Origin of the sequence: Pseudomonas sp. NyZ201, from assembly GCF_049860765.1 — a bacterium.
GTDB lineage: Bacteria > Pseudomonadota > Gammaproteobacteria > Pseudomonadales > Pseudomonadaceae > Aquipseudomonas > Aquipseudomonas bharatica.
In genome coordinates, this window is record NZ_CP187557.1 from 2,991,659 (window position 1) to 3,048,389 (window position 56,731).

General features: G+C 66.1%; 47 protein-coding genes (2 of these 47 cut by a window edge). 25 read left to right on the plus strand and 22 right to left on the minus strand.

Annotated features, from left to right (window positions below; genetic code table 11):
- From ACPFMA_RS13360 to ACPFMA_RS13395, 8 genes are all read left to right on the plus strand, one after another.
- A protein-coding gene (locus ACPFMA_RS13360; protein ID WP_064301345.1) for an SDR family NAD(P)-dependent oxidoreductase crosses the window boundary here: on the plus strand, nt 1–269 show its final stretch. It extends 517 nt beyond the left edge of the window; 269 of the gene's 786 nt are visible here — the last part of the coding sequence; its start codon lies off the left edge, out of view; its stop codon occupies nt 267–269.
- 12 nt (nt 270–281) lie between these two features.
- On the plus strand, nt 282–1,100 hold the full coding sequence (locus tag ACPFMA_RS13365; protein ID WP_425930479.1) for an SDR family NAD(P)-dependent oxidoreductase: 819 nt from the start codon (nt 282–284) through the stop codon (nt 1,098–1,100).
- Complete coding sequence (locus ACPFMA_RS13370; protein ID WP_064301343.1) at nt 1,100–1,699, plus strand: nuclear transport factor 2 family protein; 600 nt, start codon at nt 1,100–1,102, stop codon at nt 1,697–1,699. Before ACPFMA_RS13365 ends, ACPFMA_RS13370 begins: the two co-directional genes overlap by 1 nt.
- Nucleotides 1,696–2,868 (plus strand): NADH:flavin oxidoreductase, encoded by a 1,173-nt coding sequence (locus ACPFMA_RS13375; protein ID WP_425930480.1) that lies wholly within the window; start codon nt 1,696–1,698, stop codon nt 2,866–2,868. The genes ACPFMA_RS13370 and ACPFMA_RS13375 overlap by 4 nt, the downstream gene beginning before the upstream one ends.
- Before the next feature lie 28 nt (nt 2,869–2,896).
- The gene (locus ACPFMA_RS13380; RefSeq protein WP_064301342.1) at nt 2,897–3,322 is read left to right on the plus strand and encodes a carboxymuconolactone decarboxylase family protein; all 426 of its coding nucleotides are present in this window, start codon (nt 2,897–2,899) and stop codon (nt 3,320–3,322) included.
- Between the two features lie 180 nt (nt 3,323–3,502).
- A complete protein-coding gene (locus ACPFMA_RS13385) occupies nt 3,503–4,411 on the plus strand; it encodes an enoyl-CoA hydratase/isomerase family protein (RefSeq protein ID WP_425930481.1) in 909 nt (302 codons plus the stop codon).
- Entirely contained in the window at nt 4,408–5,262 is an 855-nt protein-coding gene (locus ACPFMA_RS13390; protein ID WP_205884569.1) for an FAS1-like dehydratase domain-containing protein, read from the plus strand. The genes ACPFMA_RS13385 and ACPFMA_RS13390 overlap by 4 nt, the downstream gene beginning before the upstream one ends.
- A 92-nt stretch (nt 5,263–5,354) precedes the next feature.
- A complete protein-coding gene (locus ACPFMA_RS13395) occupies nt 5,355–6,140 on the plus strand; it encodes an HpcH/HpaI aldolase/citrate lyase family protein (RefSeq protein WP_064301340.1) in 786 nt (261 codons plus the stop codon).
- A gap of 43 nt (nt 6,141–6,183) precedes the next feature.
- Here the strand turns inward: ACPFMA_RS13395 and ACPFMA_RS13400 are convergent, their stop codons facing one another.
- From ACPFMA_RS13400 to ACPFMA_RS13410, 3 genes are read right to left on the minus strand one after another with little or no spacing between them, the layout of a single operon-like run.
- The gene (locus ACPFMA_RS13400; protein WP_064301339.1) at nt 6,184–7,140 is read right to left on the minus strand and encodes an SDR family NAD(P)-dependent oxidoreductase; all 957 of its coding nucleotides are present in this window, start codon (nt 7,138–7,140) and stop codon (nt 6,184–6,186) included.
- A 54-nt stretch (nt 7,141–7,194) separates the two neighbouring features.
- Nucleotides 7,195–7,515 carry a 2Fe-2S iron-sulfur cluster-binding protein gene (locus tag ACPFMA_RS13405; protein ID WP_064301338.1) on the minus strand — a complete coding sequence of 107 codons (321 nt, stop codon included), beginning with the start codon at nt 7,513–7,515 and terminating at the stop codon, nt 7,195–7,197.
- A gap of 31 nt (nt 7,516–7,546) precedes the next feature.
- The gene (locus ACPFMA_RS13410; RefSeq protein ID WP_425930482.1) at nt 7,547–8,803 is read right to left on the minus strand and encodes an NAD(P)/FAD-dependent oxidoreductase; all 1,257 of its coding nucleotides are present in this window, start codon (nt 8,801–8,803) and stop codon (nt 7,547–7,549) included.
- A 261-nt stretch (nt 8,804–9,064) separates the two neighbouring features.
- Here ACPFMA_RS13410 and ACPFMA_RS13415 point away from each other — a divergent pair, with 261 nt between their 5' ends.
- The 8 genes from ACPFMA_RS13415 to ACPFMA_RS13450 all read left to right on the plus strand — a co-directional run bounded on the left by ACPFMA_RS13415 (nt 9,065) and on the right by ACPFMA_RS13450 (nt 17,572).
- Nucleotides 9,065–10,312, plus strand: coding sequence for a cytochrome P450 (locus ACPFMA_RS13415; RefSeq protein ID WP_425930483.1), 1,248 nt, complete (start codon nt 9,065–9,067; stop codon nt 10,310–10,312).
- A 67-nt stretch (nt 10,313–10,379) separates the two neighbouring features.
- The gene (locus ACPFMA_RS13420; RefSeq protein WP_425930484.1) at nt 10,380–11,984 is read left to right on the plus strand and encodes a GMC family oxidoreductase; all 1,605 of its coding nucleotides are present in this window, start codon (nt 10,380–10,382) and stop codon (nt 11,982–11,984) included.
- Nucleotides 11,981–12,742, plus strand: coding sequence for an enoyl-CoA hydratase/isomerase family protein (locus ACPFMA_RS13425; protein WP_425930485.1), 762 nt, complete (start codon nt 11,981–11,983; stop codon nt 12,740–12,742). The genes ACPFMA_RS13420 and ACPFMA_RS13425 overlap by 4 nt, the downstream gene beginning before the upstream one ends.
- 23 nt (nt 12,743–12,765) lie before the next feature.
- On the plus strand, nt 12,766–13,923 hold the full coding sequence (locus ACPFMA_RS13430) for a serine hydrolase domain-containing protein (protein ID WP_425930486.1): 1,158 nt from the start codon (nt 12,766–12,768) through the stop codon (nt 13,921–13,923).
- Between the two features lie 122 nt (nt 13,924–14,045).
- Nucleotides 14,046–14,705: a TetR/AcrR family transcriptional regulator gene (locus ACPFMA_RS13435; protein ID WP_064301332.1), complete on the plus strand. Its 660-nt coding sequence runs from the start codon at nt 14,046–14,048 to the stop codon at nt 14,703–14,705.
- Between the two features lie 280 nt (nt 14,706–14,985).
- Nucleotides 14,986–16,275, plus strand: coding sequence for an MFS transporter (locus ACPFMA_RS13440; RefSeq protein WP_425930487.1), 1,290 nt, complete (start codon nt 14,986–14,988; stop codon nt 16,273–16,275).
- A gap of 1 nt (nt 16,276) precedes the next feature.
- A complete protein-coding gene (locus ACPFMA_RS13445; protein ID WP_425930488.1) occupies nt 16,277–16,741 on the plus strand; it encodes a VOC family protein in 465 nt (154 codons plus the stop codon).
- Between the two features lie 54 nt (nt 16,742–16,795).
- Nucleotides 16,796–17,572, plus strand: coding sequence for an SDR family NAD(P)-dependent oxidoreductase (locus ACPFMA_RS13450; RefSeq protein ID WP_425930489.1), 777 nt, complete (start codon nt 16,796–16,798; stop codon nt 17,570–17,572).
- 143 nt (nt 17,573–17,715) lie between these two features.
- Here ACPFMA_RS13450 and ACPFMA_RS13455 read toward each other — a convergent pair whose 3' ends face one another.
- The 5 genes from ACPFMA_RS13455 to ACPFMA_RS13475 form a co-directional block, all read right to left on the minus strand.
- The gene (locus ACPFMA_RS13455; protein WP_425930490.1) at nt 17,716–20,178 is read right to left on the minus strand and encodes an efflux RND transporter permease subunit; all 2,463 of its coding nucleotides are present in this window, start codon (nt 20,176–20,178) and stop codon (nt 17,716–17,718) included.
- Nucleotides 20,179–20,236: 58 nt separating this feature from the next.
- Entirely contained in the window at nt 20,237–21,298 is a 1,062-nt protein-coding gene (locus ACPFMA_RS13460) for a WD40/YVTN/BNR-like repeat-containing protein (protein WP_425930491.1), read from the minus strand.
- Between the two features lie 51 nt (nt 21,299–21,349).
- Nucleotides 21,350–22,714 carry a DUF1329 domain-containing protein gene (locus ACPFMA_RS13465; RefSeq protein WP_425930492.1) on the minus strand — a complete coding sequence of 455 codons (1,365 nt, stop codon included), beginning with the start codon at nt 22,712–22,714 and terminating at the stop codon, nt 21,350–21,352.
- Between the two features lie 13 nt (nt 22,715–22,727).
- Nucleotides 22,728–24,416 carry a DUF1302 domain-containing protein gene (locus ACPFMA_RS13470; RefSeq protein WP_425930493.1) on the minus strand — a complete coding sequence of 563 codons (1,689 nt, stop codon included), beginning with the start codon at nt 24,414–24,416 and terminating at the stop codon, nt 22,728–22,730.
- A 357-nt stretch (nt 24,417–24,773) separates the two neighbouring features.
- Nucleotides 24,774–25,613 (minus strand): metalloregulator ArsR/SmtB family transcription factor, encoded by an 840-nt coding sequence (locus ACPFMA_RS13475; RefSeq protein WP_425930494.1) that lies wholly within the window; start codon nt 25,611–25,613, stop codon nt 24,774–24,776.
- A gap of 193 nt (nt 25,614–25,806) precedes the next feature.
- Here ACPFMA_RS13475 and ACPFMA_RS13480 point away from each other — a divergent pair, with 193 nt between their 5' ends.
- Together ACPFMA_RS13480 and ACPFMA_RS13485 are read left to right on the plus strand one after the other, a co-directional pair.
- On the plus strand, nt 25,807–27,165 hold the full coding sequence (locus tag ACPFMA_RS13480; RefSeq protein WP_425930495.1) for a hypothetical protein: 1,359 nt from the start codon (nt 25,807–25,809) through the stop codon (nt 27,163–27,165).
- Complete coding sequence (locus tag ACPFMA_RS13485; protein WP_425930496.1) at nt 27,162–28,562, plus strand: acyl-CoA reductase; 1,401 nt, start codon at nt 27,162–27,164, stop codon at nt 28,560–28,562. The genes ACPFMA_RS13480 and ACPFMA_RS13485 overlap by 4 nt, the downstream gene beginning before the upstream one ends.
- Before the next feature lie 290 nt (nt 28,563–28,852).
- Here the strand turns inward: ACPFMA_RS13485 and ACPFMA_RS13490 are convergent, their stop codons facing one another.
- On the minus strand, nt 28,853–30,127 hold the full coding sequence (locus tag ACPFMA_RS13490) for a tyrosine-type recombinase/integrase (protein WP_425930497.1): 1,275 nt from the start codon (nt 30,125–30,127) through the stop codon (nt 28,853–28,855).
- 151 nt (nt 30,128–30,278) lie between these two features.
- Nucleotides 30,279–31,193 (minus strand): LysR family transcriptional regulator, encoded by a 915-nt coding sequence (locus ACPFMA_RS13495; protein WP_009406938.1) that lies wholly within the window; start codon nt 31,191–31,193, stop codon nt 30,279–30,281.
- Between the two features lie 218 nt (nt 31,194–31,411).
- On the opposite strand from ACPFMA_RS13495, the gene ACPFMA_RS13500 reads away from it, so the two are divergent.
- Nucleotides 31,412–32,434, plus strand: coding sequence for a zinc-dependent alcohol dehydrogenase family protein (locus ACPFMA_RS13500; RefSeq protein ID WP_009406939.1), 1,023 nt, complete (start codon nt 31,412–31,414; stop codon nt 32,432–32,434).
- A 498-nt stretch (nt 32,435–32,932) separates the two neighbouring features.
- Nucleotides 32,933–34,315, plus strand: a complete 1,383-nt coding sequence (locus tag ACPFMA_RS13505; RefSeq protein ID WP_425930498.1) for a hypothetical protein — start codon at nt 32,933–32,935, stop codon at nt 34,313–34,315.
- A 15-nt stretch (nt 34,316–34,330) separates the two neighbouring features.
- On the opposite strand, the gene ACPFMA_RS13510 is transcribed toward ACPFMA_RS13505, so the two are convergent.
- From ACPFMA_RS13510 to ACPFMA_RS13525, 4 genes are read right to left on the minus strand one after another with little or no spacing between them, the layout of a single operon-like run.
- Nucleotides 34,331–35,863 carry an ArnT family glycosyltransferase gene (locus ACPFMA_RS13510; protein WP_425930499.1) on the minus strand — a complete coding sequence of 511 codons (1,533 nt, stop codon included), beginning with the start codon at nt 35,861–35,863 and terminating at the stop codon, nt 34,331–34,333.
- A gap of 3 nt (nt 35,864–35,866) precedes the next feature.
- The gene (locus ACPFMA_RS13515) at nt 35,867–36,139 is read right to left on the minus strand and encodes a lipid-A-disaccharide synthase N-terminal domain-containing protein (protein ID WP_279899855.1); all 273 of its coding nucleotides are present in this window, start codon (nt 36,137–36,139) and stop codon (nt 35,867–35,869) included.
- Nucleotides 36,136–36,858, minus strand: coding sequence for a glycosyltransferase family 2 protein (locus tag ACPFMA_RS13520; protein WP_420056597.1), 723 nt, complete (start codon nt 36,856–36,858; stop codon nt 36,136–36,138). Before ACPFMA_RS13520 ends, ACPFMA_RS13515 begins: the two co-directional genes overlap by 4 nt.
- A 5-nt stretch (nt 36,859–36,863) precedes the next feature.
- Nucleotides 36,864–37,862: an NAD-dependent epimerase/dehydratase family protein gene (locus ACPFMA_RS13525; RefSeq protein ID WP_425930500.1), complete on the minus strand. Its 999-nt coding sequence runs from the start codon at nt 37,860–37,862 to the stop codon at nt 36,864–36,866.
- Between the two features lie 292 nt (nt 37,863–38,154).
- Here ACPFMA_RS13525 and ACPFMA_RS13530 point away from each other — a divergent pair, with 292 nt between their 5' ends.
- The 3 genes from ACPFMA_RS13530 (at nt 38,155) to pgm (ending at nt 43,788) form a co-directional block, all read left to right on the plus strand.
- Nucleotides 38,155–39,801, plus strand: coding sequence for a VRR-NUC domain-containing protein (locus tag ACPFMA_RS13530; RefSeq protein WP_425930501.1), 1,647 nt, complete (start codon nt 38,155–38,157; stop codon nt 39,799–39,801).
- Nucleotides 39,798–42,056 (plus strand): ATP-dependent DNA helicase, encoded by a 2,259-nt coding sequence (locus ACPFMA_RS13535; protein WP_425930502.1) that lies wholly within the window; start codon nt 39,798–39,800, stop codon nt 42,054–42,056. Before ACPFMA_RS13530 ends, ACPFMA_RS13535 begins: the two co-directional genes overlap by 4 nt.
- Nucleotides 42,057–42,150: 94 nt before the next feature.
- A complete protein-coding gene (gene pgm, locus ACPFMA_RS13540) occupies nt 42,151–43,788 on the plus strand; it encodes a phosphoglucomutase (alpha-D-glucose-1,6-bisphosphate-dependent) (protein WP_425930503.1) in 1,638 nt (545 codons plus the stop codon).
- 93 nt (nt 43,789–43,881) lie between these two features.
- Here pgm and ACPFMA_RS13545 read toward each other — a convergent pair whose 3' ends face one another.
- The 7 genes from ACPFMA_RS13545 to ACPFMA_RS13575 form a co-directional block, all read right to left on the minus strand.
- Nucleotides 43,882–45,030: an LLM class flavin-dependent oxidoreductase gene (locus ACPFMA_RS13545; protein WP_420056593.1), complete on the minus strand. Its 1,149-nt coding sequence runs from the start codon at nt 45,028–45,030 to the stop codon at nt 43,882–43,884.
- Nucleotides 45,020–45,991, minus strand: coding sequence for an LLM class flavin-dependent oxidoreductase (locus tag ACPFMA_RS13550; RefSeq protein ID WP_420056592.1), 972 nt, complete (start codon nt 45,989–45,991; stop codon nt 45,020–45,022). The genes ACPFMA_RS13545 and ACPFMA_RS13550 overlap by 11 nt, the downstream gene beginning before the upstream one ends.
- Nucleotides 45,992–46,030: 39 nt before the next feature.
- Entirely contained in the window at nt 46,031–47,062 is a 1,032-nt protein-coding gene (locus ACPFMA_RS13555) for an LLM class flavin-dependent oxidoreductase (RefSeq protein WP_425930504.1), read from the minus strand.
- Nucleotides 47,059–48,063, minus strand: a complete 1,005-nt coding sequence (locus ACPFMA_RS13560; protein ID WP_425930505.1) for an LLM class flavin-dependent oxidoreductase — start codon at nt 48,061–48,063, stop codon at nt 47,059–47,061. Before ACPFMA_RS13560 ends, ACPFMA_RS13555 begins: the two co-directional genes overlap by 4 nt.
- Nucleotides 48,060–49,001, minus strand: coding sequence for a 5'/3'-nucleotidase SurE (locus tag ACPFMA_RS13565; RefSeq protein WP_420056589.1), 942 nt, complete (start codon nt 48,999–49,001; stop codon nt 48,060–48,062). Before ACPFMA_RS13565 ends, ACPFMA_RS13560 begins: the two co-directional genes overlap by 4 nt.
- Nucleotides 48,998–50,341 carry an LLM class flavin-dependent oxidoreductase gene (locus ACPFMA_RS13570; RefSeq protein WP_425930506.1) on the minus strand — a complete coding sequence of 448 codons (1,344 nt, stop codon included), beginning with the start codon at nt 50,339–50,341 and terminating at the stop codon, nt 48,998–49,000. The genes ACPFMA_RS13565 and ACPFMA_RS13570 overlap by 4 nt, the downstream gene beginning before the upstream one ends.
- A gap of 62 nt (nt 50,342–50,403) precedes the next feature.
- A complete protein-coding gene (locus tag ACPFMA_RS13575; protein WP_420056587.1) occupies nt 50,404–52,815 on the minus strand; it encodes a TonB-dependent receptor plug domain-containing protein in 2,412 nt (803 codons plus the stop codon).
- 348 nt (nt 52,816–53,163) lie between these two features.
- On the opposite strand from ACPFMA_RS13575, the gene ACPFMA_RS13580 reads away from it, so the two are divergent.
- Nucleotides 53,164–54,156 carry a P1 family peptidase gene (locus ACPFMA_RS13580; RefSeq protein ID WP_425930507.1) on the plus strand — a complete coding sequence of 331 codons (993 nt, stop codon included), beginning with the start codon at nt 53,164–53,166 and terminating at the stop codon, nt 54,154–54,156.
- Here ACPFMA_RS13580 and ACPFMA_RS13585 read toward each other — a convergent pair.
- Nucleotides 54,122–55,513, minus strand: coding sequence for a tetratricopeptide repeat protein (locus tag ACPFMA_RS13585; protein WP_425930508.1), 1,392 nt, complete (start codon nt 55,511–55,513; stop codon nt 54,122–54,124). The two genes, ACPFMA_RS13580 and ACPFMA_RS13585, sit on opposite strands and share 35 nt — an antisense overlap.
- Nucleotides 55,514–55,780: 267 nt before the next feature.
- Between ACPFMA_RS13585 and ACPFMA_RS13590 the strand changes: the two genes are divergently transcribed.
- A protein-coding gene (locus ACPFMA_RS13590) for an ABC transporter substrate-binding protein (protein ID WP_279899837.1) crosses the window boundary here: on the plus strand, nt 55,781–56,731 show its 5' portion. The gene runs 651 nt beyond the window's last position; only the first 951 of its 1,602 coding nucleotides appear in the window; the start codon lies at nt 55,781–55,783; its stop codon lies off the right edge, out of view.

Consider the following 56,731-nt stretch of genomic DNA (forward strand, 5'->3'; position numbering starts at 1 on the left):
GCCTGACCAAGGCGCTGGCGCGGGAGTGGGGGCCGTTCGGTATCACGGTCAATGCCATCTCTCCCTCGGCATTGACGTCGGCCGCCGAAGCGTTCTTCGCCAGCAACCCGGCGCTCTACCAGGACTACCTCGGCAAGTTCCCGCTGGGACGCATCGGTCATGAACGGGACGATGTCGGGCGTGCCGTGGCCGGCTTGTGCGGCCCGGGCATGGGCTATGTCACCGGGCAGATCATCCAGGTCGATGGCGGCCTGTACACCGCCGTGTAGGAGGAGAACAGCATGAATCGCTTGCAGGACAAAGTGGTCATCGTCACCGGCGCGGCCTCCGGGATCGGCCTGGCCAGCGCCACGCGGCTGGCCCGGGAGGGCGCCCGGGTGGTGCTCGCCGATATCGACCTGGACGCTGCGCAGCGGCAGGCGTCGCACCTGGCCGACGCGGGCGGACAGGTCGCGGCGGTACGGGTCGACCTGGGGGACGAGGCTTCCATCGCCGGCATGATCGAGCAGACGCAGCAGCGTTTTGGCGGGCTCGACGTGCTGTTCAACAACGCCGCCGCCACGCACCTTTCCACTCACCATGATGCCGCCGTGCAGGCGATGGACACGCAGGTGTGGGACGACACCCTGCGCATCAACCTGCGCGGCACCCTGCTGGCGAGCAAATACGCCATCGAGGCCATGCTGCCCCGTGGCGGCGGCGTCATCATCAATACCAGTTCCGGGGCCGCGCAGGCCGGGGCGCTGGGCTACAGCGCCTACGGGGTGTCCAAGGCCGGCATCGAGAACCTGACCCGCTACATCGCCGCGCAGCATGGCAAGCAGGGCATTCGCTGCAACGCCATCGCCCCCGGGCTGATCGTCACTCCGGCCACCCGCGACAACTTCGCCGGCCCCGCGGGCGAGATGATGCTTGCCCATCACCTGACGCCGCGCCTGGGCACGGCCGAGGACATCGCCCATGCGGTGCTGTTCCTGGCCAGCGACGAGGCGGCGTTCATCACCGGGCAGGTGATCAATGTCGATGGCGGGCTGCTGTCCCACCAGCCCTACTACGCCGACGAGATGCGCGGGCGCGCCGCCGCCGGGGAGGGATCGTGATGAGCGACGACGCACTGCTTGCCCGCCTGGAACGCGTCGAAGCCCAGCTGGCCATCGGCCAATTGCCGGCGCGCTACGCCCTGGCGGTGGATGCACGGGACCTGGAGGCACTGGGCGGCCTGTTCGTCGAGGATGTCGATTGTGGTCGCTGGGGCCGGGGGCGCGAGGCGTTGCAGGCGTTCTATGCCTCCGAAGCGATCCTCCAGGCCTTCTACCGCAGCGTGCACCAGGTCTGCGGCCAGACGCTGGACTTCCAGGATGCCGACCACGCTACCGGCACCGTCTACTGCCGCGCCGAACACGAGGATGGCGAGCACTGGGTGGTGATGGCCATCTGTTACTTCGATCAGTACGAACGCCGCGACGGCCAGTGGTATTTCGCCCGCCGCGACGAGCGCCACTGGTATTCGACCGACTGGTCGCAGCGCCCGGGCGTGCCGGCCTGGCAGAACTGGCCGGGCAAATACACCAGCGCGCGCTACCAGCCACGCCTGCCAGCGAGCTTCCCGAGCTGGCACGGATTCTGGTCCCGCACCGCGCGGGACTCCAGCAGCCAGGTCACACGGCAACCCTGTGTGGCCCAGGAACCTTCGACATGAATGCCATGCTTGCCCCGTTGTTCGAGCCGTTGCGCATCGGCTCCGCCCTGTTGAAGAACCGCATCGTCATGGCCCCCATGACGCGCAACTTCTGCCCGGGCGGGGTGCCCGGCGCCGATGTCGCCGGTTATTACCGACGCCGGGCCGAAGGTGAGACCGGGCTGGTCATCACCGAAGGGACCGGCGTCGACCATCCTGCCGCGCTGGGCGAGGCGGGCATCGGCGAAAGCGACCTGCCGCACCTGTATGGCGAAAGCGCCCTGGCCGGCTGGCGCAGGGTGGTCGAGCAGGTGCACGCGGCGGGTGGCCTGATCTTTCCGCAGCTCTGGCACCAGGGCGTGATGCGCGCCGCCGGCACCGGCCCGCACCCCGAGTCGCCCTCCCTGCGGCCTTCAGGGATCTGGGGGCCGGCGGGCGGCCTGACCTCCTCGTCGGCGGAATACGTGGCGCAGCAACTGCCCGTCACCGCGCCGATGAGCGAAAGCGACCTGCAGGACGTCATCGACAGCTACGTGCGCAGCGCCGTGCATGCGCAGCACTGCGGCTTCGATGGCCTGGCGATCCACGGCGCCCATGGCTACCTGATCGACACCTTCCTGTGGGAAGTGACCAACCGCCGTACTGATGCCTGGGGCGGCGGGCGCCGCGAACGCAGCCGTTTCGCGGCGGAACTGGTGCGGGCCATTCGCCTGGCCGTCGGGCCGGACCTGCCGATCCTGTTCCGCTTCTCGCAATGGAAGCAGCAGGACTTCCGCGCCAAGCTGGCGCTCAACCCGGTCGAGCTGGAGGAAATCCTGCTGCCGATCGCCGAGGCCGGGGTCGACGTCTTCGACGCCAGCGTCCGCTACTTCGACCGTGCCGAATTCCCCGACCAGGGCGGTGCCGACGCCCAGCTCAACCTGGCGGGCTGGGCCCGCAAGATCACCGGCCGGCTGGCCATGACAGTGGGCGGCGTGGGCTTGAGCAACGGCATGTACGACAGCAACAAGCAGGGTGGCTCCAGTGCCAGCGACAACCTCGACCGGCTCATGGCGCGCTTCGCCCGTGGCGAGTTCGACCTGGTGGGCGTCGGCCGCTCGCTGCTGCACGACCCGGGCTGGGCGCGCAAGGCCCGGCTTGGCGAGCCCTTCGAGGCGTTCTCCAACGATTCCCTGAAATCCCTGACCTGATCTTTCACTGCAGACGGAGTATTCGACGATGAGCGACAACAGCTACTGGGATGCCGGTTACGCGCACATGGTGCGCATGATGGGGCCGGAATTCGCCAAGGCCATGGAAGTGAACGCGGGGTCCGGGGGCTTCGCTGCCGATGTGGGGAAAATGGCGGTGGAGTTTGCCTTCGGCGCGGTCTGGTCGCGACCGGGGCTCGAGCTCAAGCACCGCAGCGCGGTGGTGATCGGCGCGCTGATCGCGTCGCGGCAGCCGGACGAGTTGCGCAATCACCTGCGGTTCGGGTTGAACAATGGGCTGAGTGTCGAGGAGATCCAGGAGATCATTATCCAGACGTTGCCTTATGTCGGGTTCCCGGCGGTGTCCAGTGCTTTGGGCGTGGCGATCGAGGTGCTGCGCGAGCGGGGGCTGGATGGGGGGATGCGGTCGGCTGAGGAGAGTGGGTTGCTGTAGGGATTGCGTTGCAGCTGCAAGGTGCTTGCCTTGAGCCTTGCAGCGCGCTCGATCTTGAGGGCGCTGCAAAACCCCCGGCATCCCCCCTTGCCATCCACCCCCAAATTGCAATAAATTGAACGCCATTCATAAATATGAATTTCCACAACGTTCAATTGCTTGATGGGGATCGCCGCGCGGATGAACGAGCACAGGGTCGACTACTGTTGCCACGCAGGAAAACGCATTGCTGTCCTGCACATGATGGCGCCGCCGGTGAACGCGTTCTCCTTGGCATTGCGTCGCGGCCTGCTGGAGGCGCTGCAGCGTGCCCGGGCCGATGAGTCCGTGGCCGCAGTAGTGCTGGCCGGGGCAGGACGGGGCTTCAGCGCCGGCGGCGATATCCGCGAGTTCGGTACCCCCGATGCCGCCGCCGAGCCCGGCCTGTCGAGCCATATCCATGTAGCCATCGAGACCCTGGGCAAACCGGTGATCGCCACCGCCCATGGCTTCGCCCTGGGCGGTGGCCTGGAAACCCTGCTGGCCTGCCATTACCGCATCGCGGAAAGCGATACCCGCCTCGGCCTGCCCGAGGTCGGCCTGGGCACCTTGCCGCTGTCGGCCACGCAACGCCTGCCGCGCCTGATCGGCATCCTGCCGGCGTTGCGCATGATGGTGGAGGGCACCCCCGGCACCGCCGCGCAGTGGGCCGACGGCCCGCTGTTCGATGCCGTGGTGGAGAGCGGCGGCGCACTGCAGGCGGCGCTGCGGCTGGCCACCGAGCTGATCGAGCGTCCCCTGGACGCCAACGCCCTAGCGCAACGCCTGGTCCGCCATCGCCCCTGGCCCGACGCCGATCCACAACAGGCGCTGATCCATGCCGAACTGTGGCTGCACCTGCGCCCGCACGATGCCGTTGCCCGCACCGCCTTCGCGGCGATCGAAGCGGGCGTGCAAGCCCCCGACTTCGACAGCGGGCTGGCCATCGCCCGGCAGTTCTATGACGCCCTGATGGACGGCGAGCGTATCGTCCAGGGGCGCGACCGCTTCCTGGCCGGTCATGCGTCCCCGGCCGTCGAACCTGAAAACAACAAGGAATGGCCCACGTGAGCATCGACGAGCAGTACCTCAAGACCTGGACCGGACGCCAGGAACAACAGCGCGATTTCCTGGCCCCGGCGCCCCTCGATGCCCTGGCCGCGACCCTGGACCGCGAGGACGGCGGTTATCCGGCCGGGGTGACGGTGCCGCCGCTGTGGCATTGGCTGTATTTCCTGCCCGCCGCCCGGCAGTCGCTGATCGACACCGATGGCCATCCGCAGCGCGGCGGCTTCCTGCCGCCGGTGAGCTTGCCACGGCGGATGTGGGCGGGCGGGCGCCTGCAGTTCCATGGCGATCTGCGCGTTGGCGTGGAGGTCGAGCGCCTGTCCACCATCCTCGATGTGTCCCACAAGAGCGGTCGCAGCGGCGAGCTGGTCTTCGTCAAGCTACGGCATGAGCTGGTCCAGGCGGGCGAGGTGCGGATCACCGAGGAACAGGACATCGTCTACCGCGATCCGCCACGCCCCGGCGACCCGCAGCCAGCGCCCCAGGCCGCCCCCGCGACGGCCCGCTGGTCGCGCACCGTGCGGCCCGACCCGGTGCTGCTGTTCCGCTACTCGGCGCTGACCTTCAACGGCCACCGCATCCATTACGACCGCCCCTACGCCCAGCAGGAGGAAGGTTATCCCGGCCTGGTGGTGCATGGGCCGCTGCTGGCCACCTTGCTGATGAACCTGCTGCGCGACGAATGCCCGCGGGCGCGGGTTGCAGGTTTTTCGTTTCGCGCAGTGCGCCCGGTCTTCGACACCACGGCGTTCCAGGTCTGTGCCGAGCCCGAGGCGGATGGCCGCGGCGTCCGCCTGTGGGTGCAGGACGGTGAGGGCTTCCTGTGCATGGACGCCCGTGCGGAGCTGGCGTGAGATGGACCGGTTGAGCGCCTGGTGGGGCAACCTGGGCTGGGTGATGCTCTGGTTGATCGTGTGTTTCTGGCTGTCATGAAATCGAGGTAACGATGCGATCTTATCTGTTCGTGCCGGGCGATCGCCCGGAGCGTTTCGGCAAGGCCCTGGCGGCCGGCGCCGATGTGGTGATCCTGGACCTGGAGGACGCCGTGGCGGCGCCGAACAAGGCCCAGGCCAGGGACAACGTGCGCCGGGCGGTCGATGACGGCGCGCAGGTCATGCTGCGTGTCAATGGCGCCGGCAGCCAGGACTTCATCGACGACCTGGTGCTGCTGCGCGGCTTGCCGCTGCGCGGGGTGATGCTGCCCAAGGCCGAATCCGCCGGCCCCCTGGGCGAACTGGCCGGGGTGACCGACGCACCGGTCATCCCGCTGATCGAAAGCGCGCTGGGCCTGTGGGAGGTGATGACGGTCGCGCGAGGGCCCGGAGTCGAGCGCCTGGCCTTCGGCTCCATCGATTTCCAGGTGGACGTTGGCTGCGATGGCAGCGACGAGGCCCTGTTGCATGCCCGTTCGCGGATCGTCCTGGCGTCCCGGGTGGCGGGCTTGCAGGCCCCGGTGGACGGCGTCTCGGTGGCCCTGGATGACGAAGCCGTGATCGCCGCCGAGTCACGGCGCAGCCGGGCCCTGGGGTTTGCCGGCAAGCTGTGCATTCATCCGCGCCAGGTCGCGGTGGTCAATACCGCGTTCAGCCCGACCCGCGAGGAACTGGAGTGGGCCGCCCGGGTGGTGGCGGCCTGCGAACGTTCGGCGGGCGCGGCGGTGTCGGTGGACGGTGCCATGGTCGACCTGCCGGTCCTGCTCAGGGCACGGAACCTGCTGGCGCTGGCGGGTTGAAAAGGGCCGGGTGCAGTGCCGCCGGCACTGCCCCAGCAAGGCTTCAGTGCTGCTTGCCGAGGTTGCGCTGGATGATGGCGAACTCGTCGGACAGCGACTCGGGGATGCTGTAGTCGCCGACTTCATGGATCTGCTGGAAGTGGCGCGCCAGTTCATCCGCCGAGGCAGGGGCCTGGCGCGGCCCGGTCCAGCCCTGGTTGACCGCGAGGAAGGCGCGGGCGTAATGGCCGACCGAGGCCGAGTAGATGCCGTGGGTGCTGCTGCACGCCTCGCTGGCCAGGTAGACCACCAGCGGTGTCACGAACTCCGGCAGGTAGGCGTTGCCGAGTTGCTCGCCGAAGGCCGCGTATTGCGCGCCGAAGGCTTCCAGCTGCCGTGGGTCCATGGCCGCCGCCATCCGGCTGTTGGCCGTGGGCAGCAGGGCATTGCACAGCACGCCGTGCTCGCGTCCCTCCAGGGACAGCACGTTCATCACCCCGAGCAACCCGGCCTTGGCCGCCGCATAGGCGGCCTGCTGCGGGTTCCCGAAGGCGCCGGCCGCCGACGAGGCGAAGACCACCCGGCCATAGCCTTGCTGCTTCATGATCTTGTAGGCCGCCTGGGTCACGTAGATGGCACCCTTGAGGTGGACATCGATGATCGAGTCGAGGATCGCGTCGTCGATGTCCTCGAACAGGGCGTTGCGCAGGTGGCCGGCATTGTTGATCACCACGTCGACCCGGCCGAAGTGGTCGAGGGCGGTTTGCACGATGGCCTGGCCGCCGGCGCGGGTGGCCACGGAATCGTAGTTGGCCGCGGCCCGGCCGCCCGCGCTACGGATCTCCTCGACGACCTGGTCGGCCATGCGCTGCGAGCTGCCCTGGCCGTCGAAGCTGCCGCCCAGGTCGTTGACCACCACGGCCGCGCCACGGCTGGCCAGTTCCAGCGCGTAGGTGCGACCCAGCCCGCCACCGGCGCCGGTCACGATGGCGACGCGGTCCTTGAAGTCCACTGCATTCATCGGTCTTGCCTCCTGCTTTTTATTGTTGTCGTGGGTAATCGGCTGGATCCGGGCTCAGGTCTGCGAGGCCGGGAGCCTGACCACCAGGCCATCCAGCTCCGGGGTGACGATGATCTGGCAGGTCAGGCGACTGGCGTCGGTGACGTCCATCGCGCAGGTGAGCATGTCGTTCTCGTAGGACTCCGCGGCCGGCATGTGCCGAGCCCAGTCCGGGTCGACGTAGCCGTGGCAGGTGGCGCAACTGCAGCTGCCGCCGCAATCGCCGAGGATGCCCGGCACCTGGTTGTTGACCGCGACCTGCATGACGGACTGGCCGACGTCTGCTTGCACCTGCTGCTCGGTGCCGTCGTGTTGCACGAAGATGAGGGTTGGCATGCTTGGATTCCTGGAAGAAGGGAAAAGGGGGTCAGGTGACCGGCAGCAGGTCCTTGAGGGGACGGGTGTCGTCGGCCAGGCGCGCGGCATCGACCTTGATCCGCTCGGCGATAAAGCGCTTGGCCAGCATGAATTCCGGCGGCCGGTTGACGGTGTCGGCGGCGAGGATGACGCCTTCCTTCAGGTAGAAGGCGCAGAACGAATCGTCCTGCGGTGTGCCGCGGATCACCAGTTGGTCGTAGCCCTGGGACAGGCCGACCATTTTCAGCTTGAGCGCGTACTGGTCCGACCAGAACCAGGGAATGCTGGCATGGGCCTTGGGCTTGCCGCACAGCGTGGCGGCCACGCAGCGGGCCTGCTCCAGGGCGTTGGGCACCGATTCCAGGCGCAGGCGCCGGCCAAGCAAGGGGTTGGGATGGTTGGTGCAGTCGCCTGCGGCATGGATGCGCGGGTCGCTGGTCTGGCCGAATTCATCGACCAGGATGCCGTTTTCGACCTCGAGACCTGCCTCCACCGCCAGTTCGACGTTGGGCAGCAGGCCGATGCCGACCACCACCAGGTCGGCGGCGACCGAACTGCCATCCGCGCAGAGTACCGCGCAGACGGCATCCCCCGACGGGTCCAGCTGCACATCGCGGACCTGGGTGTCGGTGCGGATGACCACGCCGGCCTGGCGATGCCGGGCTTCATAGAAGGCTGATAGTTCAGGGGCGGTGACCCGGGCCAGGACGCGGGGCAGCGCTTCGAGCACGGTGACCTTCAGGCCGCGCTCGACCGCCACGGCCGCGACTTCCAGGCCGATGTAGCCGCCGCCGACGATCACCAGGCGCAGGCCCGGTTCGAACTGCTGGCGGATACGGTCCACGTCCGCCAGGGTGCGCAGGTAATGGAAGTTGCCCGAGGCCTCGGCCTGCTCGATCCGCGGGATCGGCAGCGGCCGGGGGCGTCCGCCCGTGGCCAGGATCAGCCGGTCGTAGTGCGCGGTACGGCCATCGGCCAGATGGACAAGGGAAGCGTCCCGGTCGATGCGGGTGACCCGCACGCCGCTGATGATCTCGACATTGGCCTTGTCATAGGTGGCGCGCGGCTTGATCAGCAGGCTTTGCGCCGTGACGGCGCCGCAGAGGTAGGCCTTGGACAAGGGCGGACGGTGGTAGGGCAGATGGGGTTCTTCGCCAATGAGGACGATACGGCCTAGCCAGCCCTGGTCGCGCAGGCTGGTCGCCAGCTCGCCGGCGGCGTGACCCGCGCCGACGATGATGGCCGTGGGCGAGGTGGATTCGATCATTCGACACCTGTAGGACGGTGCTGCACCGGGCAGCTTTGTATTTATTGGAACGTCGTTGCGGATACTGAACGCATGATCGGTACGCTGTCAATTGCTCATCGCGGCGAAGTAGAGGGCAGTGGTATGGGGCGGGAGGAGGGAGTGGTGGCGGGACGCTTGTCAAGCCAGGGTGGCTGATTTAGATTGAATGCCGTTCGCATAAATGAATGCGCTCGCAAGGTAGTGCATTCGACCCTTGGCCGCAGTCGGAGAATAACAACAATGAATGCCGTGCAGTCTATCGAGGATTTCGACGATCTTTCCTTCAACCCGTTCATGGAAGACGCCCTGGTATTCGGCGACCATCTTGACCCTTACCCGGCCATCGCCCAGCTGAGGCATTCGGCCTCCGTGGTGCCGGGCGAATACCGGGTGATGATGGGGCTCTTCCCGGATATCACCTACCCGGACAAGGCGCCGCACTTTTCCGTCTTCGGCTACGACGAAGTGGCCCAGGTGCTGGGGGATCCCCAGACCTTCAGCAACCACGCCTATTCCTACAACCTGGGCATCAGCTTCGGCCGCAGCATCTCGACCATGGATGCGCCCGAGCACCCGCGTTACCGGCGCATCTTCCAGAAAGCCTTCCTGCCCCAGACCGTGGCGGCGTGGGGCGACGAATTGGTCGACCCGGTGGTCCATGACCTGATGGCCAGGTTCGAGGGGCGAGGCAGCGCCGACCTGGTGCAGGAGTTCACCCTGCATTACCCCTTCCACATCATCTACCGCCAGATGGCCTTGCCGCCGGAGGACGTCAGCACCTTCCACAAGCTGGCCATCGCGCAGACGGTGGTGGCCGTGGACATCGAGCACGGCACCGAGGCATCGCGCAAGCTGGGCAGCTATTTCAAGCGCCTGGTGGCCGAGCGTCGCGCGAATTCCGGCGACGACCTGATCAGCGCCCTGGCCCTGGCCGAAGTCGACGGTGAGCAATTGCCCGAGGACGTCCTGATCTCGTTCCTGCGGCAATTGGTCAACGCGGCGGGGGACACCACGTACCGCGCGACCAGCGTCCTGCTCACCGCGCTGCTGCGCCACCCTGAGCAACTGGAGGCCATTCGCCAGGATCGCTCGCTGATCCCCCAGGCCATCGAGGAGGCGGTGCGCTGGGATGGCCCGGTGCTGATGCAGTCGCGGTTCACCAGCAAGGCCACCACCCTGGGCGGGATCGAGATCCCGCAGGGCGCGTTCATCGACGTGGTCGCCGGTTCGGCCAACCGCGACGAGCGCAAGTTCGCCGATCCCGACCGTTTCGACATCTTCCGCAAGCCGCAGCACCGGCATTTCGCCTTTGCCTTCGGCCCGCACGTGTGCATCGGCCAGCACCTGGCGCGGGTGGAGATGACCCGGGCGCTGACCGCCATCCTCGACAAGCTGCCCAACCTGCGCCTGGACCCGGACAAGCCGGCTGCGCAAATCCGCGGGACGATGATGCGCGTGCCGCATTCGATCCACGTGAAGTTCGGTTGACGCCCCTCCCTTGGATTTCCCTGCCCGCCGCTGCGTGGTGGCGGGCGGATCAGCGAGTCATCAAGCAATGAAGGAATTCGACTACATCATCGTCGGGGCAGGTTCGGCGGGCTGCGTGCTGGCCGACCGGCTTTCGCGAAACGGCCAGCACCGTGTCCTGCTGATCGAGGCCGGTCCGGAAGACCGCAGCCCGCTGGTGCACATGCCCAAGGGCTTCGGCAAGCTGCTGGCCGACCCCCGGCATGCCTGGCACCTGCCGGTCAGCGTGGATCCGGACAGCGGCCGCACCCAGGAAATCTGGGCCCGGGGCAAACTCCTCGGCGGCTCCAGCGCGGTCAACGGCATGGTCTACATGCGTGGCCACCCCGAGGACTACGACGAATGGGAAGCCTACGGCGCGACCGGCTGGGGCTGGAACACCATGGCCAGGGCCTTTCGCAGCATCGAGAACCACGCCCTGGGCGGCAGCGCGCTGCGTGGTGCGGACGGTCCGCTGAAGGTGGCGCCCTACGCCCAGCGCAACGCGATCGGCGAGGCGGTGATCAAGGCCTGCGAGAGCCTCGGCCTGTCGCGCAAGGAAGATATCAACGAGCTCGACCACGAAGGCATCGCCTACCTGACCTACACCATCTCCGGCGGGGTCCGGCAAAGCGCGGCCCAGGCCTTTCTCAAGCCGGCGCGCAAGCGGCGCAACCTGCAAGTGCTGACCGACACCCGGGTCCAGCGCCTTCTGTTCGACGGGACGCGGGCGATCGGTGTCGAGGCGCTGCGGGGCAACGGCGAGCCGGTGGCCTACCGCGCCGCCCGCGAGGTCATCCTCAGTGCCGGGGCGCTGGAATCGCCGCGCCTGCTGCAGCTGTCCGGTATCGGTGACCGGGACGAACTGGCCAGGCTGGGCATCGCGGTCGTGAGCCATAGCCCCAATGTCGGGCGCAACATGCGCGAGCACCTGCTGTATTTCCTGCAGGTGCGCCTGCGCCATTGGCGTGACAGCCAGAACCGCGAGTTCGCCGGTCCGCGGCTGCTGAAGAACGTCGTGCAGTACCTGCTCAGCCGCCGCGGCGTCATGGCCCTGGGCTCCTACCAGGTCGGCGGGTTCTTCAAGACCCGGCCCGAGCTGGCGCGCCCGGACGCCCAGTTGATGATGGCGCCGTACTCGATGGACTTTTCCTCACCGACCTATCGCTTCGAGTCCTTCCCCGGCCTGCAGCTCTTCACCTACCCGCTGCGCCCGCGCAGCCTGGGCAGCGTCAGCCTGCAGTCGGCGGACCCGGCGCAACCGGCGCGCATCGTCGCCAACTACCTGGCCGACGACTATGACCGCGAGGTGTCGATCGGTGCGTTTCGCTTCATGCGCAAGGTGATCCACAGCGCGCCCATGAGCCACCTGGTCATGGAGGAGACCCACCCCGGGGCCCAGGTCCAGACCGACGACGAGATCCTCGACGAGTTTCGCCGGCGCGGCCAGTCCGGCTACCACGCCTGTGGCACCTGTGCCATGGGCGCGGCGGACGACGCGGTGCTCGATCCGCGCCTGCGGGTCAGGGGCGTGCAGGGCTTGCGGGTGATGGACCTGTCGGTGATCCCGACGATGATTTCCGGCAATACCAACGGGCCGATGATGGCCATGGCCTGGCGCGCCGCAGATCTGATCCTGGAGGATGTCCGATGAGCCACTTCGACAACTATGCCCGGCGTTTCGCCAATATCGAGCTGGTCCTGCGCGAGGGCATCCTGCAGATGAGCCTGCATTCGGACGGCGGATCGCTGCAATGGGGCGCACTCGACGGCAGCATCCATACCCAGCTCGGCGAGTGCTTTGGCGAAATCGCCCGGGACCAGGCGGTCCGGGTGCTGATCATCACCGGCAAGGGCGACGCCTTCTGCGCCGCCATGAACCCCGGGGAAATCCCCCGGGAGCCCATGGCCCAGGGCTGGCATCGCCTGCTGCGCGAAGGCAAGGACCTGCTGCACAAGCTGCTGGACATCGAAGTGCCGGTGATCGGCGCGATCAACGGCCCGGCCTGGATCCACGCGGAAATCCCGGTGCTCTCGGACATCGTCCTGGCCAGCGAGCACGCCGAACTGGCCGACATGGCCCACTTCATCCACGGCGTGGTGCCGGGCGATGGCGTGCAGGTGGTCTGGCCGATGCTGCTGGGGCCCAACCGCGGGCGCTACTTCCTGCTGACCGGGCAACGCCTGTCGGCCAGCGAGGCGCAGGCCCTGGGCGTGGTCGCCGAGGTCCTGCCGGCCGGGCAGTTGCTGCCGCGGGCCTGGGAACTGGCGCAAGGCATCGCCCGGCAACCGGCGCTGACCGCGCGCTACACCCGCACCCTGTTCACCCAGCCCATCAAGCGCCGGCTGCTCGACGAACTGGGCCACGGCCTGGCGCTCGAAGGCCTGGCCACCATCGCCATGAGTCACTGATCCATTCAAGGAGCGTGCGCAGCATGCAAACGAATCTAGATCCCCGCGTCCAGGCCATCGTGCAGAAGGCCCTGGACGAAGCCACCGGCGCCGGCGGCGAAGTCGGCGTGCAGGTGGCCGCCTACCTGGACGGCAAGCTGGTGGTCGATGCCTGGAGCGGCAGCGCCGATCCGGCCAGCGGTCGCCCGGTCGACGGCGATACCCTGTTCAACGTCTATTCGGTGACCAAGGCGGTGGCGGCCACGGCCCTGCATGTCCTGGCCGAGCGCGGGCATATCGACTACGACGCGCCGGTGAGCCGCTACTGGCCCGAGTACGCCGCCAACGGCAAGGCGGCGACCACGGTGCGCCATGTCCTGACCCACCGCGCCGGCGTGCCGCAGATGCCGGCCGATGTCACCCCCGAGCGCCTGTGCGACTGGACGTGGATGACCCAGGCCATCGCCAACCTCGAGCCACTGGCCGAGCCCGGCAGCCAGACCCTGTACCTGTCCATGACCTTTGGCTGGATCGTCGGCGAACTGGTCCGCCGTGCAGACCCCCGGCAGCGTTCGCTGGGGCGTTTCGTCCGCGAGGAGATCGCCGCGCCCCTTGGCATCGACGACCTGTGGATCGGCATCCCCGACGCGGTGGAGCCCCGTATCGCGCGCCAGGTCAATGCCATGGTCGCGGTTGCGCCAGAGTACCTGCCGCCGCTGTTCCTGGCCTCGATGCCCGAACAGGTGGCGCTGGTGCCGGAGGTGTTCGAGCGGGCCGACGTGCGCCGGGCCGAGGTCGCCGGGGTAGGGGGCATCTTCAATGCGCGCTCCGAGGCGCGCTTCTGGGCCTTCCTGGCCAACGGCGGCGAGCTGGACGGCGTGCGCCTGCTGAGCGCCGAGCGGGTCGCCATGCTGGGCCAGCCGCGGGCCAACAGCGAGGAGCCCGACCCGGTCATGTTCGGCTTCCCCATTCCCATCACCCAGGGCGGTTTCTGGTTCGGCGGCGCGCACCCACCGGTCAGTTGCGTCGGCAACCCCAGGGCGATCTGCCATCCGGGCCAGGGCAACTCCATCGGCTGGGCCGATCCGGACCTGAACCTGGCGGTCGCGATCTGTCATAACCGCCTGTTCAACCCCACTTCTGTCGAGGAGGATCCACTGTTGCCGATCGCCCAGGCGGTGCGCCAGGCACTGGCATTGTGAGCGAATGCCGCCCGTGGACCTGGCGCCCGGGCGCCAGGCCGCCGGTGTGCAGGATTTGAGTTGAATCCGCCGGGAATGCTATAAGCACGCGTCGATCAGCCGCCAAGGCCAGCAGTGAACCAATGAGCATGCCCAATTCGAGAACGCGCAAGCGCACGCCGGCCCAGAGCCGCGGCGAGTTGCGCGTGTCGATCATCCTTGATGCCTGTGCCCGCTTGCTGGTGAAGAACTCCAGCACCAACTTCACCATGCACGGCCTGGCGCAGGAGGCGAAGACCTCGATCGGCTCGCTTTACCATTTCTTCGCCGACAAGCAGGCGGTCATCGACGCGCTGGTGGTGCGCCATGTCGAAGGCGGCGGGAAGATCCTCGAGAAGCTCGAGTCGGTGCCGGATCGCCAGTGGATCGAGTGGCCGCCGCGCACGGTCATGCTCGAGCTGCATTCGCTGAACATCGAATACGTGCAGAAGAATCCCGAGGTCCGCATCCTCTGGAACGAGGCCCGGTTCAATACCCGCAACGGCTCGGTGGTGAACCTGGGCTTGCTGGCGCTGTACGAGAAGGTCCTGACCCTGCGCATGCCCCAGGCCAGCAAGGCGCAGCTCCGTCAATCGGCCCAGGCCCTGTACCGCCTGCCGATGGGCTTCCTACTCTGGGAAGTGCCCGGCGACGACCAGAGCTCCTGGGGCGTCTTCACCGAAGAAGCACCCCGTGCCCTGACCGCCTACCTGGAAGCCATCGAGCGCGAGTACGCCGGCAACATGCTGACCTGCGCCGTCTGACATGACGCTTTCCCCGCCCTGACCGCCCTGGCGCGCGAGGCTATCGCGCGCACGGCGCCACGCCATCGCCCCCTGTCGACTCGTGTTCCGGCCTCGCACTGCCTGGGTCGTGGCGGGCTTTCGCCTGCGTGCGCGTTGACAATGGCTATGTCGGGTGTTTATTTTCGTGAACGTCGTTCATTAATATGCGCTACCTTACTGGTGCGTCGATAACAATAACAAGCCGTCGGTGAACACCACGCGTGGCCGCGGCTGCACTTGGGACAGGAAGGAAATGACCATGACACAGGCTAACGCGCACGGCGAACACCGCTCGCGAATGAGCGAGATCCGCCAGCACTGGCGGATCGGCACCGCGGCATTGATCGGCACCGCCGTGTCCTTTTCGGTCTGGCCTTCACTGTCCAGCCTGTTCGTCGCGCCCATGCAGGAAGCCTTCGGCTGGAGCCGCGGGGAAATCGCCTTGGCCCATAACGCCAGCCTGCTCGCGGCCTTGGTCTCGCCGGCGCTGGGCCGCCTGATCGACCAGCGTGGGGTCCGCCCGGTGCTCCTGGGCGGGTTGTGCCTGACCGCGCTCGCCTATTGCCTGCTGGCCCTGCTGCAAGGCTCGTTGCCCCTGTACTACCTGCTGTATGCCTTCCTCAGCGTCGTCGGCGTCACCACCACCGGGCTGAGTTTCACCCGGGTGGTCAGCGGCGCCTTCAAGCAGTCCCGCGGTCTTGCCCTGGCACTCACGCGCTCGGGCCTGGCGTTGTCGGGGGCGATCCTGCCGTCGGTGGTCTTCGCGATCATCAGTGGCTATGGCTGGCGCATGGGCTATGTCGCCCTGGCGACGCTGATCCTGCTGCTGGCGCTGCCCAGCGCGTGGATCTGGCTGCGTGGGGAGAGCCTGCAACCCGTTTCCCGGCAAAGCGGCGATTCTGCGGTTCGACCGTCCCTGCTCAGGCTGCTAGGTAACTGGAAGGTGTTGCTGATCTGCGTGGCCTCGGCCCTGCACTACGCGCCCATCGTCGCGTTGCTCAGCCAGCTCCAGCCGTTGCTGGTGGGCAAGGGCCTGACGGCGGTAGACGCGGCGGCCGCCATCGGCCTGGTCGGCCTGTCGGCGCTGGCCGGCGCGCTGGTCAGCGGTTTTCTCGTCGATCGCTTCTGGGCGCCGCTGGTGGCCTGCATCTTCACCCTTGGGCCGGCGCTGGGGTGCCTGGTGCTGATGCAAGGCGAGATCAGCCCGGGCCTGGCCATCCTTGCCCTGATCCTCCTGGGCCTGGGGCAGGGCGCCGAGATCGACATCGTCGCCTTCATGATCGCCCGCTACTTCGGCATGCGCTCCTACGCCTCGATCTACGGCCTGAGCGTGTTCTTCATCGCCACCAGCGTGGCCGTCTGCGGTTCGCTGATCGGCCAGGCGTTCGACCATGCCGGTAACTACGATGGCGCCCTCGCGGTGGCCGCAGGCCTGTTCGTCACCGCGGCCTTGGCTTACCTGCTGATGGGGCGCTATCCGAAGGATGGCGACGAAGTGGCGAGGGGGGAAGCACCCTCCCGGACCGGCACCCGCCAAGCGCAAGCCTGACATGGGCGTGCACGGGCGGCTTTACCAGATCGGCGTGGTGGTGCGCGACATCGAGGCCGGCATGCAGCATTACCGCGACATGCTCGGCCTGGGGCCCTTCAAGCGCCTGGATACCAATTACCACGCCTGGTACCGCGGCCGCACGGTGCACATCGCCAACGCCAATGCGTTCGCGCGCTGGGGCGACCTATACCTGGAGATGGTCGCGCCGGGCATCGGCGACAGCACCGCTCGGGAATGGCTCGAGCAGCGCGGCGAAGGCATCTTCCACCTGGGCTACATCACCGATGACATGAACCAGCGTCCGGCGGGCAGCGAGGTGTGCTTTCACCCCCTGCTCGACGCCGCGCCGGATGCTCCTTCGAGCATCCTTCACCTGGATACCCTGCAGGCCCTCGGCTACTTCGTGGAACTGACGACCCCGGAGCTGGCCACGGGCCTGTGCCGCTGGATCGACGAACCCTGATTGCGCCGGCGCTTGCCTCGCTGACCCATTGCATTTCTACAAGAGGAACCGAGTATGAGCACGCTGGATGTCTTCCGTCTGGATGACAAGGTCGCGGTCGTGACTGGGGCTGCGGCAGGCATTGGCCGCTGCATTGCCGAAACCTATGCAACTGCAGGGGCAAGCGTGGTGATTGCTGACCTAGATATCGAAGCCGCCCAGGCGGTGGCCGCTTCGGTCAAGGCGGGCGGGGGCCAGGCGCTGGCGATCAAGGTCGATGTGTCCAGCGAAGCGGATGTCAGCGTGTTGTTCGATGCCACCCTCGCCACCTTCGGCCGGGTCGATGTGCTGGTCAACAATGCGGCGATCTTTCCGAAACGGCCGTTCCTGGAAGTGGATGTGGCCTTCTGGGACAAGTTGCAGGCGGTGAACCTGCGCGGCACCTTCCTGTGCATGCGCGAGGCGATTGCCCATATGAAGGCCGCCGGTGGCGGGGCCATCGTGAACATCTCGTCGGTATCGTCCCAGCAGGCGGTGGTGCACCACAACGTCACCTATAACGCCACCAAGGCCGCGGTAAACAGCCTGACCCGCACGGCGGCCCTGGAGTTCGGTCCCGAGGGTGTGCGGGTGAATGCCGTGCTGCCGGGCGGCATCCCGACGCCGGGGGCACGTGCGGCCTCGGCGGCGATCGAGTTGAAAGGTCCTATCCTGGGCCCAGGGCGCGTGCCGCTGGGCGGGATGGGCGAGATGGAGGATATCGCCAACGCCGCATTGTTCTTCGCCAGCCCTGCGTCGCGTTATGTTACCGGGCAACTCCTGGCTGTCGATGGTGGTTTCCTGGTTAGCTGAGGGCACTACCGGCTGGCATACGCGAAAGCCCCCGCAAGCAGTGCTTGCGGGGGCTTTTGTTTGTCTGGCACTTGGCGTTGCGCACCCCCCATCGCCCACGCAATAAAAAGCCCCTGCATTGCAGGGGCCAAAGACCTCGCTTCCTACACCGTTGAAGGCGTACCGGCCTGTGCTGCCGTGCGACTCGCCGTGCTCGCCGGCGCGGACGCCGACGGCCCGCTGGCGGCAGGGCGCTTGAGCAGGAAGCAGGACAGCGCCGGGATGAGGATCAGCGCGCCAAGCATGTTCCAGATGAACATGAAGGCCAGCAGTATGCCCATGTCGGCCTGGAACTTGATCGGCGACCAGGCCCAGGTGATCACGCCGGCGGCCATGGTCAGGCCGACCAGCGCGACCACCTTGCCGGTGAACTGCAGGGAGGCCTGGTAGGCTTCCTTCAGGCTGGCGCCGCCGCGCTGCACCACTAGCTGCACCGACAGCAGATAGAGCGCGTAGTCGACTCCGACGCCAACACCCAGGGCAATCACCGGCAAGGTTGCGACCTTCACCCCGATGCCGAGCCAGACCATCAGCGCTTCGCACAGCAAGGAGGTGATCAGCAACGGGATGACCGCCACGATCACTGCGCGCCAGCTGCGGAAAGTGATGAAGCAGAGCAGCACGACGCCGACATAGAGCAGGGCGTGCATCTTGTAGAACGAGGTTTTCACTACGATGTTGGTCACCGCCTCGATGCCCGCGCTGCCGGCTGCGGGCAGGAACTGCACCTCATCGCTGTCGTGCTCCGCGGCGAAAGCTTCGACCCGCTCCAGCACCGCCGACAGGGTATCGGCCTTGTGATCTTCCAGGTAGGCGATCACCGGGAATACCGAGCAGGCGGGATTGAGCGAGTCCGGGTTGTTGATCAGCACCCGGGAGGCGGCGAAGCCCAGGGATTGCGGCTCGCGAATGATGCTGTTCCATTTGTAGTAGCCCTCGTAGGTGCCGCTTACACCCTGGCGGGTGAGGGTGGCGAAGGACTCGGTGAACTGCACCCCCGGCACGTGGCTGAGCTCCCAGCCCAGGCGATCCGCCTCGACCAGGTTGCTGAAGCGGTCGCAGACATTCGGCGCGGTCTTGACGATCACCGCGAACTGGTCGGTCGACAGCCCGTAGTGGGCCGTCAGGTAGGCGACGTCGCGGTTGTAGCGCGAATCGGCGCGCAGTTCCGGGGCACCGGCGCTGAGGTCGCCGATCTGCAGGTCATGGCGCACCAGCAGCGAGACCAGGGTCAGGCCGGCGGCGCAGAGCAGCGCACCCACCGCCCATTTGCGCTCGGTGAAACGGCTGAGGAACGACCAGACCGGGGTGCTCGGCCCCGACGCGCCCTCCTGCTCGCGCAACGAGCGCTCGGCGGCCTTGGCGCTGACGCCGGTGTAGGAGAGCAGGACCGGGATCAGGATGAGCTTGGTGAAGATCAGCACCGAGACGCCGATGCTGGTGGTCAGCGCCAGGTCGCGGATCACCGGGATGTCGACGATGACCAGCACGGCGAAGCCCACGACGTTGGCCAGCAGGGCGGTGAGCCCGGCCATGAACAAGCGCCGGAAGGTGTAGCGCGCGGCCACGTAGCGGTGCGTGCCGCGGCCGATGTCCTGCATGATGCCGTTCATCTTCTGTGCCCCGTGGGACAGGCCGATGGCGAAGATGAGGAAGGGAACGAGCACCGTGTAGGGGTCGAGCTCGAAGCCGGCCAGGTGCATCAGCCCGAGCAGCCAGACTACCCCCAGGATCGACACCACCACCAGCATCAGGGTGCTGCGCAGGCAGCGCGTGTAGGCGAGGACGAACACCGTGGCGATCAGCGCCGAGATCCCGAAGAAGGCGACGATCCGCCCCAGTCCGTCGATCATGTCGCCGACCAGCTTGCCGAAGCCGACGATGTGGATGCGGATGCCTTCTCGTTCCTGGCTGCGGATCTTTTCCTCGAGGCTCTGCGACAGTGCCTTGTAGTCGATCGGCAGGCCGCTGTCGGCGTAGCGGTCGAGCAGTGGCGCGACCACCAGGCTCGACCTGTAGTCGTTGGCCACCACCCGCCCGACCGCGCCCGAGCGATTCAGGTTCATGCGCAACTCGTCGAGTTTCGCCGCAGAACCGTCGAACTGGTCGGGCATCACCGGACCACCGCGCATGCCCTCCTCGGTGACCTCGGTCCAGCGCAGGATCGGGGTCCACAGCGACTTCATCCACGGTCGGTCGAAGCCGGGGATCAGGAACAGCGCGTCGTTCACCTCGCGCAGGGTCTGCAGGTACGCCGGGTCGAAGATATCGCCCTGGGTGTTTTCCACCACGATGCGCAGGCTGTTGCCCAGCCCGCCGAGCTCGTTGCGGTTGTCGAAGAAGTTCTGGATGTAGGGGTGCGAGCTGGGGATCATCCGGTCGAAGTTGGCGTTGACCACCAGCCGGGTCGCCTGCCAGCCCAGCAGCGCCGAGACCAGGGTGATCAGGACGATGATCAGCAACCTGTGATTGAAGATCAGCCGTTCGAACGGGTTGCCGGTGGCTTCGTCGAAGTCCTCGCGTCGCGTGATGACGGGGTATCTGTTGTTATGTTGGTCGTGGTTCATGGCCATCGGGCGGTCTCTCGTTTTGAAGGCAGGTACGTGCGCTGACAGTGGCCAGCTGCTACAGCGGCGCGTGCTCCAGCGACAGGCGCTTCACCCCGTCCGGGCCGACGGTGAGCAGGCCGCTGGCGGTCGGTGACAGCCCGTAGACCGGCGTGGCCGGCGAGCGGGGTTGCAGCTGCAGCGACCCGCTTTGAAGGTCACCCACCAGCAGTTCGCCGGCGGACGTCGCCAGGGCCAGTCGTCCATCGGCCAGCAGGGTCCCGGCGTTGATGGCATTGGCGGTGTGGGTCTGTAGTTGGCGCCAGGTGCTGCCCTGGTCGTTGCTGGCCCAGGCATTGCCGCGCAGGCCGTAGACCACCAGGCTGGCCTGGTCGCCGGTGATGCCGAAGAAGGAGCCGGTGTAGGGCGTCTGCAGCTTGATGAAGCGCTGGCTGTCGCGCTCCAGGCGCAGCAGCAGGCCGAACTCGCCGGCCACGTAGATTTGCCCGGCGATGTTGCGGATGGCGTGCAGCGAATACTCGTCCGGGTTCTCGGTGCGCTCCATCCATGGTACCCAGTGCTGGCCACCGTCTTCGGTGTGCAGGATCAGGTTGTAGGCGCCCACGGCCCAGCCGTGGGTCGCGTCTTCGAAATAGATGTCGAACAGCGGCTTGGTCGGCCCGTCCGCCGCGAGCGCGGCAGCGTATTCCTTGGCGCGGTCCAGGCCGGGCGTCGTGGCGGGCAGGCGGGCGTAGTGCTCGACGGCCAGCGGGCCCAGCTGGCGGCCATCGAGCTGGCGCGTCCAGGTGCTGCCGCCATCCGTGCTGTGCAGGATGACGCCGTCGTGGCCGACCGCCCAGGCCAGGGTTCCGTTCACCAGGCAGACGCTGACCAGGTCGCTGCTCAGCGGCACTTCACTTTGCAGGAAGTGGTCCCCGCCGTCGTCGGAATGGAGGATATGGCCGCGCGGGCCCACGGCCACGACGTGCGTGCTGGCGGAGGCCGTCAGGCCGTAGAGCGCAGAGCGAACGGCGCGCTCGGAGAGGCGCGCCGGCTGGTCCAGCGGATCGGTGAATGCCGTGGCATCGAGGGTTGCACAGAGGGCGACGCTCAGAGCCAGCCCCCGAGTCAGTGATTTCATAACGTTCTTCCAGGGTGGCGAGGGGGCCCGCCTGGCGCAGGCCCCTGTGCATCAGCGTTGGGATTGACGCGCGAGCGATTCGGGGGTGAAGAACGAATCGGGCTGGAGCTTCTCGCTGACGCGAAGCCCCTTGGCGGCACCCACGATGGAGGAGTGGTAGTAGACGCCGGTGGCGAAGTCGTACATCCAGTACGACGAGGCATGCGGGATCTGATGGTCATACAACTGGTAGGACGGGGTGTAGATCGCCTTGGCCAGCTTGCCCGAAGAGTCCCAGGCGTCGGACATACCGGCGGCGAGGATGTCTTCGTCGTAATACAGGCGACGCTTGGGCTGGACATGACGCATGCCGGGCTTGAGGGTCGCTTCGACTACATGCACCCGGTGCAGCTCCCAGCGCATCACGTCCGGGTTCGGGTGGTTGGGAGCCAGCAACTGGTCCGGGGTCGCCTTCATCCAGTCGTAGTTGTTGTACGGGATGATCATCTCCTTGGTGCCCAGGTACTTGAAGTCGTAGCGGTCCTGCTTGCCGGAGAACATGTAGATCTCGTCGTAGAGCATGGCGCCGCCGGAGGTGGCGACCGGGAAGTCGTACTCGGCATCCGGCGAGCGTCTTACCCGGCGCTGGCCGGGTGAATAGCTCCAGGACGCGTTCGGGTTCTTCACCGGATCGACGTAGTACTTCAGCAGGTTGCCTTCACCGACGTTGCGCGCCGGGGCGTTGTAGATGTTCAACTGCGTCAGGTACAGGCCATTGGCTGCGAAGGTCGCGGCGTCGAGGGACTTGTTGTAGTACTGCGACTCACCGCGGTTCTGCACGCCGGCGGTGAGCACCTTGCTGCCCTTGGCGTCCACGTACCAGCCTTGGCCGCTGGTCAGCACCGACTCGCCCTTGTAGTGCAACTGGGCATTCCACACCACCTCGTTGCCGCTCTTGGGAAGGGGGAAGGGGATGCCGCCGAAGCAACCTTCCACTGACACGCCGTCATTGATGGTCTTGCAGCGAGATGCGTTGGCGATGCTGTTCTGGTTGACCCAATCCGGGTAGTTGGCGCTGCGCCGGCTGGGATAGACGGTGACCTTGTAGGTCTCGGGGAAGCGCTTGAGCAGCGCCTTGGTGCCTTCGGACAACTGCTCGGCATACTGGTCGACGTTCTTGCCGGTGATGACGTACAGCGGCTTGTCATCGGCATAGGGGTTGGTCCAGAAGCCCGAGTCCGCCTCGAAGCCGGCAGGACGGGTCGAGGTGGGCAGGCCACCGGTGTAGGCCGGGATGGTGCCCGCGGCGTTGCCGGCGACGGTCGCGCCCCAGGGCGTCAGGCTCTTGCCCAGGTCGGCGACATCGGCCGCCTGGACGGCATGAACCGCACCGACGCCCAGGACGGTGGCGGTCAACACTGCATTTCGGAAATTCATGTTCAAGCTCCCATCAGAACGCGGTTTGATAAGTGAGGATCAAGGTGTCGCGGTCGTGCAGGAAGGCCAGGCCGCTGAATTGCTCGGCGCCGCCGATCCGTCCGGTACGGCCGTCGCGGTGGGTGTAGGCCAGGTCGAACTGATGCTTCATCGCGCCGGAGAAGTATTCGAGGCGAGGCCCGAGTTTTACCAGGTAGGAGTCCTCGGGCGGGATGCCGGCGTTGTTGGCCGCCGGGTTGCCGTACAGGCCGTAGGTCAGGAACAGCGGGAAGGACACATCGACGCTGGGCAGCACCTGCTGCCAGGTCGGGGTGAAGGAGACGCTGAAGGCTGCGGCATTGCGGGTGGAACAGCCACGCAGCAATTCCTTGTCGGCGCAACGGCCGGCGACGGACCCGCCTTCGCTCTCGCTGGCGTTGAACATGCCCTTGTTGTCGGTGACCTTCACCAGGTGCGTGTAGTCGAGCTGCGCGGCGATGGAGCCACTGTCGAACAGCGGGTTCTTGTTGATGGTCACCGCGCCGCTGAGCAACGCATGCACGGTGTCGCCGCGGGCGCCTTCGAGGTCGGGCTCGGGTTGGCCGATGGCGAGGAAGGCGCCGGTGGAGTTGAGTGGCATGTTGGTGCGGTAGTTGACCTCGGCGCCCAGGCCGACGGACTTGTACACGCCGTTCCAGGTCAGGCCGTACAGCTCGATGTCCTTGGCGTGCACCGCGCGCGCATAGCGGTCGGTGGCGGAGGCGACGACTACCTGGTTGGACCAGCTCGCGAACTTGTCGTCGAACTTGCGGTACCAGAGCCCGAAGCTGGAGTCGCTGGCCCATTCCGGCGACCAGCGCAGGCCCACGGCGATGTCGCCGTTGTCGCCTTCGATCGCGTCGCGACGGCCCACGCCCGGCGCCAGGAAATCGGGGCCGCGCAGCGCGCCATCGCTGACAGCAAAGTAGGTGCCGCCTTCGGAGACGCGTGACGGCTCGAATTCGTAGGTGTATTGGAACATCACCGAAAGCTCGGGCAGCAGTTGCCAGGTCGCCGCGACCTGGCCGATCGGCAGGGCGGTTTCCTTGGCCGAGGCGCCCGGGCTCAGGTCGCTGAGCAGGCCGTCGTTGGGCGACATCGAGTACGACAGGCTGCTGCCGTTGCCGAACAGGAACTCGCCAGGCAGCCAGGCCAGGCGGCCGGCCTTGAGGTTGAGGTCGGTGGAGCCGATGTTGAAGTTGCCCCAGACGAAGTAGTCGCGGAATTCGGCGGACGGGCCGGCGTAGTAGCGGCGCACCACGCTGGAGTACTTGTTGTTGCGGTAGTTGGCCTGGGCCTGCAGGCCTGGAGCGCTTTCGCTGTCGTCCGGGAAATTGTGGTCGTACCAGCCGGCACCGCTGACCCGCAGGCCGTACTTGTCCTGCCAGTTCAGGTCGAACTCGGTGAACAGGTCCAGGCGCGAAAGAATGACGTCGCCTTTATCGAACAGGTAGTTGCCTTCGTCGAAGCTGACGTTGTTGGCGATCGCCTTGTCGCGCCCGGAAACCCGCCATCCCTGGTTGTAGCGCACGGTGGTGTCGAGGCTCATGCTCAGGTCGGGATTGCCGGTGTCGATGCTGAACGCGCTCGCCTGGCTGGCCCATAGGACGGAAAAGCCGAAGAGGGCGGCCGAGAGGGGCGCGGCCGTCGAGGCGAGGGCGATTGGTCTGCACTTGCGCTGCATTGGGTGTCCTCATTTCTTGTAGTTGTGATCACGCGAAGCGGTGCCCATCTGCTGTTACGGGTAGAGCAAAATCATGAACTGCGTTCAGATAGGTGTACGCCGAGTATATATAAATAAACCCGTCGCAGCACAAGCGAGCGCTGCGGATGCGTCGGCATTTATTTCATACGCGCGTTTCATACAGGCGTGCACAGCCCCTGTCGCAGAGGCCTGAACGCTGTCGGGAAAGGAAGATAAAATCAATTAATTCAAATAGATGCCCAAGGACTGTAGCTTGGAGCAAGCGCTGCGGGGCGGGAGGGAAGGGCGTCAATCCGCGGCGGCGGATTTGTTATCAAACATGTCGCCGGGGTGCGCTCAGGTGGGCTCCGGCATGCTCTTCAGGAGCAATCGCACCGACTCGTCCAACTGGCCCTGCTGTTCGCTCGACAGCCGATGGAACGCGGCGTAATTGCACCCGAACTGCTCCTGGCTGATGGCCTGGAACACCTCCCGCCCGCCGGCGGTCAGGCGCACCCGCACGGAGCGCCGATCTCGCGCATCGACGAGCCGCTCCACCAGGCCGAGCGCTTCCAGGCGATTGAGCCGCTTGGCGATGCCGGGCAGTGAAATCAACGACAGTTGGCCCAGCTGGGTGGGGGTGCAGGCGGTCTCGCTGCCGAGTCGCTTCAAGGTCCCCAGCATCATCGCCTCGCCCACGTTCAGGCGGTGTTTCGCGGCGGTCTGGATGAACAGCCTTTGCATCCGCTCGCCGAGAATGTAAACCCGCGCCACCAGCCCCACGTTCCGGGGCTCGACCTCCTCGCTAAGGGCGCCCCAGCCCACGTCATCCGCAGCCGCACCGGCATGGCCTGGCGTTTCCGTGGCGGGCCCGGGGGGCGCGGCGTGGGTCGATGCGCTCGCCTGGTTGCCGAGATCGAGGGCATAGCCGCTCAGTTGCAGCAGCAAGGCCCGGGCGTTGGCGCTGACGGCGTAGATGTGCTGCTGGCCCTTGCGGGTCTCCTGCACCAGCGCGGCGTCCTTGAGCACCTTCAGGTGCTGGGAAACGGCCGAGCGCGTAACCGTCGTGCGCTGCGTCAGTTCGCCCACGGAGCACGGCCCCTTGGCGAGCGATTCGAACAGGCCGCGCCGCGTCGCGTCAGCCAGGGCGCCCAGCAAGCCGGCAAGCTGTCGGGATTGGTTAGTGTTTGCTGACATATCTTCGCTCGCTTGTGCAGGGTTCGATGAGTGAAAAGCTCGGGACTCACCCCGGTGCTCCCGAATGTATTACATGAGACGACATTCATGAAATTTTTCCCGGGCGTTGACGTGGCAGCGCAATAGGTCTATTAATTTCTCGCGGAAAACAAAACGATGTTCACATATAAGAATAATGCGGAGAAAACTAGCAATGACCTCCCTACGCAAGCAACTGCTGGCCCAGATTCTCGACCCCGATGTCGCATTCGACCAGCCCGCCGACCAGGTGCATGCACTTCAGGTCCGGGCCGCCCAGGAACTCTTCGAAGAACGCCTCCAGCAGATTCCCCTGCTGCGCCACCGCGCCGAGGAAGCCGGTATCAGCCGGATCGAGCGGCTCGAGGACCTGGTGCCGCTGCTGTTCGCCCACACCGTCTACAAGTCCTATCCGCAATCCTTCATCGACAACAACCGCTGGGACCGCCTGCTGCAATGGATGCAAACGCTGTCGGTCGCCGACCTCGGCAACGTCGATGTCAGCGGCGTGCGCAACATCGACGAATGGCTCGACCGGCTTTATGCCGCCGGCCATCGTCCGCTGGCCACCAGCGGCTCCAGCGGCAAATGTTCGTTTCTCAACCAGACCCAGGGTGACCAGCAGAACAAGACCCTTCACTTCAAGCACGCCACCGGTTGGCCCCATGTGCGGTCCGAGCCCAATCGGCCGCTGTTCTGGCTGGGCCCGATCAAGGGCTACAACAGCGCGATCGAGTCCGCGCAGATCGGGCGGATCAACTGGGGCAAGCCAGGCGCCATGCATGCCCTGACCGAAGAACCCTTGCTCATTTCCGAGGTCAGTCGCGGCGCCGCGATGCGCAAGGCGATCGCCGAGGGCAGCGCCTTGCCCGAGGAGATCAAGGCATTCGAGGAACACGCCAAGGCCCAGGCGCTCAAGGGTGCGGCGGACATGCGCAAGCTCGCCGAGCTCATCCTCGATCACCGCCACGAGCCGATCATGATTACCGGGCTGTGGTCCCAGCACATGATGATCATCCAGTGCGCCCGCGAACGTGGCATCGGCGACGGCGAGTTCCACCCGCAGACCATCGTCCAGGCCGGCGGCGGGATCAAGGGCGTGCCGCTGCCGGAGGACTACAAGGAGCAGGTGGCGCGCTTCTACGGCGACGTCATCCGCCCGGCGGCCTACGGCATGACCGAGCTCGCCCAGTTGATGCCGCGCTGCGAGGCGGGGCGCTATCACCGTGCGCCCGGGTTGATCTGGCTGGTTACCGACGAGGCGGGCGAGCGCCTGCTCGGGCCGGCGGATGCCGATGCCGAAGGCCAGGCCATCGGCCGCTTCGCCTTCCTCGACCTGCTCTTCGAAGGGCGTTGGGGCGGGGTGATCACCGGTGACAAGGTCACCCTCGACTTTTCCGAGACCTGCCCCTGTGGCCGCCATGGCCCGACCCTGCTGGACAACATCAGCCGTTTCGCCCAGATCGGCCAGGACGATCACATCGGCTGTGCCGGAACCCTCGACGCCTATATCCGTGGAGCGCTTGCAGAATGACCACTTCCCTTGCCAACCAGGCTGTTCCGACCCCGGTCCACCACGTCATCAAGGGCGAGGCGATCGCCGGTGGCGAATGCGAGTACGGCCCGAGCGCTGCGCGCTTCGCCACCCCTCGCCTGGAACTCGACAAGCTGGTGTGGACCCGCGACAAGCCCGGGCCTGCGTTCGATACCCCGGTCAGCGAAATCATCGACGTGCTGGAGCAGACCGGGCAATGGCTCAAGGCCGACCCCCAGGGGCTGGTGGCCGAGGCACTGGAACACTCGCTGAAGACGGGCACCTTGCCGCGCAACATCATGGAGTTCTCCTACGAAAACATCGGCGCGCCGTTCAACCGTGCCGGGCTGGAGTTCCAGTTGCGCACGGAGCTGGGCGGCGCGGACGTGATCGATGGCTGGCGCCTGGTGGATGACGCCCCCAGTGGCCGCCCGACCCGCGTCCGGGCGTTCCCGCCCCGGCTGATCCATATCGTCGCCGGCAATGCACCGGGGGTGTCCGCCCTGACCGTGGTCCGCGGTGCGCTGACCAAGGGCGTGCACCTGCTCAAGCTGCCCTCCAACGACCTGTTCACCGCACCCGCCATCCTGCGCGGGATGGCCAGCGTAGCGCCGGGCCACCCCTTGACCCGCTCGTTCTCGGCGGCGTACTGGCGCGGTGGCGACGAGCAGGTCGAGAGTGCCCTGTTCCGCCCGCAGTACTTCGACAAGGTGGTGGCCTGGGGTGGCGACAGCGCCATCCGCAGCGTCAGCAAATACATCGGCCCGGGCTTCGAACTGGTGTCATTCGATCCGAAGACCTCGGTGTCCTTCATCGGTCGCGAGGTGTTCGCCTCGCAGCAGGTCCTGGAAAGCGTCGCCGACCGTGCGGCGTTTGACGCCACCCTGATGAACCAGCAGGCCTGTGCCTCCAGTCGCTTCCAGTTCATCGAGGGCACGACCGAGCAGGTCGACCGCTACTGCGCCTTGCTGCAGCAGCGCATGAACGTCGAGCGGCCCACGGCATCGGCCATCGGCCCCAGGGTGCCCGGCGGGTTGCGCGACGAGATCGATGGCCTGCGCATGTTGGCGCCGGCTTATCGCGTGTGGGGCGGCTATGGCGGGGAAGGGCTGGTGATCCGCTCCGAGGACCCGGTGGATTTCCATCCCGACGGCAAGATCGTCAACGTGGTGCAGGTCAACGACCTGCGCGACGCCATCCGCCATGTGAACATCGCCACCCAGACCGTGGGCGTCTATCCGCCGGAGCGCAAGGCGCTGCTGCGTGATGCATTGGCATCGGCGGGTGCGCAGCGGGTGGTCAACATCGGTGGCTCGGCGGGCATCGAGGCCGGCCTGCCGCACGATGGTTTCAATCCGCTGCAGCGCTTCGTGCGCTGGATCAATGATGAGGGGTGAGTCGGTGACTTAGCTTGTCCAGCCTTGGTGCCTTATTCGTTGGGATGAGGTACGAGGCTGAGTATCCTTGACATGTTGGATCAATCAAATTGAAACATTTACTAGCTGTACGTTGATCGACGCCGCGTTGCTATCCCATCCGGATAAGTACACAATTGAGGCCAGTCCCGAATCTGGGATTTATGAAAAACCTTATTTTTCAATGGGTAGGACGCCAGATACGAGTCTCGTTTCCCGCTTCATATTCATCCTGAACACCTGTGACTTGTTGGCATCATTGAACAGATAAGTCAGTCATTGCTCGCGGCAAGCGTTGCATTGTGACGTAACCGATCCAAATAATCCGTCCATTGCTGCGCGGCCTCTCGGCGCTGTGGCAGCAGTTGGGCGCGCGCGTAAACCGCGCCCAGCGCGCCCGGCATGCGGTGTGACAAAGACAACTCCAATACAATCGGATCGACCCCCAAATGCTCGTGGGCGATAGTGCGGTAGGTGGCGCGGAATCCGTGCGCGGTGATGGGGTAGTCCGGCCATATCCGCTGATAGGCCTTGGCCAAGGACGTAGCGTCAATTGGGTAGCCCGGATAGACCGGTGAGACAAAGACCCAGCCATTGCCCGCCTCATCCACAACTCGCCGTTCATGGAGCTCACGCAACAGCACAAGGGCCTGCTCGGGCAGTGGCACGATGTGTTTGCTCTTGTCCAGATGGCGGGTCTTCCCAACTATATAACGCCAATCGGCGCTGACTAGATCGACGTCTTCCCAGCGCATTTTCACCAGCTCGCCAGGGCGAACGGGCAGCATAACCAGCAAGCGCATCGCTGTGCTCACACTGCTTGGGCTTAATTGATCCAGGCGCAGCAGAAAGTGACCCAAATCGGCTGGTCGTTCGATCGCTGGATTGCTGGTCACCACATGGCGAACCTTAAGCTCTTCGGTGTTGCTCAGGGCCACGTTGCGCTCCACCCAGCCACGACCCTCGGCAAAGCCGAGGACGGCGCGGATGATGGTACGCACGCGCTTTGCCATGGCCAGTGTGCGTGCGCGGCGCAGGGTAGCGATGATTTCGATGATGTGATCTAGCTTGATCTCGCTGACAGGGATGCTACCGATTGTGGGTAGGATGTGGTTGTTCAAAGCGCCGCGAAAGCCCGCGAGGGATTTGCTCACAAGGTCGTGCGATTTGAAGGCCAGCCATTGTTCGGCCACGTAACTGAATGTGCGCTCTTCGTTGAGTAACTGCTCGGCGATTTTCTTGCGTTTGGCCTTCAATGGGGCCACGAGATTGGATACGTTCTGGCGCGCGGCTCGGGCCAGGTCGCGGGCGTCTTTCAAGCCAATGTCGGGATAACGGCCGATTGCGTACACGTTCTCCTTACCATGCAGGCGATACCTCATCCGCCAATATTTAGCAGCAGGCTTGTTCGACTTCTGCGAGGCCTGGACATGAAGGTACAGACCGGGCACCTCGCCGTCAGCGTACTTGCCGGGTTCGGCAATGGCGCGCAGGAAAGCATCGCTGAGTTTTCGCCGCAGTCCAGGCGTAGGGAGGGAAGTCGTCATGTGCGGGTACTTTTTTTCGAAACAGAAAAAGTACCCAAAAATATACCCGCAGACGCGTTGGAAATGGGCGGAATACGACGGACGGCATTGGACTTGAATTGTAAGTAAGATACTGATTCTATTGGGATTTATGGATTTCAGTGGAAGTCAGTCACAAGCTATCGGGATCCCCGAAGAACATCTGAATCCTCGACCTCAACCATTTCTCCCCCGGATCGTTATCCTGCGCGCCCCGCCAGGCCATGTGCAGCTCGAAGGTGCGCGTTTCCAGCGGCAGTTCCTCGGCGCGCAGGCCGCCGGCGGCGGTGAGGATGTCGGCGGTGTAGTCCGGTACCGTGGCGACGATGTCCGTCCCGGTCAGCAGACTGCCGAGGCCGTTGAACTGCGGTACCGCCAGCACCACGTGGCGCTGGCGCCCCAGTTTGGCCAGTTCCTCGTCGATGAAGCCGCTCAGGTCTCCGGCGAACGACACCAGGGCATGCGGCCGTTTGCAGAAGTCATCCAGGCTCAACGAGCCCGGTACGCTATCGGCCCGCAGCAGCTTGGGCTTGCTGCGGCGCAGTACCTTGCGCTTGGCATTGGCCGGCAGGTCGTCGGTGTAGCTGACCCCCACCGAGATTTCCCCGGATGCGAGCAGCCCTGGCATCAGCAGGTAGTTGACCCTTCGGACCACCAGCACCACCCCCGGCGCTTCGGCGCGTATGCGCTTGAGCAGCGACGGCAGCAGGGCGAATTCGGCGTCGTCGGACAGGCCGATGCGGAACACCGAGGTGCTGGTGGCCGGGTCGAAATCGGCGGCGCGGCTGACGGCGGTGGAAATGGAGTCCAGCGCCGGGGAGAGCAGGGCGAAGATTTCCTGTGCCCGCGCCGAAGGCTCCATGCTGCGCCCGGTCCTGACGAACAGCGGGTCGTCGAACAGGGTGCGCAAGCGCGACAGCGCTGCACTGATCGCCGGCTGTCCGAGAAACAGTTTCTCCGCCGCGCGGGTGACGCTGCGTTCATGCATCAGGGTCTCGAAGACGATCAATAGATTGAGATCGACGCGGCGCAGGTCGTTTCGGTTCATCGGCTTCGCTTCAGTGGCGGGTAGGGCGGGGGTGCTTCCTGCGGGTAAAGGCTGTTACCCTGCGGCACAGATTATGGCTGCGTGCCAGTCTACGGCAAGCACCGTAGCATGAGCCCAATCGATGACAAGCATGTCGACTATTAATGACCACTGATGGTCTAACCGTGAAAGCCCCGATAGAGTTCAGGGCATTAGAGGTTCACTAGGCGAGGTTTGCGATGTCCCGCATGATCCGTTTCCACAAGTTCGGTCAGGCCGAGGTGCTCAAGATCGAGGAGCTGCCCGTGCCTGCGCCGGCTGCCGGGGAGGTGCAGATTCGCGTCCAGGCGATTGGCGTCAGTTGGTACGACGTGCTCTGGCGGCAGAACCTGGCACCGTCCCAGGCGCGCCTGCCGGTCGGTATCGGCCATGAAATGGCCGGTGTGGTGACCGCGGTGGGCGAGGGCGTCGACGACCTGGCCGTGGGCGACAAGGTCGCCAGTTTTCCGGCCACCAGCCCCAACGAGCATCCGGTCTACGGCGAGATCATCGTGCTGCCGCGCACGGCACTGACCCGCTACCCGGACATCCTCAGCCCGATCGAGGCCAGCGTGCACTACACGCCGTTGCTCATGGCTTACTTCGCCTATGTCGACCTGGCTCGCGCCAGGGCCGGGCAGACCGCGCTGATCACCGACGCCAGCCACTGCGCCGGGCCGTCGTTCGTGCAGCTGGGCAAGGCCCTGGGCCTGAAGGTGATCGCCGCCACCCGCGAGGCCGACGAGCGCGAGCCCCTGCTCAAGCTGGGTGCCGACAAGGTGATCGTCACCGAGGAGCAGGACCTGCTCATGCAGATCAACAAGTACACCGACAACCGCGGTGTCGATATGGTCCTCGACGGTCTCGGCGGGCCGCAGATGTCGCTGCTCGGCGATGTTCTGGCGCCGCGCGGCAGCCTGGTGCTGTACGGCCTGCAGGGTGGCAACCAGACGCCATTCCCGGCCTGCGCCGCGTTCCAGAAGAACATCCAGTTCTTCGTCCACTGCATCAGCAACTTCACCGGCAAGCCGGAGCTGGGCATCACCCAGGACCAGGTCGCCCTGCACCGCGCGCTGCGGGATATCAACCAGTTCACCGCAGACCGCCAGTTGCTGCCGCAGATCATCCAGGTCTATCCGTTCGAGCAGGTCGTGGAAGCCCACCGGCACATGGACGAATGCCCTTGCGGCGGACGTGTCGTGTTGCAATTGCCGGACGCCTGATACCTGCTGTTGTCACCCTCCCTGTCGTGCCCGAGCATCTGCTCGGGCTTTTTGTGAATATCGCTTTCTTAAATTTCAGAAATTTCCTATCAGTCTTATAGGGACTAAGGACATGGCTTGGGCTATGTTGTTCCTGTCGGAATGCAAGTACGGCAGTGTCCGTAGAATTACCTTTGGTTGTGCGCAAATCACCGTACACAACGTGACACGTACTTCTTCGCTACCAGAAATTGTTCTGCCCTTTGTCTCAAGGAGCGAGATATGCCCGTTGAATTTGCCGGCCGGGCCGCAGCCCTGGCAGCGTTGCCCGCTATCGGCCGCAGGAAGGTTGCATCGCGACGCCCTACAACTTGCACATTGATTTTGTAGGAGCGTAGGAAGTTTCCTTCAATCGAGTTGCTGTGCCGTCCGGTAATACTTACGTTGAACTTCGCGTATGTACTTTTTCGGTTGGCCATCAAGTTTTTAATGGTTGCGAAAATTATCAGGGAAATGAATATGGGCGCGATTCACGACCAGGCCATGCAGTATGTCTATCAGCAAGTGTTGCAACGGGTGCTGGAACGCATGACCCAGGGGCAGCGTGCCTCCTTGCAGCTGCTGATCCAGCGCTTGCTGGTAATTGCCGGCGGCCTGGAGTGCATCGGCGGGCTCAAGGTGATGCTGGTGCACACCGGCAGCCAGGACAGCACCCAGAGCCTGGCCTTTCTACGCGCAGCGCAACTGACCCTGGCGGCGCGCTCGCCAGGTACCTTCACCCTGCGTATCGCCACCGCGCGGCACAGTGATATGCCAACGGTGGTGCTGAGTAATATCGAACGCGCCTTCGCCGCGCTGGTGGTGCATGACGATCCACGGATCGAACTGCTGATGCTGGAGGACGGCCAGGTTCGTGCCTTCGATGCGCGCCAGCCGATCTGTCGCAGCCAACAGCAGGCCGACCGGCACGCGGTGCTGATGGCCGGGCACCTCACCGGTGGTGATGGGCGCATGGCCTTGGGCCACCGCCATTACCTGGACCTCGCCGACCTGCATCGTCTCGGCGCCGCCTGGAACGGTGGGGTGGATGTGCTGATCAGCGGCGCGCCGGGCCGCGAGCGCAAGCGCTTCATGGCCACTGCCCTGCGCATGATGCGTGCGGTCGGGGTGCCGCGGGTGCGGCCGGTCGAAGCCTTTCCCCGGGCGTTGTTCGAGGTGGTCGCGGGGATCCGCGACGAGTACCGCATGCCCCGGCCCCAGGACAGTACGGCCGAGGCCAAGGGGTTCGACACGCGTCAGCGCATGCCGCGCTTCATCGCCATCGACGACCTGACCTACGACCCGGCCTGCGGCCATGGCCGCCTGCTCACCGAACTGTTGCGCTTCGAGCATGACCCATGGGCTTTCGGCTTCCCCCGTTGCGAAGTCGGCAATCCCTTGCTGCGCATGCACCTTGCCGGGCTGCGCAGGGAGTTCATCGAGGACGGCAGTTACCAGGACAGCCTGGACCTGTACCTGCAGCGCAGCGAGGCGGGAATGCAGGACCAGGGGTTGCCGGCGGTCCTGCGCGAGGATCTGCTCGGACCCTGGCGAGAGGCTGAAGACCTGCAGCAGGTGCGCCGTCTGGCCGGGGACTTCGCCTCACAGGCCTGGGGTGTCAGCGAGGCGCAATGGGTATGCCTTCTGTTTGCGCCGATCGTCGAGCAAGGCCGGCGCCTGGAGGATTTCCTGCGTCGCTGCCACCCCGGCATGCTGGTTGCGCTGCCGTACCTGCACAAGGCCCTGCAAGGGCAGCCGGCCACCGATCCGGTGATGCAGTGGCTGACGGGAACCACCGGGTTGCCGATGGAGACATTGCGGGCGCTGTATCGCAGGTCGCCCCTGGTGGGTCCGGCAAGATAGAACACGCGACGCGGGTTAGCGTGACGTTCGGCCCAAGCCATGGCTCCAGGCGAACCGGTACACCTGATCCGGCGGCGCCGCCTCGCACTTGCGGTTATCCGCATCGCCGCCCACCACATACCAGCGTGCCCGCGAGGTATCGCCCAGCTTGCGTGCCTTGCCGACATCGAAGCAGCGCTGCAGCCCGGTCTCCGGCAGCAGGGCGAAGGTACCCGGATGCTGGCGCATCCAGAACAGCGCGTTCTCGGTGGTGGAGCGGGCAAAACCGAAATGCACGATCGGCTGCCGGGCGAACAGCCAGTGCCCCTCGCGCCACTGCACCAGCGCCAGCTCGGCGCCGCCGGTAACCTCGGCGGCTTCGGCCATAAGGATCTCATGGGGATTGCGCCCTTCCTTGAAGGGTTCCACCACGCCGCGCATGAACCACAGGGCGAACCACACCACCGCCAGCATGATGAACACCTTGCGCCACGCCGCGCGGCCCTGGAACCAGCGCCCCAGCACCCACGGCAGCACCGGCGCAATCGCCAGCACCAGGCCGGGCAGGGCGGGGAAGATGTACAACTTGCGCTTGCCACTGCTCAGGCTGAAGAACAGCAGCACCAGCACGACCCAGCCAAGCAGTACCAGAAAGCGCCCGTCGTGCTTGCGCAGTTGTCGGCGCCACGCCGGTATCGTCCACGGCAGGACCAGGAGCAGCGGTAGCCAGTACTTGGGAATCACGCTGTTGAAGAAGTACCAGAACGGCTCGCGATGGTCCCAGGCATTGGTGTAGCGGGCAGCGGTCTGGCGCAGGAGGATCTCCTTGAGGTAGGCCAGTTCCGCCGCACCCCCGCCATGGGCGATCGATGCCAGCAAGGGCAGCAGCCAGAACGCACAGCCACCCAGCATGTAGACCAGCCCCAGTGCCCAGCGCCAGCCCTGGCCGGGCATGATCGCCACACCGGACCAGCGCCGATGCACAGCCCAGGCGTAGGGCAGCAGCATCAACGCCGGAAGGAAGCCAACGCCCTTGCTGATGATGCCCAGGCCCATCGCCACGCAGCCCGCATGGAACCAGCCCCAGGCCGGCCCCAGCAACAGATGCCTGATCAGCCCGTAAAAGCCCAGGGCCACCCACAGGCAGAGAAAACTGTCGATCTGCCCGGTGCGCAGGATGCTGTAGCTCTGGTAGGTGGCGAGGAACAGCAGCGCGGCGATGCGTCCGACGCGGCGGTTCCACAGGCGCCGGCCAAGGTCATAGAGCACTGCGGTGATGGTCGCCGCCGACAACAGCCCCGGCAGGTACAGAGCGACCTTGGGCAGCCCGGTCAGCACGGTGAAGAGCGCCACCGTCCACATGAACAGGGGCGGCTTGTCGCCATAGATCTCCCCCGCACGATGAGGGATGAACCAGTCGCCGTTCTGCAGCATTTCCAGGGCGACGCCCAGGAAGCGTTCTTCATCCACGTTCATCGGCTGGCGCCAGCCGATCCCGGCGCCAATCAGCAGCACGGCAAGGATGACCAGGGCCAGGCCTTCGCCCCTGGCGGTTGCGAACCTGGACATCGGCTAGGGCTCCTGCGGCTTGTCGCGCGCGATCAGTTGCAGGTTGCGCAGGTAGACCAGGAAACCGAAGGACTGGCCGATGATGAACACCGGGTCTTCGCGGTAAATGGCGTAGCTCAGCAGCAGGGCGCTGCCAAGCATGCTCAGGTACCAGAAACCCACCGGAATCACGCTGCGCCGCTTGAACTCGCTGTACAGCCATTGCAGGACGAAGCGGCCGGTGAACACGGTCTGGCCGGCGAAGCCGACGATCAGCCAAAGGGTTTCCCGGGTCATTCTGCGAGCTCCTGCGCCTGGGCATCGAGGCGCGTGCGGCGGATCAGCCACCAGACCCCGACCAGGTCGAGGATGCCGACCAGGGCGCGGTCGATATTGCCGTATTTGGAGGTGCCGGCCCGACGGTGCCGGTGGTTGACCGGATGCACCTGCATGCGTCCGTTATGGCGCAGGACCAGCGCCGGGATGTAGCGGTGCATATGGTCGAAGTAGGGCAGGCGCAGGAAGGCGGCGCGCTCGATCAGCTTCAGGCCGCAACCGGTGTCCGGGGTGGCGTCCTTGAGCAGGCGCCGGCGTAGGCCGTTGGCCAGGCGCGAGGCCCAGCGCTTGCTCGCGGTGTCTCGACGGTTGACCCGATGCCCAGCCACCAGTTGCAGGCCAGGCGTTTTACGGGCCAGTTCGAGCATGCCGGGAATATCCGCCGGGTCGTTCTGGCCGTCGCCGTCCAGGGTCGCCAGCCATGCGCCTCGTGCGGCCTGGGCGGCATGCCATAGCGAGGTGCTCTGACCGAGCGAACGATCGTGGTGGAGAATGCGCAGTTGCTCGAAACCCTGGGCCTTGAGACGTTGCAGCACCGCCAGGGTCTGATCCTCGCTGCCGTCATCGACCACCAATACCTCATAGCGCTCGTGACCCAGGGCGCTGCGGATCTCGGCGAGCAAGGGCGGCAGGTTTTCGGCTTCGTTTTTCGCCGGAATCAATACCGAAACGTCGATCATCGGGGTTACCTGAAGGCTTGAAGGGAAGGCTGGACGCGGTAGAAATCGCGGTACCAACCCACGAACCGGCCGACGCCGTGTTCGAGGGATATGCCGGGTGAGAAATCGATCCAGCGCGCCAGGGACGATACGTCGGCCCAGGTTTCCAGTACGTCGCCGGGCTGCAGCGGCAGGTAATTGCGCCGCGCCCGGAGGCCCAGGGCTTTCTCCAGGCAGTCGACGAACGCCAGCAGGCGCACCGGCTCGCCACGGCCGATATTGAACAACTGGCAGGGCGGGCTGCTGCTGGTGGCCAATGGCGGCTTGAGGCGCAGGCGCAGCAGGCTTTCGACGATATCGTCGATATAGGTGAAGTCGCGGCCCATCAGGCCGTGGTTATAGAGATCGATGGGGCGGCCGGCGAGCATCGCCTCGGTGAACTTGAACAGCGCCATGTCCGGGCGTCCCCAGGGGCCGTAGACGGTGAAGAAGCGCAGGCCGGTCATGGGCAGGCCGTACAGATGCGCATAGCTGTGGGCCATCAGCTCGTTGGCGCGTTTGCTCGCGGCATACAGGGACACCGGTTGCTCCACCGGGTCCTCGACTGCGAACGGTAGCTTGGCGTTGGCACCGTACACCGAGCTGCTGCTGGCGTAGACCAGATGACGCGGCGGGTGCTGGCGGCAGGCTTCGAGGATGTTGAGAAAGCCCACCAGGTTGGCCTGGGCGTAGATCCCAGGATTGTCCAGCGAGTAGCGCACGCCGGCCTGGGCTGCCAGATGAAAGACCTCGCTGAAGTCGAAGCCCGCGAATAACGCCAGCAGCTCGGCCTGGTTGGCGATCTCCACCTGCCGGAAACGGAAGTTCGGCCACTGCGCCAGCTGTTGCAGGCGGGCGTGCTTGAACTCGACGCTGTAGTACGCATTGAGGTTGTCGATGCCGACCACCTCCAGGCCCGCCTCGCACAAGCGCCGGGCCAGATGGAAACCGATGAAGCCGGCGGCGCCGGTGACGAGGACGGGCATGGTGTGGGGCGGATCCTTGGAGGGCTGGCTGAAGGAAAATGGCAGCTATTTGTTTAAGCTTTGTTAACGAAGCTGTAATGGATGTGGCGTTTTTTCATTGCGCCTGCTGGCCTCATCGCTGGCAATCCAGCTCCCACAGGTCCTGTGTGCGCCGCTAACCCTGTGGTAGCTGATAGGGCCAGTAAGGGCACCGAGTGGGTGCGGGTTGGGCCTCGATCCGATCCACGGTGATTGTCAGCAGCTACTATCTGTATGTATAACCAGTGCCTGATTTCCCAGGTACTGCTCGCCCGTGATCGCCGATTCCCGCAACGACCCCTTCTACTACCTGCACAACTTCCTCCAGGTGCTGGACTGGCTGCACCTGCGCTATGCCGATGTGCTGGATGCCGAGGAGCGTGGCTTCATCGACGGGTTTCGCCTGTTGCCCAAGGCCAGCCAGGCGCTGCTGGTACGCATGGTGATGCGCAAGGGCCTGCTGTTTCGCGAACGGCGCCTGAGTTATGGGGAGATCGGCTCCACGGCGCAGGCCATGGCGCCGTTGCTGGAGCTGGGCTGGGTCGATAGCGAGGCCCCGCTGGCCCTGGAGGAGCTGTTCCAGCTCCTGCTCAAGGACGAGATCGCCCGTTGTTTCGCTGCCCATCTGAGCCGCCCGAACGCTGCCAAGCAGGAGCTGTTCGAGCAACTGCGCGAAGGCTTCGCCGAGCCCCGGCCCCTGCGTGAGTGGTGGCCCGATGCTCCCGATCCGGTCTATGCCCTGCGCCAGCAGGCGGTATGCGACCGCCTGCGCTTGCTGTTCTTCGGCAACCTGTACCAGGACTGGTCGGAGTTCGTTCTCGCCGACCTCGGCGTGCTGCGCTACGAGCAGGTTCCCTTCAGTTCCGACTGCCGGGCCTTGCGCGGCCGTGACGATATCGAGCTGTGCCTGGCCCTGCATGCCTGCGCCGAGCAACTGGAAGGCGAGGTGGACGTCGATGCGCTGCTCGCACGCCTCGACGGCATGAACACCGAAAACCCCTGGCTGCAACGGCGTCGGGCCAAGCTGCATTACCAGCTCGCCTACCTGTGCGAGCGCGCCGGCCATCTGGAGCGGGCGCTTTCGATCTATTCCGGGTGCGCCCATCCCCAGGCCCGCGAGCGGCATATCCGCGTGCTGGAAAACCGCGGCGAGTACCAATCGGCCTTCGACCTGGCGACCCAGGCTGCCGAGCGTCCCGGCAACGCCGCCGAAGCCCAGGCCCTGGGGCGCATCCTGCCGCGCCTGAAACGCAAGCTCGGTGGCCCGCCGCAGTCCCGGCGCAGGGCCCAGGCCATCAGCCGCCTCGACCTGATCCTGCCGGCCGAGTGGTCCGCCCTCGGCGTCGAACAGGCGGTGCTGGTGCATTTCGAAACAGCCGACGCCCCGGTGCATTACGTCGAAAACACCCTGTTCAACAGCCTGTTCGGCCTGTTGTGCTGGCCGGCCATCTTCGCGCCGCTGCCGGGCGCCTTCTTCCACCCGTTCCAGAGCGGCCCGCAGGACCTGCACGACGCCGGCTTCCACCAGCGCCGCGCCGGGTTGTTCGCCGACTGCCTGGCGCAACTGGACGACGGCCGCTACCGCCAGGCCCTGCGTGACACCTACGCCGCCAAGCACGGCCTGCAATCGCCCTTCGTCCATTGGGAACTGCTAAGCCCGCAATTGCTCGACCTGGCAATCGACTGCCTGCCGCCGGAGCACCTGAAGCAATGCTTCCTGCGTCTGCTGGAAGACATCCAGGCCAACCGCGCCGGCATGCCCGACCTGATCCAGTTCTGGCCTGCGCAAAAACGCTACCGGATGATCGAAGTCAAAGGCCCCGGCGACCGCCTGCAGGACAACCAGCTGCGCTGGATCGAGTTCTGCACCCTTCACGGCCTGCCCGTGGATGTCTGTCATGTGCAATGGGCCGCGGCATGACCTACAAGGTCGCGGTGCGCACGCTTTGCGAATTCACGGCCAAGGTCGGTGATCTCGACCTGCGTTTCACCCCGTCGCCCACTGCCCAGGAGGGCATTGCCGGGCATCGGCGGGTGGTATCGAGGCGGGGCGAGGGCTACGAGGCGGAAGTGGCGCTGGAGGGCGTTTTCGGCGAACTGGAGGTACGCGGACGTGCCGACGGCTACATCCCGGCGCGCAACTGCCTGGAAGAGATCAAAACCCATCGCGGCGACCTGGCCAGCCAGCCAGACAACCACCGGCAACTGCACTGGGCACAGGCGAAGATCTACGGCTGGCTGATGTGCCAGCAGCGTGGGCTGGAATCGATAAACCTGGCGCTGGTCTACCTGGACGTGGACAGCGACCAGGAAACCCGTTTCGAGACCAGTGCCAACGCCTCCGAACTGCGCGCGTTCTTCGACGAGCAGTGCGGCCGCTTCATGCAATGGGCCGAGGCGCAATCGCAGCGCCTGCTGCTGCGCGATGCCGGCCTGGGCGCCCTGGGTTTTCCCTGGCCGTCCTTTCGCAAGGGCCAGCGCGAACTGGCGGAAACCGTGTACAAGGCGGTCAGCACCGGCCGCTGCCTGATGGCCCAGGCCACCACCGGCATCGGCAAGACCCTCGGCACCCTGTTTCCGCTGCTCAAGGCCATGGCCAGGCAGCCGCTGGACAAGATTTTCTTCCTCACCGCCAAGACCCCGGGGCGTGGCCTGGCGCTCGATGCCCTGCGCCAGGTCATGGCGGCCAGCCCGGAACTGGCCCTGCGCAGCCTGGAACTGGTGGCACGGGACAAGGCCTGCGAATATCCCGGCACCGCCTGCCATGGCGAGGCCTGCCCGCTGGCCAGGGGTTTCTATGATCGCTTGCCGGCGGCCCGGGCCGCAGCGATGCAGGTGCCGCTGCTGGACAAGGCGCAGGTTCGCGAGCTGGCCCTGGCCCATCAGGTCTGCCCCTATTACCTGGCCCAGGAGCTGGCGCGCTGGGTCGATGTGCTGGTGGCCGACTACAACTACTACTTCGACCAGAATGCCTTGCTCTACGGCCTGGCGCAGACCGATCAATGGCGTGTGGCGGTCGCTGTGGACGAGGCGCACAACCTGGTGGAGCGGGCCCGGCAGATGTATAGCGCCAGTCTCGACCAGTTTCACTTGCAGGCCCTGCGCCGCGATCCACCGGCGGGCCTGGGCAGTGCTTTGCAGGGGCTGAACCGCGAGTGGAACCGCCTGTACAAGGACCAAATCGCCCCCTACCAGGCCGGCGAGCAATTGCCGGCTGCCTTTATCAACGCGCTGTTGCGCGTGGTCGGGCTGGTCCAGGAACTGATGAACCGCACCCCACAGGCGGTGGACCCGGCGCTGTTGCAGTTCTTTTTCCAGGCCTTGCAGTTCGTGCGCCTGAGCGAGGTGTTCGACCAGCATTTCCTGTTCGATATCAGCGTGCGCGGGGCACGGCGCAAGCGCCTGGCGACCCTGTGCCTGCGCAACGTGGTCCCGGCCCCGCTGGTCGGCCCGCGGATGGAGGCGGCCCGCAGCGTCACGCTGTTCTCCGCGACCCTCAACCCCCGGCATTTCTACGCCGACCTGCTGGGCATGCCCGCCGACACCGCCTGGCTGGAGGTGCAGTCTCCATTCGCGGCCGAGCAGTTGCAGGTGCGCATCGTCAGCCAGGTATCGACCCGCTACCAGCACCGCCAGGCCTCGCTGGCGCCCATCGTCGAGCTGATCGCCGGGCAATACCGCGAGCGCCCGGGCAATTACCTGGCGTTCTTCAGCAGCTTCGATTATCTGCAGCAGGTGTCCGGGCTGCTGGCCGAGCGTCACCCGGGCATTGTGCAATGGGCGCAGTCTTCGGGGATGGACGAGGCGCAACGCCAGGGCTTTCTCGAGCGCTTCGTCGAAAACGGGCAGGGTGTCGGTTTCGCCGTGCTGGGCGGTGCCTTCGCCGAAGGCGTGGACCTGCCCGGTACGCGCCTGATCGGCGCCTTCATCGCTACCTTGGGCCTGCCCCAGGTCAACCCGGTCAACGAGCAGCTCAAGCAGCGCATGGGCGCACTGTTCAGTTCCGGGTTCGACTACACCTACCTCTACCCGGGGGTACGCAAGGTGATCCAGGCAGCGGGCCGGGTGATCCGCGGCACCGAGGACCGCGGCATGGTCATGCTGATCGACGACCGCTTCGCCGAAGCGCGTATACGCCGCATGTTCCCGACCTGGTGGGCACCGCAGGACAATTAGCTGGGCGTGGGAATCTTCGCCATCGCCAGACAGTCGAAGTGCCAGTAAACTCCCGTTTTTTCACCACCCTGATTTTCCATTCTTGAGGTTTTGCATGAAGCTCAGTCCTCTGGCGGGCAAACCGGCCCCGGCCTCCATCCTGGTCGATATCCCGCGCCTGCTGACCGCCTACTACACCGGCCAGCCCGACGCCGCCGTGGCCACCCAGCGTGTCGCCTTCGGCACCTCCGGCCATCGCGGCAGTTCCCCGGACCTGAGTTTCAACGAGCATCACGTCCTTGCCATCAGCCAGGCCATCTGCCTGTACCGCCAGGCCCAGGGCATCGACGGGCCGCTGTTCATCGGCGCCGACACCCACGCCCTGTCGACCCCGGCGCTGGCCAGCGCCCTGGAAGTGCTGGCGGCCAACGGTGTCGAGGTGATGCTGTCGAAGGACGACGAATACACCCCGACCCCGGCGGTGTCCCACGCCATTCTCTGCTACAACCGTGGCCGCACCTCGGGCCTGGCCGACGGCATCGTCATCACGCCTTCGCACAACCCGCCGCAAAGCGGTGGCTTCAAGTACAACCCGCCCAATGGCGGCCCGGCCGACAGCCACGTGACCAAGTGGATCGAGGCCAAGGCCAACGAACTGCTGGCCGAGGGCCTCAAGGGCGTCAAGCGCATGCCGTACGAGCAGGCGCTGAAGGCTTCCACCACCCATCGGCACGACTACGTCGGCACCTATGTTGCCGACCTGGTCAACGTCATCGACTTCGACGCCATCCGTGGCGCCAACCTGCGCCTTGGCGTGGACCCGCTGGGCGGCGCCGGGGTGCGTTACTGGTCGGCGATTGCCGAGCACTACAAGCTGAACCTGGAAGTGGTCAACCGCGAGGTCGATCCGACCTTCCGCTTCATGTCCGTGGACTGGGACGGGCAGATCCGCATGGACCCGTCGTCGCCCTATGCCATGCAAGGCCTGATCGGCCTGCGCGAGCGCTTCGACGTGGCCTTTGCCTGTGACCCGGACCACGACCGCCACGGCATCGTCACCCCGTCCGGACTGCTGGCACCGAACAACTACCTGGCGGTGGCCATCGACTATCTGTTCCAGAACCGTCCGCAGTGGCGTGCCGACGCGGCAGTGGGCAAGACCGTGGTCAGCAGCGGCCTGATCGACCGCGTCACCGCACGCCTGGGCCGTCGCCTGTATGAAGTACCGGTGGGCTTCAAGTTCTTCGCCGACGGCCTGTTCGACGGCTCCCTGGGCTTTGGTGGCGAGGAGAGCGCCGGCGCGTCCTTCCTGCGCCTGGATGGCAGCGTCTGGGCCACCGACAAGGACGGCCTGATCCCGGCCCTGCTGGCGGCCGAAATGACCGCCCGCACCGGTCGCAACCCGGCCCAGGCCTATGCCGCGCTGACCGCCGAACTGGGCGAGCCGTTCGCCACCCGTGTCGAGGCCAAGGCCAACCCGCAGCAGAAGGCGCTGCTGAGCAAGCTGGCTCCGGAGCAGGTGAAATCCACCGAACTGGCCGGCGAACCGATCCAGCAGATCCTCAGCCATGCCCCGGGTAACGACCAGGCCATCGGTGGCCTGAAGGTCATGACCGCCAACGGCTGGTTCGCCGCACGCCCGTCGGGCACCGAGGACATCTACAAGATCTACGCCGAAAGCTTTATCGACGATGCGCATCTGCAGCGTCTGGTGGGCGAGGCGCAGGAACTGGTGGACAAGGCCATCGCCTGATGGCTTGAGTCCCCTATCGCTGGCAAGCCAGCTCCCACAGGGTCCGCGGTGCATGCGGTCCTTGTGGGAGCTGGCTCGCCAGCGATGAAGCCCTCAGGACCGATATGTATCACGGGACTGCCCCGGGTCGATGCTTGCCAGCCGGCGCAACTGCGGCAACAACTCCGCACCCAGATGAATCGCTTCCTCCAGATGGGGAAACCCTGAAAGAATGAAGCAGTCGACCCCCAGCTGGTAATACTCCTCGATCCGCTCCACTACCTGCTGATAGCTCCCCACCAGTGCCGTCCCGGCACCACCACGCACCAGGCCGACCCCGGCCCAGAGATTGGCCGATACCTCCAGTTCCCGCGCCTGGCGCCCACGTCCCTTGACCAGCCCGCTCTGCCGCGATTGTCCCACCGACTCATAACTGGCCAGTTGCGATTGCGCACGTTCAATGGCGTCCTTGGGAATTTCGTCCAGCAACCGCTGTACATGGCTCCAGGCCGCATCATCGGTGGCGGCGGCGAACACATGCACGCGCAAACCGAAGCGCAAGGTCCGCCCGTGAACCGCCGCCAGTTCGCGCATGCGCTGGATCCGCTCGGCGATCATCACCGGTGGTTCGCACCACATCAGGCAGGTCTGGGCATGGGCCGCACCGACCTGCTCGGCGGCGCTGGAGGCCCCGCCGAAGTAGATCGCCGGCATCTGCGCCCGCGGGTCGATCGGCGTTTCCCCTGCGCAGCGGTAGTAGCGCCCATGATGAGGCTGGCGCCGACCCGACCAGACCGCCTGGAAGGCCTGGAGAAATTCCCCGGTGCGCGCGTAGCGTTCGTCATGCTCCAGGTAGTCTCCTAGCGAGCGCTGTTCGAAACGGCTGGAACCGCTGACCACGTGAAGGTCCAGGCGGTTATCGCTGAGCAGTTGCAAGGTCGCCGCGCGATGGGCGCTCCAGGCCGGCAGTTCGAGGCCGGGACGCAAGGTGAGGAGAAAACGCAGGCGCCGGACTTCCTGGGCCAGCACCGCGGTGATCAGCCAAGGGTCCTCAAAGCCGCTGGCGGTGGGCACCATGATGCCGTCGAAACCCGACAGTTCGGCGGCCCGCACGATCTGCCGCAGGTAGTCGAGGTTCGGCTCACGCTCGCCTTGCTGGAACAGGCCGACCTTGGGCAGGCCGCTGCTGGTCAGGTGATGGCCGTCGCCATTGGTGGGCAGGAACCAGTTCAGTTCCAGGGACTTGCGACGTTCACCGCTCATGACGCTGGCGCTCCTTGCGCAGGCCCTGCTCCCGGAGCAGGGGCAATATCCGTTCGCCGAAACGCAGGACTTCGGCCACCGCCGGCTGGTCCTGGATGACGATATGTTCGATGCCCAGGCCGTGCAGCTCGCCGAGGCGCGTGGCGATCTGCCGGGCGTTGCCCACAAGGTACAGTGGCTGGCCGGGGCCGGGTTGCAACAGGTTGGGATGCACCTCCAACTGGCGGTCACGGGCCAGGCGCCGCACCGCTGCGCTGCCCGCGGGCTCGGCAGGGCCCGGGAAGCGCTGTGCGGCAACTTCCCAGGCCAGTTCCTCGGTGTCGCCGAGAATCAGGCCGAAACTGCAAACGAAGCCCGTTCGCCCCTGCAGGCGCTGGATTTCCTGCTCCAGCCAGGCCGGTGGCGCCGACCGTAGCAGGCACAGGTCGGCGTGGCTGGCGATCAGGCGGGCATCATGGCTGTCGTCGAGGATCAGGGGCGGGGCGGGCAGGGGGCGGCGGGCGAAGCCGGCGTTTTCCAGTTGGAAGTAGCGGCCGCTGAAGTTGAAGCCACTGTCCCCGCCCCGAAGCAGGCGCTGGAGGATCTCCAGGTACTCGCCGATACGCTCGTTGCGCTGGTCGCGGTTGAGCCATTCGCCGAACGCCTGGCGCAGGCTGTCACGGTCGCCATCGGGCAGGTGCAGGCGGACGCGGTTGGCACTGATCGATTGCAAGCTTTGCAGGGTGCTGGCCAGTGCGGCGGGCAGCACCACCTCTGGCGGTACGCTGACATTCAGGTGCAGGTGGCGGGTGTGGGCACACAGTGCGGCAGCCACTCCGAGGCTGTCGGCACAAGGTGCGCCGCCGGGGATCCACAGGCCATCGAGTCCGGCGTATTCCACTGCCTGGGCCAACTGGATCCACTGGCCCGGCGTGGGTGTCGGGGTGCAGAGCGGCAGTTGCCAGCTGAATTCAAGGGCCATGCACAGGCTCCGCAGCAAGAGAGAACAGGGGAAGTGCCATCATCTCACCGCCGCCCCCGGCTGGACAGGCCGCGGCTGCCAGCCGAGGGCCGGGGCGATGGTCTCGGCGACGATGCGCAGGCGGCGCAGGACCTGCTCCTGGCTGGAGCTCTCGGCCTGGACCACCACGATCAGATAGTCTGCGTAGGGTAGCACCGAGGGATCCTCGCGCAGGCCACGGATCACCTCGTCGGGATGGCCGTGATGAACATTGAGCAGGCGCAGGTGTTCTTCCAGGTCGATAGCCTGTTCGATCAGGCCCTCCCGCTGCAGCCGCGGTACATGGCGCTCGATATCCACCGCCAGCTCGGACTGGGCGCTGGCGCGGTCGGCGGCGGGGAAGACCGCGCGAACCACGCCGATCCGCGGGAGCTCCGTCGGGTGGTCCCAGGCCTCGAGATAGGCCTCGGCCAGGGGCTTCTGCACCGTCAGTGGATCATGGGTCGCGGTGCCGAGGAGAAATCCGTTGCCCTGGCTGGCGGTATAGCGCGCGCCGTCCAGGCTGCCGTGGGAATGCCAGAGCCGACGGGCCAGGCCGGGGGCGGGCGGTTGCAGGGTCAGAGCGCTGCCGGGGAACAGCGCGTCACCGTTGAGCAGCCCCTGCAGGCGTTGCTGGTCCTCGATGAAGCGTTGCTGGCGTTGCCCGGCGTCCCGTGCGAACGCTGAAAAACCGTCAAGGTTGGCGCCGCCGCTGCCCAGGCCCAGTTGCACCCGGCCGCCGCTGAGCTGGTCGAGCACGCTGGCATCCTCGGCCAGGCGTACCGGGTCCTCGAAGGGCAGCACGGTCACCGCCGTACCCAGCTCGATATGCCGGGTGCGCTCGGCCACGGCGGCCAGGGCCAGCAGCGGCGAGGGCAGGCGGCCGAAGCCGCTGCTCAGGTGGTGCTGGGCAATCCAGCCACCATCGAAGCCCAGGGTTTCGGCGACTTCGAACTGCTCCAGCAGGTCACGGTAGGTCTGTTGCGCATTTTCGCCGAAGGCATGGGTGAGAAAGCCCAGCTTGAACGGCGGGCGGAAAGGGGCAGTGCTCATGACAGGGAAAACTCCTTGGCGGTTCTGGTCACGGCGGGGCGCCAGCCCAGGGCCGGAGCCACCTCTTCGGCGATGATCTGCAGTGCGCGGATGGCGTCGCCCAGCGGCGTGCTGGCGCTCTGCACCTGGACGATCAGGTGATCGTGGCGGCCCAGCTGCGGTCCGCTGCCCAGGCCCTCGACGATCGCTGCGGGCGCGCCGTGAAGCACGCCGAGGCGTTGCAGGATGTCCTCGAAGTCGCCGTCCACCGGCCCCTGGTAGACACCGATGCTTTTCTGCCGTGCGAGGTAGCGCTGGATGTCTTCGCGCAAGCCCGGGGTGTGGGCCAGCGGAAACACGCCCTGGACCCGGGCGATACGCGCCGGGGTGCCGTTGTCGCCGGTCCAGGCGTCGCGGTAGCGCTGGACCAGTTCGACGCCGGCCTGGGCTGGCAGGTGCGGGTTGGGCGCCATGATCAGGCCGTTGCCGCGGGCCGCCACCAGTTCCACCCGCGAGGTGGCTTCCCAGAGGCGCCCGCCCAGGCCCGGAGCCTGTGGTTGCAGACGCAGCCCGTCATGATTCAGGGGGCCGTTGCCAAGGGCGGTCTGCAGGCGTTGCAGGTTGTTCTCGTAGTCCCGATGGCGCTGTTCGTGGGCAAGGCCGAAGGCGCTGAAGGTGTCCGGGTCGAAACCCGCTCCCAGCCCCAGTTCCAGGCGCCCGTTGCTCAGCAGGTCGAGCACCGCGGCGTCTTCCGCCAGACGCAGGGCCGGCTCCTGGGGCAGGACGATGATCCCGGTGCCCAAGCCGATGCGCCGGGTACGCTGGGCAATCGCCGAGAGCAATACCAGCGGCGAAGGCAGGCGGCCCTGCTCGCTGGCGAAGTGGTGCTGGGCCACCCAGCCGCTGTCGAAGCCCAGTGCCTCGGCTGCTTCGAACAGTTCCAGGGTTTCCCGGTAGACCCGGGGGTTGTACTCGGTCCGGTACACCCGGCTTAGAAAACCGAGGGAGAATCCGCCACTCATGGTCGTGTGTCCTCGCTGATCAGGGGCAGGGCGGCCAGGGCACGGGCGGCGCCGGCCTGGTCGCTGGATTGCAACTGGCCGTTGAACGGGCTGATGGTCAGGTAACCCCTGGCCAGCCACACTGCTTCGTCGTCCTGCTGCGCCGGGGTCGCCGGGGCGCTGCGCTGGAAGCTGATGCCCGGCTTGCCCGCCTGGGCCGGGAACAGCGGACCGAGGTCGTCGGTGTACAGGGTGTCGAAGCCGACGTAGCTGCCGATGCGGGTCAGGCGCACGCCCTTGAGCGCAGTGTTGTCGGCGGGGAAGTTGATGTTCAGGCCGAGGCCGGCCGGCAACAGCCTGCCATCGGGCTGGCGATGCCGGTCGAGGGCTTCCACCAGCGTCAGCACCTGGCGGGCGATGCGTTGCGGGTCCTTGTCCTTGAGGTCGGTACTCACCGCCAGGGTCGGATAGCCGGCGCGCACGGCGAAGCTGGCGGCATTGAAGGTGCCCGACGCGCTGTTGATGGCGCCGACGTTGTTGCCGGGGTTGGGCCCGACGATCACCAGGTCCGGGTTCGGCTGGATCTTCTTCAGGCCCATCAATAGCGCCATGACTGGCGTACCGCTGATCTCGATCTGCACCGCCTGGCCGGCGCAGGCCGGGCTGCTGCACACGCCGCTTTCATGGGTGCTGATGTAGTAGCTGTCGGGGTAGGCCGGGTCGCTGTCGCGTCCCACCCGGACTTCGCGGCCGTAGAGGAAGGCGCCGCCCCGCGCACTCTGTTCGCTTTGTGGCGCGGCGATCCTTACCTCGTGCCCGGCTGCCTTGAGGGTGGTGTAGAGCGCGCGGATGTTCGGGTGCTGGTAGCCGTCGTCATTGCTCAGCAGGATATTCAGGGCGAACGCCGGGCTTGCGGCCAGGCAGCCCAGGGTCAGGAGCAGGCCGGGCAATGTCTTCATGCGCGGGCCTCCTGCCTGGCGCTGAAGCGGTTGGCCGGACGCGGCAGGCCGAGGTTCTCGCGCAGGGTGCGGCCCTCGTACTCGTGGCGGAACAGCCCACGCGCCTGCAGCAGGGGGATCACCCGGTCGACGAAGGTGTCGATGGAACCGGGGAAATACGGGAAGAACACATTGAACCCGTCGCAGGCACGTCCCTGGAACCAGGCCTCGAAGGTGTCGGCGATATCCTCCGGCGTGCCGATCACCGGATTGCCCCCGGCCAGGCGCAGGTACAGTTGGCGGATGCTCAGGTTGTCGCGTCGGGCCACTTCCAGCACCTGGTCGCGACGGCTGCCACGCTGTCCCACCGGGGTGTCCGGCAATGGGCCGTCGAGGTCGTGGCCGGACAGGTCGATATCTTCGCCCAGGGTGTCGGCCAGCAGACGCAGGCCCAATACCGGGTCGATCAGCGCCTGGAATTCGTCGAACAGGGCCTGGGCCTGCTCGCGGGTCTCGCCGATGAAGGGGGTAACGCCGGGGAGGATCTTGATATGGTCCGGGTCGCGACCGAGGGCGGCGGCGCGCTGCTTGATGTCCTGGTAGAAGGCCTGTGCCGCCGGCAGTTCGTGGTGCGAGGCGAAGATCACTTCGGCGACCCGTGCCGCCAGGGCCTTGCCCGGCTCCGAGGCACCGGCCTGGACCAGCACCGGATGGCCTTGGGGCGGTCGGGCCACGTTCAGCGGGCCGCGCACGGCGAAGTGCTTGCCGCGGTGGTTCAGGGTATGCAGCTTGTCCGGGTCGAAGTACTGGCCGCTGGCCTTGTCCCGCGGGAAGGCATCGTCGTCCCAGCTGTCCCACAGGCCCTTGACCACATCGTGGAACTCCTCGGCGCGCTGGTAGCGGTCGGCGTGCTCGATATGGCTTTCGCGACCGAAGTTCCAGGCTTCGTCGGAAACCACCGAGGTCACCAGGTTCCATGCCGCACGGCCCTTGGACAGGTGATCGAGGGAAGCGAACTTGCGGGCGATATGGTACGGCTCGTTATAGCTGGTGGTGGCGGTGGCGATCAGGCCGATGTGCTGGGTGACTGCCGCCAGCGCAGCCATCAGGGTCAGCGGCTCGAAATGCTCGCCGCGGGCGGTACGGCTCAGGGCGTCGAGGTGATGGCCCCAGAGGGCGACCACATCGGCGACGAACAGCGCGTCGAAGCGACCGCGCTCGGCACTGCGGGCTATGGCCTTGAAGTGCTCGAAGTCCAGGCTGGCATCGGCCTGGGCCAGGGGGTGGCGCCAGGCGGCGACATGGTGACCGCTGTTGGCGAGAAACGCCCCCAGCTTGAGTTGATCGGTGCGACGGGTCATGGATAGGGCTCCCGTAGGTCAGGCGAAAGTCCTGCCAGCCACGCGGCTGGCAGGGCCGCGGGTCAGAAGTTGTAGCTAAGGCCGGTGTACCAGTAGCCGCCGGTGGTGCCGTAGGGCGAGAAGTTGCCATAAGGAAAGCCGCCCGAGCTGCTCGCCAGGTGGGTGCGCTCCGGGTACTTGTTGAACAGGTTGTTGGCCCCGGCGGTGAGGGTCAGGTCCTTGGTCAGGTGGTAGTCAAGGTTGAGGTCGGTGATCCAGGCCGGGGAGAAGGTGCGGTCGTAGGTCTCCAGGGTGCCGTACTGGGTGTACTCGCCGTAGCGGGTCAGGTTCAGGCTCAGCTCAAGTTGCTGGAAGGACCAGGTAGCGCCGAGCAGCAGCTTGGATTCCGGCAGGCCGTGCTTGAGGTTGCCCTGGCGCTGGCGGTCGTAGCCGCCGGTCGGGCCGAGGGCTTGCCGGGCCACGGAGGAGGCGTGGATATCGTCGATCTCGGTGGTGTTCCAGTTGAAGCCCAGGTTGTAGCGCACGCCGCCCCAGGCGCCGAGGTCCTGGCGATAGTCGCCGACCAGGTCGATGCCACGGGTGGTGGTGTCCAGGGCGTTGGTGAAGTAGGTCACCGACTGGTTGGTGGCCAGGCCAGCGGCAGCGAGGATCGCATCGATCTGCGGGGTGCCGCCGAGGTAGCCGGTCTGGGCGATGCGGTCCTTGATCTTGATCTGGTACGCGTCGAGGGTGATCGAGGTGTTGTCGCTCGGTTGCAGGGTCAGGCCGAGGCTGACGTTAGTGGATTTCTCCGGCTTCAGCGTGGTGGCGCCAAGGGCCTTGGCCACGGCTGAATCCACCGCGACGTTGCGGTAGTCGATCAGGTTGCCGTTGACGTTGCTCTGGGACGTCGAGCTATAGATCTGCTGGGCCAGTGACGGCGCGCGGAATCCGGTGCTGAAGGTCCCGCGCGCGGCGAGGATCGGGGTCAGCTGGTAGCGGGTCGAGAACTTGCCGTTGCTGGTGGTACCGGAGCCATCGTTGTAGTCCTCGTAGCGCCCGGCCAGGTCCACATGCCACTTCTCGGTGAGGTCCTGGCCGATTTCCGCGTAGGCGCCGAGGCTGGTGCGGCCTTTTTCCGCGGCATCGGCCGGGGTGGTGCCGGCGCCGGAAATGGTCCCCGGGGCGATCGGGTTGCCACTGGCCCCGGTAGTGAAGGGGCCGCTGGCATAGGAGGCATAATCGCCCTTGCCGATCTTGTAGTTCTCGTAGCGCTGCTCCAGGCCCCAGGAAACCTGGGTAGGCCTGGCCAGGCCAAGGTCGAAGGCGCGGGTCAGGTCGAGGTTGTTGGTCCACTGGCTGAAGGTTTTCACCCCGGTGTCCACCGAGGTCGGCGAGCTGGCGCCATAGCTGAGGTTGTAGGTGTGGCGCAGGGTCGCCTCGGCGTGATCCTGGCCGTAGGTGGTAGACAGGTCGTAGTCCCAGCCCAGCGCCGTACCCTTGCCACCGAAGGCCACCTGGAAGTCGTTTTCGATAAAGCGCAGGGTGTCTTCCACGCCTTCCGGGAAGGGCGTGGCGATGCCGTCGAAGCTGGCCGGCTGGTGGAAGGCCAGGGGTTTTTCGGAGTTGCGCCGGGTGTAGGTGGAGAAGGAATACAGGCTCAGGCTGTCGTTGACCGGCAGTTCGGCGTTGTAGCCGAGGCTGAAGTTGCGTGCTTCCGGAAGGCCGGTACCGTAGTAGGTGTGCTGCAGGCTGGTGTTGCCGGCGCTGTCGGTGTACGGCGCCTTGTCGGAGCGGTCGGACACCTTCTGCTGCTTGACGTCCAGGGCCAGGTTGATGAACCCGTCGTTGGGCAGGGCCAGGCCGACGTTGCCGGTTTGGCGGTTGGTCTCGCCGTCACCGTTTTCGTAGTTCTGCCCGTAGGTGGTGGAGACACTGCCGCCGTGGTCGGTCTGCTTGAGCACGATGTTCACCACGCCACCGATGGCGTCGGAGCCGTACTGGGCCGAGGCGCCGTCGCGCAGGACTTCGACATGGTCCACTAGGGCGGTGGGGATCATGTCGAGGTCTACCGGCTGCGAGCCGGAGTTGAGGTAGGTGCCGTTGTTGAGCAGGGCGCTGTTGTGCCGACGCTTGCCATTGACCAGCACCAGCACCTGGTCGCCGTTGAGGCCGCGCAGGCTGATGGGGCGAACCACCGAGGTCGAGCCGAAGCCGGACGAGGCCGGCTGGTTGAGGGAGGGCAGCACGCGACTCAGGGCCCGGGTCAGGTCGCCCTGGCCGGTGGCGAGCAGTTGTTTCGACGAGATCACATCCACTGGCGCCGGGCTTTCCGCCAGGGTCCTGGCCTGGCCGCGGTTGCCGATGACCACCACGGTGTCCAGCGGGTTGTCGGCGGCCAGCACCGGTAGCGCTTCGGCCAGGGCGAGGAACAGCAGGCTGTAGGCGAAGGCTTTGCGAGGGGGCCGCAAGGCCGTGCGGATCGAGGAACGCATAAGGGGCTTACTCCGGAAAGGTCGGTAGAAGGTCGGCTTGTTGGGGCAAGCTCTGGTGGAGGGGGCAGAGCAAGGCCTGTGCCAGGCGTGAAAAGTCTTTTAAAACAGCGGGTTGGAGCTTGGTGGTGCCGTTGGCTGGTGTTTTTTCAGCGATGCCGGGAGCAGGCTGCTGGTTTTTCTACAGTCGGGACGGCGGTGGCCCTGCCGCTCCAATCGCTGGCAAGTCACCGCTGCGGACCCTGTGGGAGCTGGCTTGCCAGCGATAAAGCCCTGAAAACCAACATCAATCATCGGCCTGGCACATCACTTGCTGACCACCCCGTACCACGACCTATCAGGATTACCCGTATGCCGCTTCCCGGTCCCCGCAACGCCCTTACCGATATTCCCGGCCTGACTGTCGGCCATGCCACCGATCCTCGGGTCGATACTGGCGTCACGGTGATCCGCGCCGCCCGCGTTTGCACCGCCAGCATCGATATCCGCGGCGGCGGGCCCGGTGGGCGCGAGTCGGCGGCGCTGGAGCCGGAGAACATGGTCGGCCAGTTGCATGCACTGGTCTTTGCCGGTGGTTCGGTATTCGGCCTGGGCGCTGCCGATGCGGTGGCGGCGGCCTTGTCCGCCGAGGGCGTCGGCTTGCATCTGAAGGCCGGCGCCCCGGCGATCCCCATCGTGCCCTCGGCCGTACTGCATGACCTGGCCAACGGTGGCGACAAGCAATGGGGCCTGGAGCCGCCGTACCGGCGCTTGGGCTTCGAGGCCCTGGCCAATGCCGGCACGGAAATCGCCCAGGGCGCGGTCGGTGCCGGGCGCGGGGCCATGGCCGGGGTGCTCAAGGGTGGGCTGGGCACGGCCTCGCTGGACCTTGGCGACGGCCTGCTGGTCGCCGCGCTGGTGGTGGCCAACCCCATCGGCTCGGTGTACATGCCCGATGGCCGCACGTTCTGGGCCTGGCCTTGGGAGATTGCCGGGGAATTCGGTGGGGTGCGGCCGGCCGGCGACCAGGATTGCAGCGACCCGATCCCCGAGCTGTCGCGCCTGGATTCGATGGGGCGCTTGCAGGCCGGGGCCAATACCACCCTGGTAGTGGTTGCGAGCACCGCACAATTGAGCACCGCCGAGTGCAAGCGCGTGGCGATCATGGCCCAGGACGGCATTGCCCGGGCGGTGCGGCCGGCGCATCTGCCCTTCGATGGCGATACGGTGTTCGCCTTGGCCACCGGGGCCGTGGAACTGGGTAGTGGCGCCCGGCGCCAGGTCAGCATCGGCAGCATCGGTTCCGCTGCCGCCGATTGCGTGGCCCGTGCTATTGCCCGGGGTGTGCACGCTGCGCGCGGTTGAGCAGCACCTGTTCGACCCGCTGGCGGGCCTGCTGTGCCAGCACCGGCAGGCCCAGCTCGGCATACACCCGTTGCAGATGGCGGTTGCTCGGCACGTCCAGGCCATCATAGCGACGGCGCAGTTCCAGCAACTGCTGGGCGACCGCCCAATCCCCGCTGCGTAGCCGCGCATCCAGTTCGATCTGGGCGAACAGGTCGCGCTGGGCGTGGCTGCCGCCGATCTCGTTCAGGCGCGGCAGGCTGCCGGCAAGCAGGCGTGCAGCGCGCGCGTGATCGCCGCGGGCATGGGCCAGCAGGCCTTCGGCCAGTGGCAGGGTGACCTCGGCCCAGACGGCGCGACTGAAGTCCGGGGCCTGGCGGCTGCGTTCGACCAGGGCGGCGAACAGCAGGTCCGCTTCAAGCTTGTCGGCACGCGCCAGGCCGTACAGGTATTGCAGGCTGAGGAACGGCTGCACGGTGTCGCCCCGGCGCAGTTGCAGATAGGGCGCCAGCGCCTGCCAGCGCGCTCCGACGTCGATTCCGGCGATCTCCAGGCGGGCCAGCAGCGAGACCGCGCCGACCTGGTCCTGGGAATACTCCGGCAGGATTCCCCACACGTGCCGGTCGTAGATCTCCAGCACCCGCGCCTCGTCGCCGCGGGCCAGGTGGAACAGCGCCAGGTGCCACCAGTTGTGGGTGTACATGAAGGAGTTCAGGCCTTCCCAGTGCCCGCTGACCTCCTGCAGGAAGGCGATGCCTTCCTCGATCCGGCCTGCGGTGAGCATCACGTGGGCCAGGGCGTGCTGGGCCCAGGGCTCGTCGGCCTGGATCGCCAGGGCCTGGCGCGCGCTGGCTTCGGCCTCTTCCAGCAGGTGGCATTGTTCGTAGGCGAAGGCCAGCATGGCGTGGCTGTGGGCGATCTCCGGGGCCGCGGCGACGGCCTTGAGGGCGATGCGCAGCAAGGCCGGCCAGTTGCCGCGGTTGAATTCGATGTACTGGGTCAGCTTGGCGGCGAACAGGTCGCGGGGATAGGTGTCGAGAAGCTGCTCGCCCAGGCCCAGGACCCGGTCCAGGTCATCGTCGATCCAGGCGTCCAGCAAAGCCAGGTAGAGCGCGGCCCGGGGGTGGGGCGTGGCGACCGCAGCGGCGCGCTGCCGGTATTTCCCGGCCAGCAGCGGGCCTTCGGGAGATTCGCTGAACATCAGCAGGATCCCGGCCAGGGCGTTGCTCAGTGCCGATTGCGGATGGCGATCGGCAGTGGGCAGGATGGCTTCGGCGCGAGGGTGGTAGCCGATGAAACCGCCGATGAAGTCGTCCAGTCCCTGGCGAGCATGCTGGTCGTCGGTGTCGAGGGGGTTGCCTAGGTAGTCGTGGGGCATGGGAGCAGTCCGCTAGAAGGTCGAATGAGCACAGGGGCGTGGCGTTGACCAATGCAGGGCAAACCCTGTGCCAGCGTCGTGCGGCCCCTGAAACCGGGCCATGGCCTCGATCGCGCTGCTGCTTTTTCCACATTCCCGTCAGCGCTCTGCGGCTTTTTCACCAGCCAGGGCCTTTGTTCCTGTGCTTGGCCCCCGTATCCACGGTGCGCCAGGGCCATGGCATAGCGCTTGCAAAATCCCCGGCAGACCATTTGCCAAGGAGTCACCATGCCTGCGCCCCAACACCCCCCGCGTCACGCTCTGAAAAGGCTGGGACTCGCCGTGCTCACCTGCGTCGCAATGTTCGGCAGCACTGTCCAGGCCGCGCCGCAGGACGGCGGCATCCTCAACCTGATCGCCCAGCCCGAGCCGCCCTCCCTGATGCACGGGGTGGTCACCCATGTATCCACCCAGTACGTCAGCGGCAAGGTCCTGCAAGGGCTGCTGACCTTCGATACCGACCTCAAGCCGCAACCGGTCCTGGCGAAAAGCTGGAGCGTGTCTCCTGACGGCCTGACCTACACGTTCGACCTGCAACCAGGCGTGACCTGGCACGACGGCAAGCCATTCACCGAGCAGGACGTGCTGTTCAGCTTCAACACCTTCTATCCGGAGGTGGACAAGCGCTTCGGCTCGATCTTCGAACAGTTCGTCGCCGCCATCGATTCGAGCAAGCCGCTGCAGGTCAGCTTCCACCTGAAGAAACCCTTCGCGCCGCTGCTCTCGTCCCTGGGCAGCGGGCTGCGGCCGATCGTGCCGAAGCACCTGTACGAGGGCAGTGATCTGCGCGCCAACCCCTACAACCTCAAGCCGGTCGGCACCGGGCCCTTCGTCTTCCAGGAGTGGAAACGCGGCGCCTACATCAAGCTGGCGAAGAACCCGCACTACTGGAAACAGGGCCTGCCGCACCTGGACGGGGTGGTCTTCCATGTGATTCCCGACGGTTCGTCCCGCTCCGCCGCCTTCGAGCGCAACGACGTGCAGGTGCTGCGCGCCGGCGATGCCGACTACTCCGATCTCAAGCGCCTCGGCGCGTTGCCTGACGTGGTGGCCTCGGAGCAGGGCTACGAACTGTATGCCGGGCTGGCCTTCCTGCAGATCAATACGCGCAAGCCACCCCTGGATAACCCGAAGGTGCGCCAGGCCATCCTCACGGCGCTGAACCGCCAGTTCATCGTC

Bases quoted from the DNA above. Each gene is read 5' to 3' on its own strand.
- ACPFMA_RS13365 (WP_425930479.1), top strand. From the start codon at position 282: ATGAATCGCTTGCAGGACAAAGTGGTCATCGTCACCGGCGCGGCCTCC.
- ACPFMA_RS13370 (WP_064301343.1), top strand. From the start codon at position 1,100: ATGAGCGACGACGCACTGCTTGCCCGCCTGGAACGCGTCGAAGCCCAG.
- ACPFMA_RS13375 (WP_425930480.1), top strand. From the start codon at position 1,696: ATGAATGCCATGCTTGCCCCGTTGTTCGAGCCGTTGCGCATCGGCTCC.
- ACPFMA_RS13380 (WP_064301342.1), top strand. From the start codon at position 2,897: ATGAGCGACAACAGCTACTGGGATGCCGGTTACGCGCACATGGTGCGC.
- ACPFMA_RS13385 (WP_425930481.1), top strand. From the start codon at position 3,503: ATGAACGAGCACAGGGTCGACTACTGTTGCCACGCAGGAAAACGCATT.
- ACPFMA_RS13395 (WP_064301340.1), top strand. From the start codon at position 5,355: ATGCGATCTTATCTGTTCGTGCCGGGCGATCGCCCGGAGCGTTTCGGC.
- ACPFMA_RS13400 (WP_064301339.1), bottom strand. From the start codon at position 7,140: ATGAATGCAGTGGACTTCAAGGACCGCGTCGCCATCGTGACCGGCGCC.
- ACPFMA_RS13405 (WP_064301338.1), bottom strand. From the start codon at position 7,515: ATGCCAACCCTCATCTTCGTGCAACACGACGGCACCGAGCAGCAGGTG.
- ACPFMA_RS13410 (WP_425930482.1), bottom strand. From the start codon at position 8,803: ATGATCGAATCCACCTCGCCCACGGCCATCATCGTCGGCGCGGGTCAC.
- ACPFMA_RS13415 (WP_425930483.1), top strand. From the start codon at position 9,065: ATGAATGCCGTGCAGTCTATCGAGGATTTCGACGATCTTTCCTTCAAC.
- ACPFMA_RS13420 (WP_425930484.1), top strand. From the start codon at position 10,380: ATGAAGGAATTCGACTACATCATCGTCGGGGCAGGTTCGGCGGGCTGC.
- ACPFMA_RS13425 (WP_425930485.1), top strand. From the start codon at position 11,981: ATGAGCCACTTCGACAACTATGCCCGGCGTTTCGCCAATATCGAGCTG.
- ACPFMA_RS13430 (WP_425930486.1), top strand. From the start codon at position 12,766: ATGCAAACGAATCTAGATCCCCGCGTCCAGGCCATCGTGCAGAAGGCC.
- ACPFMA_RS13435 (WP_064301332.1), top strand. From the start codon at position 14,046: ATGAGCATGCCCAATTCGAGAACGCGCAAGCGCACGCCGGCCCAGAGC.
- ACPFMA_RS13440 (WP_425930487.1), top strand. From the start codon at position 14,986: ATGACACAGGCTAACGCGCACGGCGAACACCGCTCGCGAATGAGCGAG.
- ACPFMA_RS13445 (WP_425930488.1), top strand. From the start codon at position 16,277: ATGGGCGTGCACGGGCGGCTTTACCAGATCGGCGTGGTGGTGCGCGAC.
- ACPFMA_RS13450 (WP_425930489.1), top strand. From the start codon at position 16,796: ATGAGCACGCTGGATGTCTTCCGTCTGGATGACAAGGTCGCGGTCGTG.
- ACPFMA_RS13455 (WP_425930490.1), bottom strand. From the start codon at position 20,178: ATGAACCACGACCAACATAACAACAGATACCCCGTCATCACGCGACGC.
- ACPFMA_RS13460 (WP_425930491.1), bottom strand. From the start codon at position 21,298: ATGAAATCACTGACTCGGGGGCTGGCTCTGAGCGTCGCCCTCTGTGCA.
- ACPFMA_RS13465 (WP_425930492.1), bottom strand. From the start codon at position 22,714: ATGAATTTCCGAAATGCAGTGTTGACCGCCACCGTCCTGGGCGTCGGT.
- ACPFMA_RS13470 (WP_425930493.1), bottom strand. From the start codon at position 24,416: ATGCAGCGCAAGTGCAGACCAATCGCCCTCGCCTCGACGGCCGCGCCC.
- ACPFMA_RS13475 (WP_425930494.1), bottom strand. From the start codon at position 25,613: ATGTCAGCAAACACTAACCAATCCCGACAGCTTGCCGGCTTGCTGGGC.
- ACPFMA_RS13480 (WP_425930495.1), top strand. From the start codon at position 25,807: ATGACCTCCCTACGCAAGCAACTGCTGGCCCAGATTCTCGACCCCGAT.
- ACPFMA_RS13485 (WP_425930496.1), top strand. From the start codon at position 27,162: ATGACCACTTCCCTTGCCAACCAGGCTGTTCCGACCCCGGTCCACCAC.
- ACPFMA_RS13490 (WP_425930497.1), bottom strand. From the start codon at position 30,127: ATGACGACTTCCCTCCCTACGCCTGGACTGCGGCGAAAACTCAGCGAT.
- ACPFMA_RS13495 (WP_009406938.1), bottom strand. From the start codon at position 31,193: ATGAACCGAAACGACCTGCGCCGCGTCGATCTCAATCTATTGATCGTC.
- ACPFMA_RS13500 (WP_009406939.1), top strand. From the start codon at position 31,412: ATGTCCCGCATGATCCGTTTCCACAAGTTCGGTCAGGCCGAGGTGCTC.
- ACPFMA_RS13505 (WP_425930498.1), top strand. From the start codon at position 32,933: ATGGGCGCGATTCACGACCAGGCCATGCAGTATGTCTATCAGCAAGTG.
- ACPFMA_RS13510 (WP_425930499.1), bottom strand. From the start codon at position 35,863: ATGTCCAGGTTCGCAACCGCCAGGGGCGAAGGCCTGGCCCTGGTCATC.
- ACPFMA_RS13515 (WP_279899855.1), bottom strand. From the start codon at position 36,139: ATGACCCGGGAAACCCTTTGGCTGATCGTCGGCTTCGCCGGCCAGACC.
- ACPFMA_RS13520 (WP_420056597.1), bottom strand. From the start codon at position 36,858: ATGATCGACGTTTCGGTATTGATTCCGGCGAAAAACGAAGCCGAAAAC.
- ACPFMA_RS13525 (WP_425930500.1), bottom strand. From the start codon at position 37,862: ATGCCCGTCCTCGTCACCGGCGCCGCCGGCTTCATCGGTTTCCATCTG.
- ACPFMA_RS13535 (WP_425930502.1), top strand. From the start codon at position 39,798: ATGACCTACAAGGTCGCGGTGCGCACGCTTTGCGAATTCACGGCCAAG.
- pgm (WP_425930503.1), top strand. From the start codon at position 42,151: ATGAAGCTCAGTCCTCTGGCGGGCAAACCGGCCCCGGCCTCCATCCTG.
- ACPFMA_RS13545 (WP_420056593.1), bottom strand. From the start codon at position 45,030: ATGAGCGGTGAACGTCGCAAGTCCCTGGAACTGAACTGGTTCCTGCCC.
- ACPFMA_RS13550 (WP_420056592.1), bottom strand. From the start codon at position 45,991: ATGGCCCTTGAATTCAGCTGGCAACTGCCGCTCTGCACCCCGACACCC.
- ACPFMA_RS13555 (WP_425930504.1), bottom strand. From the start codon at position 47,062: ATGAGCACTGCCCCTTTCCGCCCGCCGTTCAAGCTGGGCTTTCTCACC.
- ACPFMA_RS13560 (WP_425930505.1), bottom strand. From the start codon at position 48,063: ATGAGTGGCGGATTCTCCCTCGGTTTTCTAAGCCGGGTGTACCGGACC.
- ACPFMA_RS13565 (WP_420056589.1), bottom strand. From the start codon at position 49,001: ATGAAGACATTGCCCGGCCTGCTCCTGACCCTGGGCTGCCTGGCCGCA.
- ACPFMA_RS13570 (WP_425930506.1), bottom strand. From the start codon at position 50,341: ATGACCCGTCGCACCGATCAACTCAAGCTGGGGGCGTTTCTCGCCAAC.
- ACPFMA_RS13575 (WP_420056587.1), bottom strand. From the start codon at position 52,815: ATGCGTTCCTCGATCCGCACGGCCTTGCGGCCCCCTCGCAAAGCCTTC.
- ACPFMA_RS13580 (WP_425930507.1), top strand. From the start codon at position 53,164: ATGCCGCTTCCCGGTCCCCGCAACGCCCTTACCGATATTCCCGGCCTG.
- ACPFMA_RS13585 (WP_425930508.1), bottom strand. From the start codon at position 55,513: ATGCCCCACGACTACCTAGGCAACCCCCTCGACACCGACGACCAGCAT.